The sequence below is a fragment of the Collinsella sp. An271 genome (genome assembly GCF_002159695.1).
Classification (GTDB): Bacteria; Actinomycetota; Coriobacteriia; order Coriobacteriales; family Coriobacteriaceae; genus Collinsella; species Collinsella ihumii.
Genome location: NZ_NFJE01000001.1, coordinates 173015 through 230685 on the forward strand (window position 1 = coordinate 173015; position 57671 = coordinate 230685).

The window sequence follows — 57671 nt, forward strand, 5'->3', positions numbered from 1 at the left end:
GAGGCACGCGGAAGATCCTTGCTCTCCCAAACGAGCTCGGCGCGCCCCATCTCGAGGCGCATCATCTGCTTGCCCACCTCGCGGCAAAAGCGCGGAGCCGCGGCGTTGCGCGCACGCATGAGAGCGCGCGCCGCCTTGGCGAGCTCTCCTTCCGCCTTGTCACGGGCCTCCTTGGCACGACGGACCCGCTCGTCGGCATCGTCGACCAGGGAGAGCAGCTCAGAGGCCTCCTCGCGCCTGGCGAACACATCTTCCATGCGCGGACCCCACTGACGCATGAGGCCGCGCAGCTCCGCCATGCGATCCTGCGCGGCGGCAAGCTGCTCGGGATCGAAATCGATATCCTGGGCGTAGCGACGAAGCTCCGAGGCGACGTCTTCGAGCGTGATGGCGGCCGATGCCAGCGAGTCGGCGAACTCGGCAAGCTTGGCATCGACCGAGCCCATACGGGAAAGCTCGGCAATCGCCGCGTTCAGGGCGTCGAGCGACCCGTCCTCGCCCGAGAGGTACCGATCCGCATCGAGCGCGCACGCGATCAGCGATTCAGCGTGCTCCGCGCGCGGCAGCGTCTCCTCGAGCTCTTCGAGCTCGCCCTCGCGAGGATCGACCTCGCAGATGCGCTCGTAGGCAAATCGGGCCTCCTCGAGCCTCGACCCCTGCGTGCGCGAGGCGGCCTCCACGCGGTCGAGCTCCCGCTGCGCCGCACGTGCCGCCGAAAGCGCAGCGCGGTACGTCTCGAGAGGCCCCGTAACCGAGGGACCAGCCCACGCATCGACCATCTCGACATGAGTAGAGGGATCCAGCAAGCGCTGGTGCTCGTGCTGTCCGCACAGGTCGATATTCGAGCCGACGCGCTCGGCGAGCTCGCGCACGCTAGCAAGCGAGCCGTCGATCTTGACGCGGCTGCGCCCATCGGAAGCGAGCCGGCGCAGCACCACGGTACCCTCGGTATCGCGCGCGCCCAGAAAGAGGCGACCCTCGACCGTGGCGGAGGATTCTCCCTCACGGACCATGGACGAGTCGGCGCGCTCCCCCATGATGAGCTTCAAGGCGGACAGAAGCGCGGTCTTGCCCGCACCCGTCTCGCCGGTGAGTACCGTCAGTCCCTCGCAGGGCTCCAGCGTCGCCTCGCGGATCAGGGCGAGATTGGAAACGCGCAGCTCATCAATCATCGCGACGCACTCCGTAAAAGACGCGGGAGACGGAATTGTAGAAGCTCTCGGGACCGTAGTCGAGCAGCAGGACATCGGCCTCACCGCGACGGGAAACAAGACGCTCCACAACGCCCGTCGGCGTCAAGAACCTGCCGTCGACCGCGATAGCGGGCACGGAGGGCCGGTCATGGGACATCGTCACCTCGACGATGTCGGAAGGCGACGTCAAAAATGCGCGCGCCTGGATGGTGTGCGGGGCGATGGGCACGCACACGAGCCCGGTGTATTCGGGGCTCACGATGGGGCCGCCGGCCGACAGGGCGTAACCGGTCGATCCGGTCGCCGTCGACACGACGACGCCGTCGCCGCGCAGGCGGTCGATATGGTGCCCGGATACCGAGATGTCGAACTCGACCATATCTGAGAGCGGGCCACGGGTGAGGGCGATGTCGTTGAGGCCGAATGCGCTAATGGCGTGCTCCTCCCCGCGCTCGTCGACGGAATACACGTCGCAATGGATCGTGGCGCGACGGCTCACGTGCAACTCTCCGGCAAGGGCATCGGCAACGACGGGCAGGATGTCACGTTCCTCCGGGCTGGCGGCGGTCAAAAAGCCAAGATGCCCGTACGAAAGACCGAGGATGGGAATCTCACGGGACCCCACGATGCGCACGGCGCGCAGAAGGGTGCCGTCGCCGCCGAGGGAAATGACGAGATCGCTGCCATCGATGTCGGGTTCGGCGGCGATCTTCGACTTCTGGTCCGCCGCCCACGCCACCTCGTAGCCCTGACGGCTCAGCCACAGCTCGAGCGTGAGGCCGCTTTGAACCGCCTCGCTCTTCTGATAGTTGGGGACGAGAAAGATCTTCATAGGTTCACCGCCTTAACGTTGAGGTGCGTACACTGGCAAGCCAGCTCCTCAGAGCTGCGGGAATGGTACAGGCCGCAGTCTCCGAGCAGGAAGAACTCACGGTTGCCCTTGGTGCCCGTGATGGGGGATGCGCATATGTCGACGGGATACAGGCCACTTTCGGCGAACAGCGCGACGGTCTGTTGAAGCACGCGGGCGTGCACGCGGGGGTCGCGCACGATGCCTCCCTCGCCCACCTCGTCGGCAGACGCCTCGAACTGCGGTTTGACGAGCGTGAGGAAGCGCCCTGAGTCGCGCAGGAGCTCAAGAACGGCGGGAAGGATGACGCGGATGCTCGTGAAGGACACGTCGCACACGGCAAGATCGAACGAGCGCGCATAGCCCATATCGGGGACATCGACGATATTCGTGCGCTCGAGCAGCGTCACACGATCATCGTTTCGCAGCGACCAGGCGAACTGGGCGCGACCGACGTCGACGGCCACGACATGGTCGGCGCCGCGTTGGAGCAAACAGTCGGTGAATCCGCCCGTCGAGCATCCGATATCCAGGCAGGACAGGCCGCTCGGATCGACCTGGAACGCATCGAGGGCGCCGGCGAGCTTGAGCCCGCCGCGCCCCACATAGGGCAGGTGGCCTTTGACGTGGATCTCGACCCCGGGGACGACGCGCGTCGCCGCCGACTCCAGCCTCTCGCCCCCGCTTGAGACCAGACCGGCCATGCATAAGCGCAGGGCCTCCGCGCGATCCGCGCACAGGCCCTGCGCAACCATCTCTTCGTCGAGGCGCACTCGCTTCATCAGTGCTGCTGCTCCTCTGCACCAGGCGTGCCGCCGCGGGCGGCATCCTCATCCATGCTCTCGGCCAGCTGCTCTTCCTCACGGGGCGAAAGCTCGAACGTATCGACCATATCGACGGCTTTGGAGCCGAGCCCGATCGCCTCGTCGAACAGGTCGAGGCAGCGCTCCAGCGAGGTGTCCTTGGACCTGACGGTGGCGATGATCTCATCGAGACGGCCCGTCAGGTCGTCAAACGAGTGAAGGGTGGAATCACTCATGGGACTCGTCGTCTTGATCGTCGGCATCGGTCACGACGACATCAACGTCAACATCGGCGTCGGAATCGTCCTCGAGCTCAACATCGTGGCCGGGCAGCTCGTCTGCACGGGCGATGCGGCCGAGCACGCCGTTCACGAAGCGAGCCGACTCGTCGGTGCCGTACGCCTTGGCGACCTCGACGGCCTCGTTTATGACGACGGCGTCATCGATGGGGTCGTCGGTCTGCAGGCGCATCTCGTACACCGCGATGCGAAGCAGGTTTCGATCGGCGCTCGGCATGCGGTACAGGCTCCAGTTATCGGACACCTCGTGCAGCGCGTTGTCGATGCGGTCGAGGTTGGCGTAGCAGCCGCGAGCGAGCTTCTCGGCGTACTCGTTCAGTGGACCCTTCGACAGCAGGAAATCGCCGTCGAGCACCTGGTCCACAGGCTTATCAAGCGCCTCCGCCTGAAACAGGATCTGCAGCGCCTGGCTGCGGGCAAGGGTGCGCCCGCGTTCAACTTTAAGACTCACGTATGTTACTCCTTGGGAAACACCAGACCGTCGATGCAGACGTCGACCGCAGCGACCTCGACGCCGATCTGAGCATCGATGGCCTTGACCGTAGCGGCGCGGATGGCTTCAGCGAGCTTCTTGAAGGGATAGCCGAAGAACACCGTGACGCGCACGGTCAGGTGCAGCTTGTTGTCCTCAACCTCGGCCTCGATGGGCGGCAGCGCGGGTGCGGCGCTCTTGGCGGAAAACATCGACACGAGATTCGTGGCCAGATCCCTCACGCCAACGGAGGCGACGCCCTCAACCTCCTCGACAACATGGGAGACGATAATGGACAGCACCTCGGGCGCGATGGCGATACCGTCGATCTTGATCTCTTCAGACATGTTCTCACCCATTTCATGCAACGGAATGCGGGCAGGTTCCACGTTACGAACCAGTGTACACGATACCCCATATCGACACCGTTGGGACGCGGACATCGGCCACGCAACGAAAAAAGGGCGGGGTGCGCGACCCCGCCCTCGTGCAATCTGGCTGATCGGACGATCGACTAGACGCGGGAGACGAACTTGCCGTCGCGGGTGTCGACCTTGATCTTCTCACCGACGTTGAGGTACATCGGAACCTGAACGGTGGCACCGGTCTCGATGACGGCCGGCTTGGTGCCGCCCTGGACGGTATCGCCCTTGAAGCCGGGGTCGGTCTCGGTGACCTCGACCTCGATGAACATCGGCGGGTTCACGCCCATGAGCTCGTCATCGGCGTAGAGCAGCTGGCAGACGTCGTTCTCCTTGAGCCACTTGGAGTTGTCGCCGATGAAGTCTACGGGCACGGGGACCTGGTCGTAGGTCTCCATGTTCATGAAGTAGTAGTGATCGCCGTCGTTGTAGAGATACTGCATCTCGGTGGTGGTCAGCGTCACGCTCTCAAACTTGGAGCCGGCGTTGCAGGTGTTCTCGACGACGCGGCCGGTCTTGATGTCCTTGGTCTTGTAGCGGACGAAGGCACCGCCCTTGCCCGGCTTGACGTGCTGGAACTCAACGATGGTGCAGACCTTGTCCTTGATGCGAAGGCCGAGGCCGTTCTTGAAATCGGCAGTGGTGATCGAAGCCATGGATATGAGCCTTTCTCATGTGATACAGCGAACTGTAACAGTATACGCCCAGTCACAGCCCTGCGCAAAAAGTCCCAAAAGGAGATAAGGGTCCGCCGTCCTCGACTCCGGTCACATGGCGCAGGCCGTATCGATCGGGGTCCCTGTGCCCGAGTTTCTCTTCATTCATGAACGAAGAGAAGCCATTTCAGCGTTTGCCCATGATTTCATTGATTCACCCACCCTTTCATTCATGAATGAAGGGGTGGGTGAATCGTCGCGCGACATGGTATCGGGCTGTTCAGAACACAGCCCCGTCGCAGAAGAGCTCCTTAGCAGTCGATGACCTGGAGCTCGTGCGGGCTTGCGGTGAACGGCTCGAAACCGTCCTCGGTGACCAGGCCGAAGTCCTCCAGGCGAACGCCGCCCACACCGGGCAGGTACACACCGGGCTCGACCGTGATGACGGCGCCGGCCTCCACGATGTTAGACTTGCGGCCGAAATTCGGCAGCTCATGGATATTGATGCCCACGCCGTGACCCAGACCATGGCCGTAGTAGTCGCCGTAGCCTGCATCGGAGATGATCTTCACCGACAGGTTATGGATGTCGCTGCCGTCCACGCCGCCGTGGATCGCCTTGACGCACTCCTCATGCGTGCGCTGCACAAGGTCGTAGATCTTGCGCTGCTCGTCGGTGGGCTCGCCCAAAACGACGGTACGCGTCATGTCGCTGCGGTAGTCGCGATATCCCGCACCATAATCCATCAGGACGAAATCGCCCTTCTGGACCACGCGGTCGCTGGGCACCGCATGCGGGTTGGCCGTGTTGGGACCGCTCGCGACGATCGAGCCGAATGCCAGCGAATCGGCTCCGTTGTTGAACATGAAGCTCTCGAGCTCGGTACGGATCTGCTTTTCGGTCAGACCGGGCTTGATGTAGCCGAGCATGTGCTGGAACGCAAGATCGGTGATCGACTGCGCATGGCGCATGAGCTCGATCTCCTCGGCGTCCTTGATTGCGCGCATACGGCGGATGTCGCCGTGCATCTGGGGCAGCGACGCGACGATGGAGCGGTCTTCGAGACCGCGCAGGATGCCCTGGTAGAACGACAGCTGCATGTCGTCCTCGATGGCGACGACACGGCTGCGGGACTCCAGCGCATGCTGGGCGACCCAACCGGGAATGTCGAAACCGTCCATGTCGACCTGCCAGGGACTGCCCTCGGGCAAATTCTCGGCAAAGCTGTTGTAGTAGCGAGAATCGGTGTGCAGATAGCAGGCGTCATGGGTGATGAAGGCCGCGTGGGGGAACTCGAAGGTGTAGTCGAACACGCCCATCGCGCCGGTCAGCCAACGGAGATTCGCCTCGTCGCGCACGACGACCGCATCGTAGCCGCGCTTCTCCATCAGCGAGCGAAGACGAGCGATACGGCCCGCGGGGCCATTCTGAATGTCGGTCATAGACCGCTCCTTTCACGAGTAACGTTACCGCTCGACATACTACACCCTCTGTTAAACGCATGCACCCGCCAGCTTGGAAGAGAGCCCTTGGGGCTGGCTACTCCGCATCCCCCTCCTCGAGCAGCTCTGCACGCGACGCCAGATACGCCTCGGCATGGCGACGCAGGATGTCCTCGTCAACCTTGGAGAGACGGATGGAACCGGGATTCTTCGGCAGGGAGAGCATGAAGCGATTCGAGCGGACGAAACGCGCATCGTGGAGCGCCGCGATGAACCGATCGACGTCGAGCTTGAACGGCAGCTCCTCGATCCCCAGGTCATCCAGGCGGTCGTCCTGCTCGAAAACAAGATCGACGTCGAGGCCGCACGCATCATGCGCAAGGCGCGCCTCGAATCGCAGGCCCTCGGCGTACAGGAGATAGTCGGGAACGTCATCCCCCAGGCACGCGCGCAGCGCATGCATCGTCGTCACGCCGTAATTCACGGCGTTGCGCGCCGAGGGGTTTGCCGAGCGAACCGCGGAGGCGCGGGCCGTCTGGGTATTGCACAGCGCGTCGATCAGGGGGATCTCGACGCCGTCGACGATACCGTCGATCTTCTCGGCGAACTGATCCCAGATGCGGCGGGATTGCGCGAACGCGGAGGAAAGCAGCAGTGCATACCCCATGCCGACCTGGTCGATGGCCTTGCCGACGACAAGATCGATATCGCAGACGATCATGTCCCATCCGGGCTGGATGGAGATCATCTCGCGGGAGGAGCCGGCATCGAGGGCGCGCATGGACGTGGAGATCGTGCACATGGCGTCGAGCGTGAAGGGGATGGCGAGAGCCGAGGTGCCCGAGCACCAGGTCCGCGTGCAGAAGGACACGACCGAGCACACCTCTACCCCGCCGACAGCGACGAGCAGGTCGTCGGCGGTGATGTGACAGGATTCCATCGTGGCGAAGACGCGCTGCGCGGTCTCGATCGATGCGATGGAGGGCACACGCGCCAAAGACATGAACTCGACGGAGTACCCGGTGTCCACCAGCGCGCGCCTGACGCACTCGAGATTCTCCTCAGAGGGAATCGCATCATGCACCAGCAGCGCACGCTTGGGCTCCCCCGCAATGCTCTTGATGAGCCGCGGGAGGTCCTCAAGGGCACCGGACCCGATGCGGAAATCGGTGCACGTCTTACCAAAGTTCACCAGCTGACGCCGAATGGTCATAACAATCCACGCTCCAAAAGCATTTCTGCACAGAGATAGGTAACTTCCTTGAACGATTTGCCGCGAATGTCGACCGTGAAGTCCGCGGCCTGCTGATACAGGGGCCGGCGATGCTCGAGCAGGCGCGCGGCGTGCTCATCCGAGCGAAAGTCCGGCCTCGTGTCACGGCGCCTGATCTGTCGCAGGGAATCGTCGATATCGCCATCGAGGTACACGCAGTAGCCCATCTGGTTGATGAGCTCGATGTTGCACGGCGTCTCGACGATGCCGCCCCCACAGGAGACGAGTAGGCTGCGGTCGCATGCCAAAGAACCCAGCGCCTCGGTCTCCAGCTGACGGAACGCCTGCTCGCCCTCGAGCTCGAAGATTCGGGAGACCGACAGTCCTCGCCGCCGCTCGACAAGCCGATCGGTATCGACGTAGCGTCGATTGAACAGCATGCCGAGATTCCGCGCGAGGGTCGATTTTCCCGCGCCGAGGAATCCGACGAAAAAGATGTGGTCGCACCCCCGTTTCATCGTGCCCGTCATGACCGCCTACTCCTCGCACGTAAGATCGCGCAGCGCGCGACGCTCGAAGATGCGGAAGATCTGCGTGTACCATAGGTCGACCTCGGTTTGCGGCTTCACGAGAATCGTGTCCACGCCGGCGAAGTTGCCGGCCCAGACATCGGTATACAGCTGATCGCCGATGAGCACGGCCTCCTCGGCGGTGCGGCCCATGCGCTTGAGCGCCGCGCGCAACGCGAAGGGAGCGGGTTTCATGGCATGGCTGATGGCGTCCAAGCCGAGCTCGGACGCAGACCGCATGACTTGGTCGCGATGCCAGTTGTTGGAAACCATATAGAGCGCGAACCCCTTGTCGCGAGCACGATCGAGCCATGCGCATATCTCCGCAGGAGCCGTCTTGCGGTCTCGGGGAACCAGCGTGTTGTCGCGATCGAGCATGATGGCCCGCTTGCCCTGAGCCCAGAGCTCATCCAGGTCGATGCGGTCGACAGAGGCTACGTAGCGTTTCGGTGAAAAGATCCTCATTGCAGCGACTCCGCGTACTCCTCGCTGTCGGCCTCGAACTGCTCGTAGTCGGAGCTGAACTTATGGGACCCATCGCCTGCGGCCGAGGCCACGTAGTACAGGTAGTCGGTGTCATCGGGGTTCAGCGCAGCCGAGATGGAGGAGATGCTCGGGCTGCAGATGGGACCAGGGGTCAGGCCGTAGTTCGTATAGACGTTGTAGGGGGAATCGATCTCAAGGTCGCTGTAGGTGACCGGGTCGCTGCCGCCCCCGCGCGCATAGACGATGGCCGCATCGATCTGAAGCGGCATATCGATGGCGAGACGGTTGTAGATGACGCTCGCGACCGTGGGGCGCTCGGACTCCACGGCGGTCTCGCGCTCGATCAGAGACGCCATCGTGACGATCTGCTGCGCAGTCAGGCCCGAGGGGCCCGCGTTCAGATCCAACGAAGAGGTCTCAGTCACGAACTGATCGAGCTGCGCCCGGATGATCTCATCGGCGGTCGGGACATCCGTGAAGGAATAGGTCTTGGGATACAGGTACCCTTCGAGCGAGTCATCGTACGCGCCCTCCAAAAACGGGTAGTCGGCCGCGTAGTTGGACGCCTTCGCCTGAGCGATGAACTCATCGGCGGAGATGCCGAACGTCTCCTCGACGCGCGCCGCCGTCTGCGCGACGGTCAGGCCCTCCTGGATAGTGATCTTGTTGCCCTCGACGTTCGGTCCGTCGACAAGCTGCTGGACGACCTCTTCGGGATCCTGGCCGGTATACAGGATGTAATCGCCCGGTTTGAGCGACATCGATGCATCGAGCCGGTTCACGGCGGCGTAATAATCCTTCGGGTTGTCGATGATGTGGTTCTGGGCGAGGATGGCGGCGATGTCGTCTCCCGATGCGCCCTCAGGGATCGTGAGCTGCACCTCCTGCCCGGCCTCGACGGCAGGCTGCCCGCCCCCGAGAAGCTCGGAAACACGGGGGACGACCACGAACACGAGGGCGGCGACCGCGGCCAGGGCGACGACGATGCCGACGATGACCTTGATCGGCGATCCGCCTCGGCGCGCAGAGGACGACTGAGCGGCGTATCGGGAACGCGTCGCAGGCTGCACGGGACGCGGATTCGGCCGCGCCTGAGTCGGGGACGTGCGGAACCTAGTTCCAGACGCCTGCTGGCGATTGGCGGCGACAGGCTGGGCGCCCGCAGAGCGGAACCGCGTACCGCCCGAGGCGGGACGGGCCGCTCGAGGGGAGCCCGGCTGAGTATGCGTGCGACGACGCGAATCGCCGGAATTCTCGTTAGGCACAGTCGTCCTTTCCGTTCTGGGCATCGAGCCACGCCTGCAGGATCAGCGAGGCGGCGACCATGTCGACCTTGCCGCGCATCTTTCGCTCCGAAAGGCCGTTTTCACGCAAGATGCGCTTGGCCTCGCGCGAGCTCAACCGCTCGTCGGCAAAGACGAGGGGCAGGTCCAGGGCATCGGCGATCTGGCGACCGACCGAGATGACGCGCTCGGCTTGGGGTCCGTCCTCCCCCGCCATCGTCTGCGGACGGCCGCAGACGATGATATCGGGTTCGTGATCCTCGACGATCTGCCTGAAGCTCCGGGCCATCGAGGTGACCTCGATGGCCGGAAGGACCTTGACGGGCAGCGCCACGCGACCGCTCCGGTCGGACACGGCGATGCCGATGCGGACTTGTCCTATGTCGAGCGCGAGCGCGACCATGGTCTACAGGCCGAGCTGGACGCGAGCCGCATCGAGCGCGGCCTGGATACCGGATGCGTCCTTGCCGCCGGCCTGGGCCATGGTCGGACGACCGCCGCCGCGTCCGTCGACGCACGGAGCGATCGCCTTGATGACGTCGCCCGCCTTGAACCCGGCGGCGACGGCCTCGTCGGTGGCGGCGGCGAGAAGCGCGGGCGTGCCCTTCTCGGTAACCGTCGCGAGCACGCATGCGGCAGGGCCGGCGACCTTCTGGCGGATGGTGTCCCACACGTTGCGGAGCTCAGCGCCCTCAAGGCCGCTCAGCTGGGCGATCACGAGCTTGTAGGAGCCCATGTCCTGTGCGTTGTCCACCGCGGAGCCGATCGCATCGGAGGCGCCGCCGGTCAGCGCGGCCTTAAGCTTCTGGTTGGCGTCGTGCAGGCTCTGCTGCAGCGCGGCGACGCGATCGACGACCTCGTCGTCACGGCACTTGAGCGCTGAGGCCGCCAGCGTGAGCATCCGCTCCTTCTCCTCGAGATACTTCATGGCGCCCATGCTCGTCACCGCCTCGATGCGACGGACGTTGCTTCCCGTCGAGGACTCGGAGACGATGCGGAACAAGCCGATTTCCGCGGTGTTGCGGGCATGCGTGCCGCCGCACAGCTCACGGGAGAAGGGACGCTCCTCCTCGCCCACGGACACGACGCGGACGACGTCGCCGTACTTCTCGCCGAACAGCGCGACGGCACCGGAGGCGCGCGCCTCGTCGATGCTCATGACGCGCGTGACGACCGGCTTGGCGGCGAAGATCTCGCGGTTGACGATATCCTCGATGCGGGCGAGCTCGTCGGTGGAGACGGCCTCGAAGTGCGTGAAGTCGAAACGCAGACGGTGGTCGTCGAGCTGGGATCCCGCCTGGTTGACGTGATCGCCGAGCACCTGCTTGAGCGCAGCATCAAGCAGGTGAGTCGCGGTGTGGTTGCGGCGGATGAGCTCACGGCGGTCAACGTCGATGGCGGCAAGGACGCTGTCGCCCACCGAGATGGTGCCCTCGCCGACGACGCCGTGGTGGGCGTACAGGCCGTGATGGGCACGGGTATCGGAAACCGCGAGCGCGCACGCGTCGGAGGCGATGTGGCCGGAATCGCCGACCTGACCGCCCATCTCGGCGTAGAACGGCGTGCGGTCGAGCACGACGTCGACCTCCTGGCCGGCGTCCGCATGGGCCACGGACTCGCCGCCGGAGACGATCGCGACGACGCGCGCGTCCTCGATGCGGTCCGCGTCGTAGCCGACGAACTCGGTCTCGGCGATCTCATCGGTGAGCTCGGTCCAGACGTCGTTGAACGTGCCCCACGCGTCGCCCTTGACGTTGGCGCGCGCACGCTCGCGCTGGGCCTCCATCTCGCGATTGAAGCCCTCGATGTCGACCGTATGGCCGGCGCCCTCGGCGATCTCCACCGTCAGGTCGATGGGGAATCCGAAGGTATCGTGCAGCATGAAGGCGGAGGCGCCGTCCAGCGTCTCGCCCTCACCCAGCTTGGCGAGAGCGTCGTCGAGGTAGACGCGGCCGTTGTCGAGCGTCGTGGAGAAACGCTCCTCCTCGGCGTTGACGATGCCCTTGACGAGCGTGACGTTCTTCAGCAACTCGGGATAGGCATCGCCCATGAGCTCGTTCACGCGGTCGATGAAGCGCGCGAGGAACGGCTCGGTCACGCCGAGCAGGCGGCCGTGGAAGACGGCGCGACGGAGCAGGCGGCGCAGCACGTAGCCGCGGCCCTCGTTGCCCGGCAGGATGCCGTCGGAGATCATGAAGTCGACGGAGCGCGCATGGTCGGCGATGATGCGCAGGGAGCGGCTCGCGCCGACATAGTCGTCGCTCACATAAGTCGCGCCGGAGATCTCCTCGCCCAGCTTGATGAGACCCTGCATGATGTCGCCGTCGAAGAAGGAGGTCTTGCCCTGCATGATGGCGCTCATGCGCTCCAGGCCCATGCCGGTGTCGAGGTTGCGGTGGGGCAGCTCGGGCATGGAGCCGTCCTCCTGGCGATCGAACTGCGTGAACACGAGGTTCCAGTACTCGAGGAAGCGATCGCAGTCGCAGCCGGGCGCGCAGTCCGGACGACCGCAGCCCACGTCCTCGCCCATGTCGTAGTAGATCTCGGAGCACGGGCCGCAAGGGCCGGTGGGACCGGCCGCCCAGAAGTTATCGTCCTCGCCGAGTCGGGAGATATGGCTCTCCTCGACGCCCAAGGAGCGCCAGATGTCATAGGTCTCGTCGTCGTCGGTGAAGACGGTGAAGTACAGGCGCTCGATGGGAAGGTGGAACACCTCCGTGGAGAGCTCGAGGGCCCATGCGCAGGCCTGCTGCTTGCTGACACCGCCGAACGAGAAGTTGCCGAGCATCTCGAAGAAGGACGCGTGGCGGCCGTCGCACCCGATGATGTCGATGTCGTTGGTGCGCACGCACTTCTGGCACGACGTGGCGCCGATCTCGTGCATGGTCTTCTTGCCCTGGTAGTACTGCTTGAACTGGTTCATGCCCGCGTTGGCGAGCAGCAGGGAGGGATCATCGGGGATCAGCGAAGAGCTGGGGAACAGCTTGCAGCCGCGATCCTCGAAGAACTTGAGGAACGCAGAGCGAATCTCCGCGGTAGTCATGGTGGGAACAGCAGCGGTCATGTCGCATTCTCCTTGGTTCATATGCGTCAGATAGGCGTAAACGCACATAGCTTAGCAGACATTGCACACATCGGATAAGCTTGGGCCGCAGGGAACAAAAGCACCATGACGGACGGGCGATGGGAACAGGGCGGATCCAAGAAGCTCTGGCCTCAGGCATCAATAGCGCCGTCAACATCGCAGAACGCAATGAGCCCTTGGTATGCAAGCTACCAAGGGCTCATGCTGATACCGCATTCATCCGAAAGCACCCAAGAGGGTCGAAGCCTAATGCTGCGGCCGGTCCTCCTTGTGTTCGGAGTCTTTCTTGTCCGCCTGGTCGTCCGGCATGCCGAAGGGCATGAGCTCGGAGAGCTTGGCCCACGGGTTGTCGAGCTCGGGCTTGGGCAGCGCCGTCGCGTCGGAGATGACGTCGTCGGGAAGCAGCTCGGAATCGGCGACGAAGCTGTCGTCGCCCAGGGCATCGAAGGCGGGGACGGGATTCCCCTGCTCATCGCGATACGGCGTGCCCTGGAAGATGGCGCCATCGTAATTGACGAGCTGCCGCTTCGTGTTCTTCTCGAAGTAGAAGATGAACAGGCCTTTGAGCGCCGCGCACAGAGGAATGGCGATAACCATGCCGAGCGGCCCCATCAGGGCCGAGCCGATCACGATGGCGGACAGGCTCATGGCGGGATGCACCTGGACGGTCGACTGCATGATCTTCGGGCTGAGCACGTTATCGGTGACGTTCTGCGCGATGACGACGAGCACGAGCGTCCACAGGGCCTTCGCCGGACCGTAGAAAAACGCGATCAGCACGGCGATGAACGCCGAGAACACGGGGCCGACGACGGGTATCAGGTGGAACAGCGCCGTCAGCACGCCCATCAGCCCGGCATACGGGTGCCCGATCACGAGCAGCCCCACAAACACGATGACCCCGTTGATGATCGAGGTGATGACCTGCGAGCGCATGTAGCCGCCGACCGAGCGGGACAGGATCGCCACGATGAACCGGTAGTCGTCCTCCTTGCTGTCGCCGAGTGCGAAACCGATCTCGCCGTGGATCTTAGGGTAGTCGCGCGCGAGCCAATACGCGAGCACCAGCCCGAGGAACACCGTGAACAGCGTGTTGGCAAAGCCGCCGATCGCGGGCATCACGCCGCGACCGAGCTCCGCCGCAAGGTCCGTCACGAAGCTGGTGGCGGTGCTTTGCAGCGAGGAGAGCAGGTCGTTCAGCCCGCTGAACATATCGGAGGACGTGAGCGAGCGGAAGTTGCTGATCAGATCCTGAATCCATGCGGACAGCGAGGAGAAATACCGCGGCATCTGGTTGAGCACGTCGACGAGCTGCTCCACGAGCATGGGCAGAAGCAGCGTGAACATCAAGATGACCGCGGCTATGACGACGAGCAGGCCGATGAGCGCCCCGAAGCCGCGAGGGATCCCGCGGTGCTCAAGGGTGTTCACGATGGGCGATGCCACGAACGCGATCAGGGAGCCGATCGCCAGAAACTCGACGACGGGCCCGAGCACGCCGATGACGTTCAGCAGCATGGCTCCGATAACGAGCAGACCGACCACGGCCCAGATTCTCAGGGCGGCCAGACGGGTGTCGCGCAGGACGCGATCATCTTGCCCGGGCATGTCGACGTGGGAACTCATCGCTTACCCATGACTCCTTCGGGATCGATCTTGTCCTGGATCTTCTTGAGCGTGCGGCGAAGCAGGCGCGACACCTGGACCTGGGACACGCCGAGCTTCTCGGCGATCTCGATCTGGGTCATGCCCTTCAAGAAGCGCATCTCGATGACCTCGCGCTCGCGCGGCGAGAAGGACTTGAGCGCCTCCTCGATGACCAGGCGGTCGTCGGTAAAGGTCAGCGCGCTATCCTCGGACGCGTAGCGGTCGAGGACGGACGGCGTGTCTTCGGAATCGGAGCTGCCGGGAGCCTCGAGCGGCACCGAGGTGTAGGCGGAAGAGGACTCCATAGCCTCCAGCACCTCGTCTGCCGACGCACCGAGATAGTCGGCGATCTCGTCGACCGTCGGGGAGCGCTGCAGCTGGGTGGTGAGCGTATCGGTCGCCTGGTTCACTTTGGCGGAAAGCTCCTGCAGGCGGCGCGGGACACGGACGCTCCAGCCCTTGTCGCGGAAGTGGCGCTTGATCTCGCCCAGGATGGTCGGGGTCGCATACGTCGTGAACTCGAGGCCGCGATCGGGATCGAAGCGGTCGATGGCCTTGAGCAGGCCGAGGTACCCGACCTGCATGAGGTCGTCGAGCGGCTCGCCGCGGTTTTTGAACTTGTTCGCAAGGAACCGCACCAGGTTGAGATGGGACATCACGAGCTTCTCACGGGCGTCCATGTCGCCGTTCTCCTTGTAGCGGCGGAAGAGCTCGTGCGTCTTCTCCTTATCCCATGCGGCCTTGCCCGAAGGGGTCTTATCGGCCATTACACATCTGCTTTCAACATCAGGTGAAGCGCGGAGGGGTTCTCGCGTTTCTCGTAGGAATCGCACACCGCGCCCAGGATCAGATCCGCGTACACGGAGGTTTCGGTGTCGACGGAGATCTCATCGAAGGCGACGTCACCGAGCTCGAAGGTCATGGCGACGTGCTCGTCGTCGACCTCGAACGAGATGGGGAGTTCCCCCATGGGCTTCGCCGCGCACGCGTAGATGAATGCCTCCTCGGCGGCCATGCGGATGTCTTCGACCCGGTCGACCGACATGGAGCTGAGCATGGCGACGTTTGCCGCCGTCATGCGCACGAGCCGTGCGAGATGCGGATCGGCGGAGACGGTCAAACGAATAGGCGCTGGCGCATTATTCATTGGTGTCCTCCTGAGTGGATGGGGCGGACGCCGGGGCGGATCCGTCCGAATAGGTGTAATACTGGGGCACGGCGCGCTTCGGCGACTCATCGTCGGCAGCATCACGCTGCTCATCTGCGCTCGGGACCGCTTCCGGTTCGCCCGTCTGCTCGGTCAAGGTGCGCTCCCCCGTTGCGGGCGGCTCGACGTTCTTGCCGAAGAACTTGTGCACGCGCTCGGTTGCGGCGGTGGCCACGCTCGACACCGCGTTGGACGCGCTCGACATCCCCGCCGTCACATCGGAGATGTCGCGCAGCACACCGTTGACCTCGATCAGGTCCGCCGACAGCGCCTCGACCGCGATGCTGCCCTGCTTGAGCAGCGGCTCGATCTGGGAAATGGCGGGCTGGGCCCCATCGAGCGTCTCGTTGACGCGATCGAGCACGGGCTTGATCTCGTCAACCGTCACCTCGAGCTTCTTGACGAGCGGCGCCGCGCTTTCAACAGTCGAATCGATATGCTGAATGACGGGCTGCACGTCGCCAAGCGTCTTATCGATGGCCGACACGGTGGAGCGTGCGCGCCTCAACGTCAGCGCGAGCTCGATGACGGCCCAGACACCCACCAAGGCGAGCACGATCAACACGATCTGCAGAGGTTCCATGATGCCTCCTGTACATAGCGACAAGGTGCCTCGGCCGAGGCACCTTACCTGATACTACCCGACCGCGCCGAATCCATGCGCCAGAAGTCGGGGAACCGTCGCGCGACCGGCACAACAACAGACTGGCTCAGTCGACCAGGGGGCCCTTGCCGCTCCGGTCGCGCGCGGACTGCTCGAAGCGGTACTGCTCCCATCCGCGTCCCGCCGGTTTCCAGAACGCACCGCGCTCAAGGCCCTCGGGAAGATAGCGCTGCTCGACCCAGCCCGCGGGATAATCGTGCGGATACAGATAGGGGCCGTAGGAGTCGGATCCCGGACGGTGTCGATCGCGCAGGTGGCTGGGGACCTCCCGCTGCCCGCTCGTGCGAACGTCCTCCAGGGCCGCGTCGATTGCCGCCTCGCACGCGTTGCTTTTCGGGGCGAGCGCGTTGTAGAGGGCGGCCTGGGCCAAGTTGATGCGGCACTCGGGATACCCAATGACCTCGGCCGCCTTGAAGGCCGCCTCCGCGATAAGGAACGCCTGGGGGTCCGCATTGCCGATATCCTCGGATGCCTGGATCATGATGCGGCGCGCGATGAACTTCGGGTCCTCGCCTGCGTCGATCATACGGGCGAGCCAGTAGATCGTGGCATCCGGGTCGCTGCCGCGCATGGACTTGATGAACGCGGAGATGATGTCGTAGTGCATGTCCCCGCTCTTATCGTACGAAAGGCCGCGGCGGGGGTTGGCCATGCGCACGTCATCGAGCGTGATGGGCACCGGGACCCCGTCCGATGTGGCGGCGTCGGATTCCGGCCTGGTCACGGCGATCTCGCTTGCGAGCTCGAGCGTCGTCAACGCGCTGCGGGCATCCCCCGCGGCAAGCGTGCAGATGGCCGAGACGACCTCGTCGTCGAGCGAGAACCTGCCCGCAAGCCCGCGTTCGTCCTCGCACGCGCGGCGGACGAGCACGGCGACGTCATCGTCGGAAAGATGCTCGAGCTCCACGACGCGGCTGCGGGAGAGCAGGGCCGAGTTGACCTCGAAATACGGGTTCTCCGTCGTGGCGCCGATCATGATCACCGTTCGGTTTTCCACCGCGTGCAGCAGGGCATCCTGCTGGGAGCGGGAGAACCGGTGGATCTCATCGATGAACAGGATCGTGCGACGGCCGAACGCCATGAGACGGCGTTGCGCCTCCTCGATCTCTCGGCGCAAGTCCTTCACGGTGCCGGTGACGGCGGACACCTCGACGAACTCGCTGCGCGTGTGCGCGGCGATGATGTGCGCCAGGGTCGTTTTGCCCGTGCCCGCGGGACCATAGAGAATGACGCTCGACAGCACGTCGTGCTCGATGGCGCGGCGCAGCCACGAGTCGGGACCGACCGCCTTCTGCTGGCCGACGTACTCGTCAAGCGACGACGGCCGCATGCGGACCGCCAGCGGCGCATACCTGATCTGCTGCGTGCGCTCTTGTTGCGAAAATAAGGTCTCCATAGCGTCCTAGTCTAGCATGGCATGAACCGGCCGGGGCAACCCTAGCGTTCGTTGATGTACGTGCGCTGGGGGAATTGGATCTCCGGGAACAGCTTTGAGGCGAGCTCGGCAAAATACCCATCGGTCATGCTGGCGATATAGTCTACAACCGTCTGATCCAGATCCTTCTCCCACTCGTAGGTGCGGCCGTAATGCGCGAGCGCCGCCTGGATGCGCGCGATATGGTGGCGGAAGATGTAGCTGGACTCGTCACGCGCGCGCAAATCGCCCAGACAGTGCTCGTACATGAGCGAGAAGGCACGTGACAGCACCTCAGCGCGCTCACCCTCGATGCCGCTTGAGCGGTAGATCTTCTCGTAGTTCTCCGCCTTTGCGCGCCGGATCTCCGCGAACAGCTCCTCGCTCATCTCGATGCGGTCCTTGCCGTAGCTGTGTTGGATGATGTCGGCCGAAGCATGGCTCAAGATCCAGGAGTTGTACGCCCCTCCGAGCCCGTCATCGAACGCGTCCTCCGACAGCAGCCCGGCTTCGATGGCGTCCTGGCGGTCGCGGCCGACATACGCGATGATGTCCGAGATGCGCACGACGCAGCCCTCGAGCGTCATGGGACGCAGATGGCCGATCGCGATATCGCCCGTCTCGTAGCATGATTCGACGATACGGTCGAACTCCTCGAAGTCAGTAAGCCCTGACAGCTCGAACACGCGCTGCTCGTACTCGCCGTTATGGCACAGCACGCCGTCGAGCGTCTGAAGCGTGAGATTTCGACCGTACAGCACGTCGAGCACGCGGACCGAATGGACGTTGTGGAAAAACCAGCGGCCGGTGCGCGCATGATACACCTCGTTGAGCGCGCGCTCGCCCGCATGGCCGAACGGCGTATGCCCCAGATCATGGCCGAGCCCGATGGCCTCGATCAGATCGCAGTTGAGACCCAGGGCGTACCCGATATCCCGGGCGATACGGCTTACCAGCTGCACATGGATCCCGCGACGGGAGAGGTCGTCGTTGCTGCGGAAACTGAAGACCTGGGTCTTGCCGGCATACCTGGTGTAGGCGGGCGTGTGGATGATCTTCTCGACGTCTCGGACGAACGCAGGGCGCCAGATGTTGGCGTCGTCGGCGGGACGGGGATCGCGGCGCAGCGCGGACGCGTTGTCGCACCGGTACGGGTTGACCCACCCCCGATCACGATCGGACTGGATGCGACGGACAAGATCGTCGCTTAAGGTGTTGGGGATTGCATCCATGCGGGCGCGCACGACTTCTCGATCCTGCTGAATATGCTTAAACGCTGACATGACCACGCTCCTTTCTCGGATGTTCTACCCGTATCTTCGCATATCGCGCGGACACCTCGGCAGATGCCGAGGCGTCTGTAAGAATACGTCCGGCAATCGGTAAGGCCGCAGCGGGTTTTCTCGATGCGCGCGCAAGGTGGGCATGCTCAGCCGATAGCATGGGAGGCGCATCGAGATCGCAACGAAAGGGAGGCGGAATGGATGCGTTGCCCGGTATCGTACATGCGTGCTGCCTGGTGCTTGTCGGGGCACTCATGCTCGTCGCCGCCTTCATAGACGCCAAGACCCGCACCTATCCGAACGGGCTGGCCGCAGCACTCTTCTTGGTTGCGTTCATCGGAACGCTCGCTGGCAAAGGCCCTGGAACCGCCATGCACCATGCGCTGATCGCCCTGGTGATCGGCGTGGGCTTTTTGATATTCGAGCTGATCTGGAGATGGCTTCGCGCCTCTCCAGGTCTAGGGATAGGCGACATCAAGTTCATTGCCACCGCAGCCATCATCTCTCCGGTCGGTGCGCTCGCAGGATGCGCGCTTGGCCTCGCCTGCATGGCGCTTGCGGCCACGGCGAGACGAACTCGGACGATGCCCCTTCTCCCCTTTCTGGCACCGAGCTGCATATTGAGTTTTTTGATGCTGTATACCGGCTGACATTATTATTAACGATAAGCCACACATATTGTTACATCCAGCCGTCACCGACCACATGAGGGCGCATGCGGCCTATAATGAATCGACTTGACCCCAATGAGAGGCACCTATGAACGAGCCCGATTTCTCTACCGCCTACACGTCGTCGAATCTCGCTCCCACCGATGGGCCCCAACCGGTGGAAAGCGCGAGCGCATCCACCGCGTGCCAGACGAACAGCTCTCGCTTCGCATACGTCCTGACCTTTGGCATCCTGGGCGTCATCTCGCTGATCACCATCGCCATCTCCCTGTTGCTGTTCGCCGCGTTCACGACCTACACCACCGAGGCGCAGAACATAGATGTGTACTCATGGGGCTATGAGAGCGGTGCGGATTCTCATGAATCCCTCGATGACTACGGCTGGTACGGACTGTCGGCCGACTCCCATGTGCTCTAACTTCCGCTAGGCCACCGCGGATGGGTTGGTTGGGGACGGGTTCGTTTCAACCCATCCCGTCGCCCCGGCCCGGCACGTACTCATGATGAAACCCCCGACATCACACCGTCAATACGGTGGAATGTCGGGGGTTTACTCTAAAAGCTGCTACTTCGCGCCGTCCATAACCTGCTCGAGCGTCACGGACACGCCATGCGGAGTCGGGACCCAGTCAACCTTCAGGAACAGGGCCGCCACGGTGATGGGGATATAGGTGAACATGAACAGCGGGAACGTGAACAGGTTGGTGAATACCCGCAGCCTGCTGGTGCAATGGATATGCTTGCGCTCAAAGACCGTGGTGAACAGCCCGGCGACAAAGAAGGTCATGTACATCGACACCAGGGTCATCATGAGCGAACCGAAACACATCGCGAGCTCGCGATCGGTAGCCAAAAACCCATGGCTTAAGGAGCCGACGATGATGAACGTGAGGTTCACGAGCACCGAGATGAGGGACAGCAGGTTGCCCGGCGCGATCGTCATGAACAGATCGTAGGCGGCAAATCGCCTGAAAAATGCAATGGACTTGACCAGGTGGGACCCGTACGTGAAGAACACCTGGTAAAAGCCCTTGGTCCAGCGCATACGCTGCTTCCAGGATGCCGAGAAGTCGACGGGCTGCTCATCGTAGAACTCGGCAGGCGCGTACCCGATGCGCACCCCGTGAATCGCGCAGAACGTTGAGAACTGGATGTCCTCGGTGAGCGTATGGAAATCCCAGCCGTGCATGCCCTCGATGATCTTCGCGGAGACCAGATACCCCGAGCCCGAGACCGCGCACGACGTGCCGCAGATCATGCGCGCGTTGTTCAGAAATCGCGCTTCGCGCAAAAACCAGGTGGCATACGCGGCGGATATCCACGAGCTTCCGAAGTTCTTGGAGTTGCGGTAGCTGGTCAGCGCAAGGTAGCCCTGGTCAAAGGCGTCGTTCATGATGGACACATAGCTCCGCGAGAGCAGGTTGTCGGCATCGAAGATGAAGAACGCCTCGTACTTCCCGGGGTACTCGTTGAGAATCCGGTCGAAGCCGTAGTCCATGACCCAGCTTTTGCCCTTGCGCGCGAGGTCGTTGCGCTCGTAGACGATGGCGCCCGCCTCACGTGCGACGCGCGCCGTATCGTCCGTGCACGCGTCGGCGACGACGAAGATGTCGATGAGCTCAGATGGGTAGTCCTGGTCCTTGATGGACTTGATGAGGTTGGCGATAACGGCCTCCTCGTTATGGGCGGCGATAAAGAAGGCATAGCGATGGTTGCGCTTGGCCTTGGGAATCTTCACCTCGCCGTAGAATATCCCCACGAGAAAGAAGACGACCTGATAGAGGAAGCACAGGGCGAACAGCGCCCCGATCACGAAGTTGAAGATGACGATGGGCGTCAAATGCGAAAGATCTGGAAGCATGCGAACACCTTCGGATGCAGGATAAACGACATCCGAAAAGTGTAGCGCAGCATCGCGGGTCGACTCGGAACTGCGCAGTATTTACGTCAATGTCAGCGTGTTCCTCACGGGGCGCACGGCGAAAGGGCCACGGGGATATACCCCGCGGCATGCATTCGCAGCAACGCAAGCCCAAAGGCAGCATTTCCCTATTCGTTCAGAATGAGCGGAATGATCTCGTCGCCGGCTTCGGTGCGACCCATGGAACGCTCCGCGATCTCGTCGTAGGCGGCGGCAAGATCCCAAGGAAGCTCGTCGTGCAGCTCGATATCGCGGCCCGTCACCGGGTGGGTGAACTTCACGCGCCACGAGTGGAGAAACTGCCGCGTGAGCCCGAGGTTCGCGCGCTCGCTCCCCTTGCCGTACAGCGGATCTCCCACAAGCGCGTGGTTGATGTGGCGCATGTGAACGCGGATCTGGTGCGTGCGCCCGGTATACAGATGGCACTCGACCAAGGTGTAGCCCTCATCGCCACGCTCGGCCTCGAACCGCTCCAGCACCTTGAACGTCGTGATGGCCTGGCGCGCAAACGGATCGTCGGAGACCGCCATCTTCACACGGTCGCGCGTCGAGCGCGCGATACCCGTGTTGATGGTACCGGAGTCCATAGCGATGTAGCCGTGGCACAGCGCGACGTACCGGCGGTCGAGCGTGCGCAGGCGGATCAGGTCCTGCAATGCGCGCTGCGTGTCGTCATCCTTCGCCGCAAGCATGAGCCCTGACGTATCGCGGTCCAGACGATGCACGATACCGGGCCGGTCCTCACCCTGCAGCGTGCCCAAGTGGTCGATGCCGCAGTGATATACCAACGCGTTGGCAAGCGTGCCCGACTCGTGCCCATGCGCGGGATGGCACACCAGGCCGCGCTGCTTGGAGAGCACGATCAGGTAATCGTCTTCATATCGGATATCGAGCGGGATGGCCTGCGGCTCGAGCGCACCGGGATCGCGGACCTCAGGGATATCGACTTCGATGCGATCGCCCTCTACGACCACCTGCTTTTTGGAATAGCACGTCTCGCCGTTCACGTCGACAGCGCCCGATTCGATGAGCTTGGCGCATGCCGAGCGAGACGGGCACGCATCCTGGTTGCCCAGGAACTGGTCGAGGCGCACGCCCGCATCAAGCGAGGTCACGAGATACCGAACGTCGCTCATCGCGAATCACCGCCTCGCGGGGCCTTCTCAGCCCTTTCATCCGCGCCCTCCCTGTTTGCCGGGCTCAGCAAAAAGCCGACAAACGCGATGACGGCACCGCAGGTGATGCCGATGTCAGCAACGTTGAACACGGGAAAGCTGATGAACGTCGTGGCGAAGAAATCCGTGACGAAACCGAACAGCATGCGGTCGATAGCGTTTCCCACAGCCCCTCCGGCGAGCATGCCGAGACCGATGACCTCGAGCCTGCTCACGAGCGGGGCGCGCCACAGATACACGACGGTGAAGACGACGACCGCCAGCGCCAGGATCACGAACACGAAGCCGAAACCCTCGCCCAGGCTGAACGCGGCCCCCGTGTTCATGGCAAAACGAAGCTCAAGGATACCGGGGATGAAGTCGGCCGACGTGAACCCGGCGCTCACCGCATCGCGCATCATGACCTTCGTGACCTGGTCGACGATCAGAAATGCGGCGAACAGGATGCCCGCGACAGCCGCGCGCCATGCGCGTTCATGCACAAAGGGCTTGATCTTATTGTCTGCCACGGGCGACCCCTTTCAAAAGACTGCGGGGACGGGCGTCCGTCCCCGCATGAAGATGCCGCGCGATTTCAGGTTCGCGCGGCATCTCGCTCCAGGTGCGATGCGACCTTACGCGCCGATCGCCTCGGCGCAGCGGTCGCAGATGTGAGCGTGCTCGCCGTGCACGCCGGTGGACTCGCGGAAGTTCCAGCAGCGATCGCAGCACTCGCCGTGAGCGGCCTCGACGCGGGCGGAGAACTCCTCGCCGGAGGAAAGCTCGAGCTCGGAGACGATGAAGAACTCGGCGAGATCGCAGGCCTTGTCCCCGGTCAGGAGGGCGTATGCCTCCGCAGGGGCGGTCGCGACCACGCGCGTAGCCTGGCTCTTGGTGAACGTGCCGGCGGCACGGGCGTCCTCGAGCGCCTTGGTGACCACGCCGCGCAGCTCGAGCGCGGCCTCGAGCACCGGCTTGTACTCGTTGGCGACCTCGAGCGAGATCGGTGCCTGGTACCAATCGAGCAGGGCCGCGTACTCCTGATGGTCGCGGCAGCCAGCGGGCGCGAACGCCATGACCTCGTCGCAGGTGAATGCGAGGATGGGCTGCAGGTCGCGCAGAAGCATGGACAGCAGCTCCGCCGTCACCGTCTGGGCGCTGCGGCGAGCCAGCGAACCGACCTTCTCGCAGTACAGGCGGTCCTTCAGGGCATCGAGGTACACGTTGGAGAGCTCGGTCACCACGAAGTCGTAGAGCGTGCGGTACACGCGGTTGAACTCGTAATTGGCATACGCGGCGTCGACCTCGGCCTGCACCTGCGTCAGGCGGGCGAGCATCAGCTTGTCGAGCGGCAGCAGGTCGTCGAACGCCACGCCGTCGGTCTCGGGGTCGAACTGGTCCTCGAGCTCGGACAGCAGGAAGCGGAAGGTGTTGCGGAAGCGACGGTAGGCATCCGAGGTGCGCGCGAGGATCTCATGGTCGATGGCGACATCGGTCGACGTGTCGACCGACGCGACCCACAGGCGCAGGATGTCGGCGCCCATCTCGTCGCAGACCTTGTTGGGGTCGATCACGTTGCCGAGCGACTTGGACATCTTGCGGCCCTGGCCGTCCAGCGTGAAGCCCTGGGAGACGACGGCCTTGTAAGGCGCGACGCCGTTGGCGCCCACGCTCGTCAGCAGCGAGCTCTGGAACCATCCACGGTGCTGGTCGGAGCCCTCGAGGTACACGTCCGCCGGGTACTCGAGCTCCTCGCGGCCCTCGCACACGGCGCGCCAGGACACGCCGGAGTCCCACCACACGTCGAGGATGTCGCGGTCGGCCTTGAGGTGATGGCCGCCGCACTTGGGGCACACGCAGGCGTCGCCGAGATAGCTCTCGGGAGCGTCGGTGAACCATGCGTCGGAGCCCTTCTCGTGGAAGAGCTTGATCACGGCGTCGAGGGTGTCGTCGTTCATGATCTTCTCGCCGCAGTCGGCGCAGGTGTAGCTCGGGATGGGCACGCCCCAGTTGCGCTGGCGCGAGATGCACCAGTCGGGACGCTGCTCCACCATGGCGCCGATACGGTTGGCGGCATGCTCGGGATACCAGCGCACGTGGTTCTGGATGGCGTCGAGCGCCTCTTCGCGCAGACCGGTCTTGTCCATGGAGACGAACCACTGGTCCGTGGCGCGGAACAGCACCGGGTTCTTGCAGCGCCAGCAATGGGGGTAGCTGTGCGTGATCTTCACCTCGGCAACAAGGGTGCCGTGGTCGCGCAGGTACTGGATGATGTGCGGGTTGGCCTCGTCGGTGTCCATGCCGGAGAACGGGCCGCCCGTGCCGAACGTGTCTCCGACATAGAACTTGCCGTCGTCGTCGACGGGCATGCAGATGTCCATGCCCTCCTTCAGGCAGACGTAGTAGTCGTCGACGCCGTGACCGGGAGAGTTGTGGACGATACCGGTACCGTCCTCGGTACCCACGTAGTCGGCAAGCAGGGCCACGCCCTCGATGTCGTCGAAGATGGGCTGACGATAGTGCAGGTGGTCGAACGTCTCGGCCGGCACCTCGTAGGGCATGCCGTCGACCATGACCGGCGTGCACTCCCAGCCGGCGATGTCGCACACCTTGGCTGCGAGCTCCTTCAGCATGATCTCGGCGCGGCCATCATGCTCGATGGCGGTGTAGATGGCGCCCGGCTTGAGAGAGACCGCCTGGTCGGACGGGATGGTCCAGGGGGTCGTGGTCCAGATCACGAAGTCCACCGGACCGTCGAAGCCCTCGAGACCCGCCGGCTTGCTCAAAAGCTCGAAGCGCACGTAGATGGACGGCGAGGTCTCGTCGCCGTACTCGATCTCGGCCTCCGCGAGCGCGGTGTGGCAGTGCTTGCACCAGTGAACGGGCTTGTGGCCGCGATAGATCATGCCCTTGTCGAACATGGCCTTGAAGACCTCGATATCGGCGGCGTCGTGCTGATGGTAGAGCGTCAGGTACGGGTTGTCCCAATCGCCCAGCACGCCGAGGCGCTTGAAGCCTTCGCGCTGCAGATCGATGTTCTCGACCGCGAACTTCCGGCAGAGCTCACGGATCTTGTCGGTCGGGGTCGCGTTGAACTTCTCGGTGCCGAGCATCTCCTCGACCTTGTGCTCGATCGGCTGGCCGTGGCAGTCCCATCCGGGGACATACGGCGTCTCGTAGCCCTGCATGGCCTGATAGCGCTCGATGATGTCCTTCGAGATCTTGTTCATCGCGTGGCCGACATGGATGGGGCCGTTCGCGTACGGAGGACCGTCATGGAGGATGAACTTGCCATGGCCCTCGTTCTTCTTGAGCATCTGCTCGTAGACATGGTTTGCCTGCCAGCGCTTCAGGCGCTCAGGCTCGCGCTGCGCCAAGGCCGCCCGCATGGGGAACTTGGTCTTGGGCAGGTTCATGCTGCTCTTGTACTCGTTTGCCACGAATACTCCCTTCCCGTCGAATGGGCGCTCGCGTGCATGAAAAAAGCGCCCGTCCCTGCAAGCTGGGACGAAGCGCTCACGGAACGCGGCGATACCGCCGCGATCAAGCTCCTCGCTATACCACCCAGCTTAGGCATGATGCCCGTACTCGGCCGACCACATGACGACGGTCGTCCCGGCGACGTCTACTGAGCGGAACCTTTTAGGACGGGATCGCTTTCCCATGCCCGGCTCCACCGTTCGGGTCGCAGCTCCGGGGTGATATTCGCTCGGTCGCGCACGCAGGCTTTTCAGCTGCCGCCCGCTCTCTTGAGGTGCACGGTGGTCGGCTACTCGTCCCCTTCACAGCCATTGGGAGGCATGGTACCACGATTACGTGATACTTTGGAGAGGCGAATAAAACCACCATGCGAAGGAAGGCAACAGCAATGAGGATCGGATATCTCGGTGCGGGAAACATCTCAAGCCAGATGGCGGCGACCGTCGCGCGGATGGACGAGGCGGAAAACTACGCGGTCGCCGCGCGGGACGCCGACCGGGCGCGGGCGTTCGCGGACACTTGGGGCTTCGAGCGCGCCTACGGATCGTACGAGGAGCTGCTGGCGGACCCCGCGGTCGACCTGGTCTACGTGGCGCTCCCCCATTCCCACCATCATCGTTGGACCATAGCGGCGCTTGAGGCGGGCCATCACGTCCTGTGCGAGAAGGCCTTCGCCGCGAATGCCGCGCAGGCGAAAGAGATGATCGAGTGCGCCCGCTCCCGCAACCTGCTGCTGGCCGAGGCGATCTGGACGCGGTACATGCCCTCCCGGGCGATGATCGACGGCGTCATCGCGAGCGGCGCCATCGGCCGCGTGCTCAACGTCGACGCGAACCTCGGCTACCAGGTCGACATGAACGAGCGCATGGTCAAACCCGAGCTGTGCGGCGGGGCCCTGCTGGACCTCACCGTCTACCCGCTGAACTTCGCGAGCATGGTGATGGGCGACGAGATCGAGCGCATCGACGCGCACATGGTGCCCATCGCCACAGGCGTCGACGGGCAGGACTCCATCATGCTCACCTACCGCGACGGCCGCATGGCCACGATGTTCACGACCATGCACTGCATGACCGACCGTCGCGGCCTCATCTGCGGAACCGACGGCTTCATCATGGTTGAGAACATCAACAACCCCCAGAAGCTCTACGTCTACGCGGCGGACGGGCTGAGCTGCGAGCTCAAAGAGGAGATCTCGGTGCCCGAGCAGATTTCGGGCTACGAATACGAAGTGCTCGCCTGCAAGCGGGCCATCGAGAGCGGGCAGGTCGAGTGCCCCGAGATGCCTCACGCCGAAACGCTGGAGATCATGCGCCAGCTCGATGAGATTCGCGCCCAGTTCGGCATCGTGTTCCCCTTCGAGCAGGTGTAGGCTTTCCGCGATATGAACGCGACGTCTGTGGCCGAGCGTGAAGCCTCACAGGGCTACAATGTGACGCTGACCGCACATTCCTCACGCCACAGAAGAAAGAAGGCATCATGCGCACGATAGAGATGAGCGACTACACCGTCGGCGAGGATTGCTTCGAGGCGATACCGGAAACGTTGGCCTCCTATGGAGCGTCAAGCGTCGTTCTCGTCGGCGGCAAGCGGGCCCTGGCGGCTGCGGCGCCGGGCATCAAGGCCGTGCTCGAATCGACGGATATCGAGGTGCTCGACACGATCGTCTACGGCAAGGACGCCACGCGCACCAACGTGAACAGGCTTCTTGCGAACGAGAGCTTCACGGCGGCCGACGTCGCGTTCGCGATTGGCGGCGGCAAAGCCATCGACACGGTGAAGACGGCGGCGCTGGAGCTGAGCAAGACCGTGTTCTCGGTGCCGACCATCTGCTCAAACTGCTCTGCCGCCACGGCGATCGCCGTCATCTACCATGACGACGGCTCTCTTGAGGGCTATGCCTATCCTCCCTGCCCCAAGCACATCTTCATCAACCCTCGCATCATCGCCGAGGCGCCTGCGGAGTATTTCTGGGCGGGCGTGGGCGACGCGCTCTCCAAGCAGCCGGAGGTCGAATGGGCCACGAGCACGCGCGAGCTCGGCCACACCGCGAGCCTGGGCCTCGCGCTTGCCCATACCTGCACCGAGCCGCTCATGACCTGGGGCGTGCAGGGGCTTGAGGACGTGCGTGCCGACCGTTCGACCGAGGCCGTCCGCCAGATCGCGCTCGATATCGTCGTGAACACGGGCTACGTGTCCAATCTCACCAACCAGCCCGACTTCTACTACAACTCGACGCTCGCGCATGCGTTCTACAACGGCTCGACTGGCATCCACCGTCCCGGGCGCACGCACCTGCACGGCGAGGTCGTGTCGTTCGGCGTCCTCGTCATGTTCGCGTATGCGGGCGACACGGCGCAGCTCGAACGCTATGCGAAGTTCAACAAGCAGATGGGCCTTCCCGTCACGCTCGCCGAGATCGACCTGGACGAGAGCCATCTGGATCAGCTGACCGAGCTCGCGCACAACACGAACGAGTGGAGGCAGGCCAACCCGGTCGCCTTCGATGACGAGCAGTTCATCGCCGCCATCAAGGCAGCCGACTCCTACGGCCGCTCTCTCTCCAAGGGAAACGCTGATTAATTGCTTTCGCGGCGGTCGGTTCCGTGGCGGGGCGGATGCGGACGAAGGCGAGGAAGGCGCAGTTGCGCTTCGCCGACGCAGCCTGAGCCCGCAGGCGCCCGTCACGGGGCCGACCGGTGCGGAATGAATTGATCAGTGTTTCCCTAGTGCAAATCGGGGACGTACCTTTTGCATGCATATTTGCACGAAGGGGACAGGCCTTACCGCCTGTCCCCTTCGTCTTATAGCGAGATGCCGAGCGAAGCCTCTACCAGAACACCCGCTAACAAGGCCCCGTACATGTACCCAAAACTGAGAGTGCGGGCCCCGAACAGGCCCCTCACCCGCGTTACTGGGTACCGTTACCGGGTGTTCAACACCTCACGTAAGTGCTCGCCCCGCCTGCCGCGTCGGTAATCCTCGTGCAGCGCGCCCCTCAAGGAACGACCGGGCGCAAAGGGCGGCCGATCCGCACCTCGCTAGTGCTCCTTGACGCGAAGGTAAATCTGCCGCTGTCCGTTCGCGCTCGTCGGCTCATCGAATTCATACGCACCGAGCGACTTCATGAACGGGCTGAGCTTGCGATACCCGTAGTTGCGAACGTCGAAATCAGGCAGACGCTTGGAGAGCTCGTTGCCCATCTGGGCCAACGAGACCCATCCGTCGTCGTCGGAGAACTTGTCGCAGATGGCGTTCACCGTCTTGCGAATCTTCTTGAGATGGCGGCGCCGGTCGGCCTTGCTCATCTCGCCGAAGGGAACCTCACCGGAATCCGGCGCATCCGCGGGCTCGGCCAGCTCCGCTTCCTCCTTGCGCGCAGAGCCCTTGCTCGGCTGCTTCTTGCGCGATGACGCCTTTGCGCGCGCCGCGGGCGGCTCGGCGTCCTCCTCATCCTCCGCCTCCTCCTCGGCAACATGGGCCGCATACAGCAGGTCGAGGTACTTGAACGAGTTGCACGCCGAGATGAACGGCTGGGGCGTCTTCTGCTCCCCCATGCCGATGACGACCATGCCGCTCTCGCGCAAGCGAGCCGCCAGACGCGTGAAATCAGAATCAGAGCTCACGATGGCGAACCCGTCGACCGTACCCGAGTACAGGATGTCCATCGCGTCGATGATCATCGCAGAATCGGTCGAGTTCTTGCCATAGGTGTAGCTGTACTGCTGCATGGGGATGATCGAATTGTCGAGCAGGCAGCTCTTCCAGCTGCCGAGGCGCGGGCTCGTCCAGTCGCCGTAGATGCGCTTGTAGGTGGCGATTCCCGAGTTCGCCACCTCTTCGAGAATGATCTTGATGTACTTCTCCGCAACGTTATCCGCGTCGATCAGAATCGCGAAACGAAGATCGGAATCGATGGTGTCGCTCATATATGCTCGTCCTTTTCAACGAAATGGTTTCAATGGCATTGTCGCATGCTTCCCCTCGATCGCTATCTATGTTCAAGCTTTATGCAGAAAGCCTTCCGGACCCATCCCTCCCCGTTCATTCATGAATGAGGAGGTGGGTTAGTTTTACACGACCTGCGCAAATGCAACAACAGGTCGCGTTCATTCATGAATGAACGGCCTACGGCGTCGCGAGGGGCGTTTGATGCGGAAAACATACCGAACCGCAAAAAAAGCGGCCCTGCCGACATTCGACAGGACCGCCGCAAGCAACAAGCAGCGAAGACCTTACGCCTGGGGCTTGTTCGCGCCGGGCATGAACGGGTTCTCGCGGCGCATGAGCGTCATGAACTCCTCGCCCGTGATGGTCTCCTTCTTGTAGAGATAGCGAGCCAGCTCATGCAGCTTGAACTTGTTCTCGCGCAGGATCTGCAGCGCACGGGCGTGGGCGTCGGCGATAACCTTCTGGACCGCCTCGTCCACACGCTCAGCCGTACCCGGGGCGCAGGTGAGCGACGTGTCCTGGTTGAGGTAGGCGTTCTGCACGGTGCCGAGCGCCATCATGCCGAACTCCTCGGACATGCCGAAGCGGGTGATCATGTTGCGCGCGAGCTTGGTCGCCTGCTCGATGTCGTTGGCGGCGCCCGTCGTCATCTCGCCAAAGATCAGCTCCTCGGCAGCACGGCCACCGCAGTAGACCGCGAGCTTGTCGAGCACCTCCTGCTTGGCGGTCAGGAACTTCTCGTCCTGCTCGACCTGCATGGTGTAGCCGAGCGCACCGCTCGTACGCGGGACGATGGTGATCTTGGTGACCGGCGCCCCCTCCTTCTGGCTTGCCGCGACGATAGCATGACCGATCTCGTGATAGGACACGACCTGCTTCTCGTGATCGGACAGCACCGTGGACTTACGCTGCTGACCTGCGATGACCACCTCGACGGACTCCTCGAAGTCCTCCTGGGTCGCGAGCTTGCGGCCCATGCGCACGGCGCGTAGCGCGCCCTCGTTGATGATGTTCGCGAGGTCCGCGCCCGAGGCGCCGGGCGTCGCGCGCGCGATCGCCGTCAGGTCGATGGGCGGCTGGGTCTTGACGTCCCTGAGATGGATCTCGAGGATCGCCTTGCGGCCGGTCAGGTCGGGAAGCTCCATGGGAACGCGGCGATCGAAGCGGCCTGGGCGCAGCAGAGCGGGGTCGAGGCTGTCGGGACGGTTCGTCGCCGCGACAACGACGATGCCCTTCGCGTTGTCGAAGCCGTCCATCTCGGTCAGCAGCTGGTTCAGCGTCTGCTCGCGCTCATCGTTGCCCGAGAAGCCGCCGCCGTCGCGCTTCTTGCCGATGGTATCGATCTCGTCGATGAAGACGATGCAGGGCGCCTTCTCCTTGGCCTGCTTGAACAAGTCGCGGACCTTGGCGGCACCGCGGCCGACGAACATCTCGACGAACTCGGAGCCCGAGATCGAGAAGAACGGGACGCCCGCCTCGCCGGCGACGGCCTTGGCGATCAGCGTCTTACCGGTGCCCGGAGGGCCCACAAGCAGGACGCCGCGCGGCAGCTTGGCGCCGATGGCCTCGTAGCGCTCGGGTTTCTCCAGAAAGTCGACGACCTCCTTGAGCGACTCCTTGGCCTCTTCCTGGCCGGCGACGTCCTTGAAGGTCACGCCCACGTCCTTGGAGGCGACGATACGGGCGCCGGACTTGCCCAGTCCGCCACCGCCGAAGCCGCCGAAGCCGCCCGAGAAGTCCATCGAGGGGTTGTCATCGCCCATCGCCTTCTTCATGCGGCGGTTCAGCCACCAACCGAACAGGAAGAAGATGATGATCGGCGCGAACGTGATCAACAGGTAGAGCCACGTACCCGAGTCGTTGCTCGGGATGATGACGTTGACGTTGGCGTCGGATTCATCGATCTTCTGGGCGAGATAGTTCTCGGATCCCGGCATGACGGTCGCGCGGTACGCGACGTCCTCGGAATCGTTTTTGAGGGTGTACAGGGCCTGGGTATCCTGCCCCGCCGTGTAGTCCATGTCTTCGACCTTGTTCGCGTCCAGGTCGTCGAGCATGGTCGAGAAGCTCACGCCCGTGATCTGCTGCCTGGTGGTCAGCTGCGGGAACAGCACCTGATTGAGCACCAGGTACAGAGCAAAGGCGATGAGCACGTAGAGGATCATATTTCGTCTACGTTTGTGATCATCCATCTCCATTGGTAACTCCGTCTCGTAAGGTTGCAATGGTACAAGGATACCCAAGTGCGGAAGCGATAGACAAAAAATCGCAGCGAGTAACCTGCAAACACAATCGCCGAGCCGAGACGGATTCGCCCGGCACGGCATGATTCCGCGAATGATGGCACCCGCCGCTCGGCAATCCCCTATCATAGGTGGGCCGCGATTGAAGAAGTGGGTAAGGGGGACTCGATGGCATTCGGAAGAAGATCAGCTCGTCACGCCGGAGCGGCATCTCTGGACGTCACGCAGGGCGTCATCTGGAAGCAGCTGCTGCTTTTGTGCGTCCCGATCTTCTTCAGCTCGTTTTTCCAGCAGGCCCATGCGCTGATCAACACGTTCATCCTCGGACAGTTCGGCGGCAAGCTCGCGCTCGGAGGCGTGCAGGCCACCGCGTCGCTCTTCGAGTTGGCCGTGGGATTCTCCGTTGGCCTCGGCGCCGGATGCGCGGTCATCTCCGGCCAGTTCTTCGGGAGCCATGACGACGAGCGCCTCTCGCGCTCCATCCATACCGCCATGACGATCGCCCTGGTGCTCGGACTCACGATCTCGGTTGCCGGCATCATCTTCATCCCGCACATCCTCGAGTTCATGGGCACTCCCCAAGACCTCATGGGCGAGGCGGTCCCCTATTCGCGCTTCTACGCCGCCGCCATGGTCTGCTCGCTTGTGCTCAACATGGGCTCGGCGCTGCTTCGCTCTGTAGGCGACACGCGCACGCCCGCGCTCATCATCGCGAGCGGATGCTTCATCAACGCCGTGCTCGATGTGCTGTTCGTCGCCGTGCTCGGCCTCGAGGCGATGGGATGCGGCATGGCGACCGCCATCACCCTCACGATCAACGCGACCTTTATGACGCGCCGCCTCATGAAAGCCGACGGTGCCTGGAGACTCGATTTGAGGAAGCTCGGCATCGACGGAAAGATCTGCAAGCGCATGATCTCGACCGGCCTGCCGCTTGGCATCCAGTCGTCGCTCTATTCGATCTCGAACATTATCCTGCAGTCGACCGTCAACACGTTCGGGACCGACGCGGTCACCGGTTGGGGCCTGTCGGGACGACTCGACGCCTTCGTGTGGATGGTCACCGAGGCGCTCGGCGTCTCCATGACCACCTTTGCCGCCCAGAACTTCGGCGCGCGCAACTACGAGCGCATGCGCCGCGGCTACCACACGTCCCTTGTCATCACCGTCGCGCTGATCGGCAGCATGTCGGCGCTGCTCGTCGCCTTCGTGGGACCGCTCTCGCGCATCTTCATCGACGATCCCGCGGTCACGAACTACACGACGATCATGATCCACTTCATCGCGCCGTTCTACGCGTTCTACTCGATCGTGGACAACACCTCGGGCGCCATCCGCGGCTCCGGCGAGAGCCTGCGCCCGATGCTTCTGACCATCCTGGGCACCGTCGTGTTCCGCGTGATCTGGCTGCTCGTCGTGGTGCCCGCCCATCATGCGATCGAGACCATGCTCATGGTCTACCCCGTGACCTGGATCATGACGGCCGTGCTGTTTGTCGCCTACCACCACTGGGGCCACTGGCTGCGCCATGCCGAGGCGAAAGCGGTCGCATAGCTGAGCGGCAGGTCCTACCGGCCGAAACTCGAAAGCCCGCCGCTGGCACCGATTACTTCCTGGAGACGTCCATTTCGAGGGCTCGAAGGTTCGGAAACCGACTTCGTGGGCCCGGTAACTGTACCCAGAACTGCGGGAGAGGACTCCTCAGGCGACCCTCTCCCGCAGTTCTGGGTACAGTTACCGGGTACCGTTGACGGGTACCCCACGATTTTGCCAATGACCGATAAGCATCGGAATAGTAATCAGCGCTTCTTTAGGCGAACATCCCGGGTCGGTAATGATAGCCGTTGTCCGCATGGGGGCAGAGCTGCCAAAAAGCCACCGCGCTCGCCGCGGCGACGTTCAGCGAATCGACACCGTGCGCCATGGGGATACGAATCGTGAGATCGGATCCTGCGATCGTTTTCGCCTGCAGGCCGGCCCCTTCCGTCCCCATGAACAGCGCAAGACGGGGAATCTCGAGCAGCGCAGGATCGTCGAGCGAGACGGAATCGTCCTCGAGCGCCATCGAGGCGCAGGCGAATCCGGCCTCGTGCAGCTCGCGCAGGCCGTCATGCGGCCAGACGCGCGCCTCCGTGCCGATGCGACACCACGGCACCTGGAATACGGTGCCCATGCTCACACGCACCGCGCGCCGGTACAGCGGGTCGCAGCAGGTGGGACTCACGAGGATGCCGTCGACATTCAACGCCGCCGCGCTCCGGAAGATCGCACCCACGTTGGTGTGATCCACGATGCCCTCGAGCACGCACACGCGCACGGGACGATCTCCCGCGCGCTCGATAAGCCCACGCAGGAAATCGGGGGCAGCAGCAAGAAGTGGACGGCGAAACGCCGCCAAGGCACCGCGCGTCACGGTGAAGCCTGTCAACTGCTCCATCAGCTCCATGGACGCGACGAATACGGGAACGTCGCCCCACTTCTCGGCAACGCGCTCAAGCAAAGGCATGAGCTGGTCGAGCCAGCGCTCTCCCATAAGGAAGCTCACCGGCTCGAGCCCCGCGTCGACCGCGCGCTCGATGACCTTGGCGCTCTCGGCGATGAAGATGCCCTTTTCCGGCTCGAGCACGGACCTCAGCTCGCGCTCCGTCAGGCGCGTGTAGGCCGAAAGGCGCTCGTCGTCAAGCGAGTCGATAAGGATGATCTGCGGTGCCATACCCATGTGCTCACTGCTTCTTCTTGCGGCCGAACAGGTGGCGCCCGGTGTTCTTGAGCTTATCCATCATGGTCGGGTCGGGATGCTCGGCCTCCCATGCGGCACGACGGCGGCGCTTCTCGTACTCGTTGATCAAGGGATCGCCGTAACCCTGAACCAGGTTGTCGTACCACGCGATCATATCGGCGATGTCCTCGTCGTTGGGGCGACCCTTGTTCATGCCGCCCGTCAGCTTGAAGGGACCCCACGTGTCGAAGCCGGGACACCCGTGGCCCGCGAGGAAGTTGGCATGCGTCGCCCGGCAGATGCCGTCGATATCCTTGCCGTACCACTTGCTCGCCCCGCCGTAGGTGAGCAAGCTGAACACGAAGTCACCCGTGCCGACGGAGGCCTGCATGACGCGCGCGAGGTCTTTATCGATCTCCCCCATGTAGATGCCGCTCGCGATGCCGATCAGATGGTACGGGGACAGGTCGACCTTGGGATTCTTCTTGTCGACGGCCGCGACGTCCAGCGTATCTATCTCGCCGGGAAACGCCTTCGCGAGCGCGTCGACGATCTTCTTCGTGTTGCCGTGGTGCTTTGACCGGTACAGGATCATCGTCCTGATCTGGGGCCGCTTAGGGGATTCAGTCACCTGCTGGCCATCGGATGCGGACCCTACGTCCTCTTCCTCGTCGGCCGCGGCGGGGCGACGATAGGTCACGAACCGGTATTCGATGCCATGGTCCTCCTCGTCGGCCCCGATGAGGGCGGGCTCTGATTCCGCTGCGACTTCCCAGGCGTCATCTTCGTCGAGATTCGGGAAGTGCGTATCGGCCAGGCGCAGGCAGTGGGTGCGGGTCACCTCGGCGACCGTGCAGAACGGAAGCAGCTGGCGGTAGACCTCTTCCCCGCCGATGACCCAGGCCTCGTCCTCGTCGGCGATCGCATCCAGAGCCTCGTCGACGCTGTGGACGACCTCCACGCCCTCGCGCTCGAACGAGGCGTCCCGCGTCAGCACGATGTTGCGACGGTTCTTCAGCGGGCGGCCGCCCGGGAAGCTGTCGAGGGTCCTGCGGCCCATGATCACCGTATGGCCGGTCGTCAGCTCGACGAAGCGGCGCATGTCGGCCTTGTTGGAAACGATCATGTCGCCGTCGTAACCGATGCCCCAGTCGTCGCTCACGGCAACGATAGCGGAAAGCTTGCAGCTCATGGATGCTCCTTAGATTGCAATGGGAATGTTCTTGATCTGAGGGCCGTGCTCATAGCCCTCGACGATCAGGTCATCGGTCGTGAAGTCGTAGAAATCGCGAACCTCGGGGTTGAGGCTCACCTTGGGTGCGGGGTACTGCGGCCGCGCGATGAGCTTGCGGATGATGTCGACATGGCGGTCGTAGATATGCGCATCGACGATCACGTGGAGCAGCTCGCCCGCGACCATATCCGAAACCTGCGCCACCATCATGAGCAGGATCGCGTACTGGCACACGTTCCAGTTGTTTGCGGCAAGGATATCCTGGCTGCGCTGCATGAGGACCATGTTGAGCACGGGCTTGTCGTAGCCCGGCTCATGCGTGACGTTATACGTCACGCTGTAGGCGCACGGGTACAGGTGCATCTCGGACAGGTCGGCGAAGGTGTACATGTTGGTCATGATGCGGCGGGAGAAGGGCGTGCGCTTCAGGTCGTAGAGCACACGGTCCATCTGGTCGAAGTCGCCTTCGGGATAATGGGACTTCTGCGCGATCTGATAGCCGTATGCCTTGCCGATGGACCCGGTCTCGTCGGCCCACTCATCCCAGATATGGGAGTTGAGATCATGGATGTTGTTCGACTTACGCTGGTAGATCCACAGGATCTCGTCCATCGCGGACTTGAGCGCCGTGCGGCGCAGCGTCAGCGCAGGAAACTCCTCGCGCAGGTCGTACCGGTTCGTGACGCCGAACGATTTGATGGTGTACGCAGGCGTTCCGTCCTCCCAATGCGGCCTGACCTTCTCGCCTTCCGTCGTGGTGCCGTGCTCCAGAATATCCGAGCACATGGAAACGAACAGTTCATCGGCTTTGCTCATGGGCGCTCCTCGAGGGTAGACAGCATCGACTACCCATTGTACCCCGCAGCCAGCGTGGGAAACATGGTCTCGCGCGAGTCGCGACCCAAAGAACGGGTGGGAGGACGTTTCCCTAAGCCACCTGCGGCTCGTTTGCCGGCTCATCAGAGCCCATGCCCACGATGACATCGATCAGCGGCGAGGAGATGAACACCGTGATCAGCGAGTACACGATGCTCGTCACGGGGATATAGCTTAGCGAGAGCAGCAGGACGCTCAGATCGGTGACCAGATAGCAGCGGGACAGGCGCCAGCCGCTTACCTTCTGGATGGACAGGGCGAGGGCGTCGTCGCCGCCGGCAGACGCGCCCCCTCGCACCACCAGCCCGGCTCCCACTCCGACAAACAGGCCGCCGGCGACGGCCGCCACGAGCGGCCAGGCGGAAAGGTCGGGCAACAGGTGCGGAAGCTGCTCCCAGATGGCGTAGAAGCCCGCGATGAACGCGCTCGAGACCGCAGACCAGCCCAAAAAGCCCGCACCGAGCAGGCGAAGCGCCACGGCGTAGCAGAGGATGTCGAGAACGGGCGACACGATCGAGGACGGGATGCCCAGCCAGTGGTTGGCCAGAAGCAGGGCGCCGATCACGCCGCCCTCGGTTATCCCCACCACCTGATGGATATTGTGGATGCCGAAGGTGAGGATTCCGGAACCGACCACGATCAGGACGAAACGGCGCAGCAGGTCGTGCCAGTCAAGCGAAGCCAAACGGGTGCGCAACACGGATATCAGCCTTTCCATCTTCAAGCAAACGGAACAGCGCTAGACTAAACCTTGGTAACGTACCAAGGTCAACTGCGCATGGAGGAATCATGGACGGCACGCCCCTCAAACAGACCTACCGGATCGGCGAGACGTCGGGGCTGTTCGGCATCGGCGCGGACTCCTTGCGCTACTACGAGCGACTGGGGATCGTCGTCCCCCGCCGAGAACCCAACGGATACCGCGTCTACGACCTCTCGGACATGTACAAGCTAACGATCATCAAGGAGCTCCGCGGGCTCGGTTTCAGCATGAAGCAGATCGCGGAGTACCTCGAGGGGCAAAACGTCGACAAGACCATCGCCATGCTGGAGGACGAGCAGGCCATCATCGAGCGCAAGCTCGACGAGCTGAAGCGGCGGCAGGTGACGCTCGCCCGACGCGTGGACACCATCCGCACGGCCAAGGGGGCGCGCATCGGCGCCATCGAGATCGCAGACCGCCCGCGGCGCCGCTGCATGAAGATGGCCGGACACCTCGAGCGCGACGAGGAGATGGACCTGCTGATACAGGAGCTGCACCGAAGGTCCGGATCGACGATGCCGCATCTGCTGACGGTGCCCATAGGGGCCTTCCTCGCCCAGGACGCGATCATGCAGGGAGCAACCAACGTGTACGACGGCATCTTCTTCATCGTAGAGGATGAAAAGGCTCCCGCGAACTTCGAACTCCCCGCCGGGCAGTATCTAACCACCCGCTACCAGGGCGGCTACGAGCAGAACGGCCGCTTGCTCACCAAGCTGCTCGACTTTGCACGGGAGCATGCGCTTCCGCTAGCAGGACAACCGTTCGAGCTCTACGAGATCGACAATCGCGATACAGCAGACGAGCGGGAGTTCATCACCACGATGGAACTCCCGCTCGACGCGAAGCATACTGATTGACCGCCATGCGGCGCGGCGCCTACTTGCGGCGCATCTGGCGCTCCATCTCGCGCAGCATATCCATCTCGGAGCCGCCGCCCGACCCCATGCCGCCCAGGCCGCCCAGGTTGCCAAGGCCGCCCATGCCGCCCATATTGCCCATTCCGGGGATGCCGGGCATGCGCATCTTCTTGCCCTTTTTGCCCTTCTTCCCCTTCTTGCCGGCCCCGACCTGCTGAGCCATGGTGCGCATGCGGCTCATCATCTTGTTCATCTCGCCCCATTGCTTCATGAGCTGGTTCACATCGGCGGGCGTCGTGCCGGAACCGCGCGCGATGCGGGCGCGGCGCTGGCCGTTGATGATGGAGGGGCGGTTGCGCTCCTCGGCGGTCATGGACATGATCATGGCCTCGTTCTTCGCGAAGACCGACTCGTCGAGGTTGCCGCCCATCTGGTTGAGCAGCTTCTGACCGCCCGGAAGCATGCCGAGGATGCCCTTCATGCCGCCCATCTTCTTGACGGCCTTCATCTGCTCGAGCATGTCGTTCATCGTGAAGCCCTCGCGCAGCATGCGCTCGGCGGACGCGACGGTTTCGGCGTCGGCGGCCTCCTGGGCCTTCTCGATGATGCCGATGACGTCGCCCATACCGAGGATGCGCTTGGCCATGCGGTCGGGATAGAACGGCTCGAGCGAATCGGGCTTCTCGCCCATGGAGACGAACTTGATGGGCTTGCCGGTCACGGCGCGGACCGACAGCGCGCCGCCGCCGCGGGCGTCGCCGTCGAGCTTGGAGATGATGACGCCGTCGAAGTCGGTGCGCTCGGCGAAGGTGGACACCACGTTCACGATATCCTGGCCGGTCATGGCGTCGACGACCATGAGCACCTGATCGGGCTTGACCGCGCGCTTGATGTCGACGGCCTCCTGCATCATCTGCTCGTCGATCTGCAGACGGCCGGCGGTGTCGACGATGACCACGTCGCGCAGCTTGTCGATAGCCTCGCGGACGGCGTCCTGGGCGATCTGCACGGGATGCGCGCCGTCGCCGCGAAACACCGGCACGCCGATCTCGCCGCCCAGCGTGGCGAGCTGGTCGGCTGCCGCGGGACGATAGACGTCGCAGGCGGCGAGCAGCGGCGAGCGACCCTGCTTCTTGAGCAGGTAGGCGAGCTTGACGGCGGCCGTCGTCTTACCGGAGCCCTGAAGGCCCACGAGCATGATCACGTTCGGGATGCGGTTCGAGAACACGAGCTTGCTCTCGGTCGTGCCCAGAAGCTCGGTCAGCTCGTCGAGCACGATCTTGACGACGTTTTGCGCAGGGGTCAGCGACTCCATGACGTCGGCGGTCATGCAGCGCTCCTTCGTCTTGGCGACGAAGTCCTTCACGACCTTGAAGTTGACGTCGGCCTCGAGCAGCGCCATGCGGATGTCGCGCATGGCGCTCGTGATATCGGCCTCGGTCAGCTTGCCCTTGCCGCGCAGGCGGTCAAAGGTGTTGTTGAGGCGATCGGAAAGGCTTTCGAACATGAATCTCTCCCGGATGGATCGAAATGGTGGTTATTCGGCCAGGGCTACTCGGCGCCCACGAGGGCGCGGCAGAACGCGTGCGCGTCGAACGGCTGCAGGTCCTCGACCTGCTCGCCCACGCCGATGCGCAGGATCGGCAGCTTGAGCTTGGAGGCGACCGCCATGGCGATACCGCCCTTCGCGGTGCCGTCGAGCTTGGTCATGACGATGCCGTCGACGCCGAGCGACTCGTTGAACTCAAGCGCCTGAGAAAGGCCGTTTTGCCCCGTCGCCGCATCGATGACGAGCACGACGTAGACGGGCATGGGACCGCCGGCGCACTTGGCGGCGCGCTTGCGGGTGACGTTCACGACCTTGGCGAGCTCGCGCATGAGCTCGGCGGAGGTGTGCAGACGGCCCGCCGTGTCGATCAGGACGAGCTGGCTGCCCTCGCGCTCGGCCACATCGAGGACGTCGTAGCACACGCTCGCGGGATCGCTTCCGCGCTCGCGCTTGACGACGGGCACGCCGGCGCGCTGGCCCCAAACGTCGAGCTGCTCGATGGCGGCGGCGCGGAACGTGTCGGCGCTGCCGATGACCGTCTTGATGCCCGACTTGGCGGCAGCGCTCGCGATCTTGCCGACCGTCGTCGTCTTGCCGGCACCGTTGATGCCCACGAACAGGACGACCGAGGGCGTCGTGGTGAAGGGGTCGACCTCCGGCGTCGTGAACGTCTCCTCGAGGCGGTCGGCCAGCGCGTCGCGCAGCTGGCGCGCGCTCGTCAGGTTCTTGCGCGCAGCGAGGTCGCGCAGGTCATCGGTGACGTCCATGGCGATATCGGCGCCCATGTCGCCCATAACGAGCGTGTCCTCGAGGTCCTCCCAGAACGACTCGTCGACGTCGCCGCCGAAGTAGAAGATCTCGTTGATGGCCTCGCGGCTGCGCTCGAGACCGCGCTTCAGAGAATCGAACAGGCCCATTTATGCATTCACAACCTTTCCCGTCTTGCGATCAAGTCGCTGGCTCACCACGCGGCTGACGCCGTCGGCTTGCATGGATACACCATACAGCACATCGGCGTCCTCCATCGTGCGGCGCTGGTGCGAAATGACCAGCAGCTGCGTGGTCTTGCGAAGATAGTCGATGGCGCCTATCAGCTTGCTCAGGTTCGAGTCGTCGAGGGCGGCCTCGACCTCGTCGAGCACGTAGAACGGCACCGTGCGCGTACGGTATACCGCGAAGAGCAGCGCGAGCGCCGTCAGGCTCTTCTCGCCGCCGCTCATGAGCATCATCTTGGTGATCTTCTTGCCGCGCGGCTGCGCCACGACCTCGATGCCGGTCTCCGCCGGATGGTCGGGGTCGGTCATCTCGAGATGGGCCGAACCGCCCGGGAAGAGCATCGAGAACACCTCGCGGAAGTTCTCATCGACCTTCTCGAAGGTGACGAGGAACTGCCGGCGCATCTTGCGGTCGATGGCGGCGGAGATCTTGGTGAGCGCGGACCGGGCGCTCTCGAGGTCGGCGAGCTGCGCGGAGATGTAGTCGGCGCGCTCGCGCAGGCGCTCGTACTCCTCGAACGCCACCTGGTTGACCGGCCCCAGGTTGTTGATCTGCCGCACCAGATCGGCGAGCTCGCGCTCGCATGCGGCGCGATCGTCGGGCGCCGGCAGCGACAAGGCCTCCTCGAGCACGGTCTTGCCGTCCGCGGTGATGGCGGCGATGGCGTTTTCGACCTGGACCTCGAGCTTGCCGCGCTGGACCTTGAACTCGGAGATCTTGGACGTCGCCGCGTCGACGGCCGCCTGGGCGGCATCGACCTCGCCGCGCGCGTCCTCAATCGTCTTCTTGAGCGAGGCGGAATCCGCCTCCTCCAGCCGCGCCTGGTCGCGCAGGCGGGCGGCCCAATCGAGCGCGCGCTCCGACAGCGCCTGGTAGCGGTCGTGCAGGGGGTCCACGCGGAGCCGAAGCACCTCGAGCGAGCGGGACGCCTGCCTGGTGGCGCGGATGCGCCGATCGATGTTCTCAAGGCGCCGGGCGAGCTCGGGCTCGCGCGCCTCAAGGCTGCGCAGGCGCTCCGCCGCCTGGGCCGCACGGACCTTGGCGTCGGCGAGCTTGCCCGCAGCCTCGGAATCCTCGATGCGGAGCTGCTCGAGGTCGTCGTTGGCGTCCTCGATCTGCGCGGTGAGCTCCTCCGCGAGCGCACGAGCGTCGTCGCGGGACTGCTCGAGCTCATCGAGCTTAGGCTGGACCGCGCGAACGGCGGCAGCGGCCTGCTCCCGGCGACGCTCCACCTGCGAGCGCTCGGACAGCGATGCCGAGAGGCTCTGCTCCAGGCGACCGATCTCGGAGAGCACAGAGGTCCGCTCGCCGTCCAGGCGCGCGATCTCGCCGGCGAGGTCGCCGTCGGCGGCACGGGCCTCCACCAGCGCGGCCGACGCCTCGGCGACCTGCGACGTGGCGTGCTCGAGCGTGGCCGAGAGCTCGGGCTCGAGGTCTTCGAGCTCGCGGATGCGGCGCTTGCGCTCGAGAGTGCCCGCCTGGGCGTCCCCGGCGGAGCCGACGCGAACCAGCCCGCCGGAGCTGACGCGGACCCCCTCACGGGTCACATACGTGACGCCCGGCTCCGCAGGCGCCGCCAGGGCCTCGGAGACGGAATCGACGACGTAGACGCCGCCGAGCAGCGCCGCCACGACGTTGCCGTACCCCTCGCGCACGCGAAGACGCTCGACGAGCCTGAAACCCGCGGCACGGCCGTCGCCCTCCCCCGCCGCGACCTCGCGGGACAGCAAGGTGGCCTCACCTCTCGAGCGGTTCTGGTCCAGGGCGTAGACGGCAAGCGAGGACAGCGCCGCGGCGTTGTCGACGACGAGCGCGTCGATGTCAGACGCGAGCAGCTGCTCGACGAGCTCCTCGAGGTCCTGGGGCGCCTCGATGAGATCGCCCACGTGCGCGCGCACGGTCCCCGCATGGGCATGGGCGAGCTTCGCGGTCAAGGGCGAGGCGTCGGACATCTTCTCGTCGACCTTGCGGAGGCTGGAGAGCTCGGAGACGACCTCCGAGTGGCGCGTGCGCGCCTGGGCCTCCTTGGCGCGGCGGTCGTCGACGGCCGCGCGCGCCTCGTCTGCGGCGACCTTCGCCTCTTCGCGCCTGGAGCGGGCGTCTGCGAGCGTGGCATCGAGCTCCTCGGCGCGCGATCTGCGGCTCTCGAGCGAGGAGCGAAGCTCCTCCACCTGCGTATCGATCTGCTCCAGCCTCGAGGCGTACATGGAGTCCTCGAGCTCGGCGTTGGAGACGGTCTCTTTCGATTTCACGTACTCGAGCGCAGCATCGTCGGCCGTGCGCTGCGCCTCGCGGCGCTGACGGTTCAGCGCGTTCAGAAGCGTATCGAGCTCCTTGCGACGGGCATGGAGCCTGTCGGCGGCCGGGCCGAGCTCGGCCACATCCGCCTGCGCCACCTCAGCCGCGGCACGAACCTCGTCGAGCTGCGAGCGCACCTGCTCAAGATCCTCGACGACACGCGTCCGCTGATGCTCGGACCCCGACAGGGTCCCGCGCATCTCCGAGAGCCGGGCCACCATATTGCGGCCCTTTTCCTCGAGCAGGCGCATGTCCGACCCGATGCGGCCGACGATATCCTGCATATGACGGCGCTGCTCGCCCAGATCGCCGACGAACAGCCCCTTCTCCTCGAGCATGACCTGCAGCTTCTCGAGCTCCCGCTGCTTCTCGCCCAGGCGGTAGCGCGCAAGCTCGAGCTCCGCGTCGGCCTCTTTGCCCTGCGACTCGAGATCGGCCCAGTTCGCCTGCAGGCTGCGCAGCTCGTCGACGGCGAGGATCTGCGTGAGCTCATGGGCGCGCTCGGTCAGGTCACGGTACTTGCGCGCGCGGTCCACCTGGCGCTCCAAAGGCTTGAGCTGGCGGTTCACCTCGCGGCTGATGTCCCGTGCGCGCTTGAGGTGCTCGTCCATCGAGGCGATCTTGCGCGCGGCGCGCTCCTTGCGGCGCTTGTGCTTGGAGATGCCCGCGGCCTCCTCGATCAGGCTGCGGCGCTCCTCGGGGCGGCTCTGGAGGATGCCGTCGAGCTTGCCCTGGCTGATGATCGAATGGGTGTCCTTGCCCAAGCCCGAATCATGCAAGATGTCCTGGATGTCCATCAGGCGGCACGGGCTGGAGTTGATGAGGTACTCGCTCTCGCCCGACCGGTACATGCGGCGCGTGACGGCGACCTCGTTGAAGTCGACCGGCAGCACGTGGTCGGAGTTGTCGAGCACAAGCGTGACCTCGGCGACGCCGACCGCCTTACGGGCGGAAGACCCCGAAAAGATAACATCCTCCATGGCCTGGCCGCGAAGCTGCTTGGCGCTCTGCTCGCCGAGGACCCAGAGGATGGCGTCGGAGATATTCGATTTGCCCGAACCGTTGGGACCCACGATCACCGTGAGCCCCGGTTCAAAGGTCATGTGCGCCCGGTCGGCAAAGGATTTGAACCCTTTGAGGGTCAGCGACTTGAGATACACGCGCGCACCCCGCTATCCGAGCTTGCGCTGCAAGATGACCCCGTTGTGCGTATAGCCCATGCGCTCGAGGGCGTCGAGGGCGGCTGCGGCCTCCGCCTCCTTCTTGGAGGAGCCGGTGCCCCGACCGCGGCGGACGCCGTCCACGAGCGTGATGGCCGTGAACGTCGGCTCATGGGCGGGACCGCTGTTGCCGATAACCTTGTATGCGGGCGGCTCGAAGTGATCGCGCTGCACGCACTCCTGCAGAAACGACTTGGGGTTCGTCGGGTGCTCGGCGCGCTCCGTCGCGAGATGCGGCTTGAGCGTGCGCATGATGAACGCCTCGGCAGCCTCCCAGCCGCCATCGAGGTACAGCGCGCCGACAAGGGCCTCGTAGACGTTCTCGAGCGCCGAATGCATGCCGCGGGCGCCCGTGCCCGTCTCGGAGGCACCGAAGATGATGCACTCGTCGATGCCGAGCTCCTGACCGACCTGGGACAGGGTCATGCCGCTCACCAGGGAGACCTTGAGGCGCGTGAGCTTGCCCTCGTCGAAATCGGGATACGTCTTGAACAGCGCGAGCGCCACGACGGACCCCAAGATCGAGTCGCCGAGAAACTCAAGGCGCTCGTAGGAGGCGTCGACGGGCTCGCCCTCGACCGCCGAGGGATGGGTGATGGCGGAACGCAGCAGCTTGTGATCGGAAAACTCGTGGCCGCAGATCTCCTCGATCCGAGCCAGCCTTGCGGATAGGGTCACTGACTTAGTCCTCCTGAGCGGACTCGATGGCCTCGATAGCATCGGAAACCGAGGCGATGGTCATAAGCTTCTCATCGTCGATCTCGAGCTCGAACTCATCCTCCATGGCCGTCACCAGCTGGAGACGGTCCAGGGAATCGGCGTTCAAGTCATCGAACGTCGTCTTCTCGGTGATGCTCGACGCGTCGACGCCGAGGACGTCGGAGGCGATATCGACGATCTTGTCAAAAATCTCAGAACGCTCCATGGGGCAGCTCCTTTCTACACGCGTGCGCGACGCACCGTCGCACACGGCTGATTCTACCCGCTTTGCGCGCACGGCCGCGCGGCGATGCCGATTACCGGACGATATTGTCCATGGAGGCGGCGAGCATCTCCACGAGATTGCTGCGCACCGCCTGCGCGGTGACGAGCGTGCCGTTCTTGACGGCCTCCACGCTCGTGGCGCCATGGCCGATCAAGACCACGCCGCGCAATCCGAGCAGGACCGCGCCTCCGCGCGAGTCGCCGGAGAGCTTGGCCTGAAGGCCCTTCAGGCTCTTCTTGATGAGGAGCGCGGCGACCTTTCCCCCCCATGGAGCCCAAAAGCACGCCCTTCAGCTCATGCAGCAGCAGCTTGGCGGTGCCCTCGATGGCCTTGAGCGCAACGTTGCCGGAGAAGCCGTCGCAGACGACGACGTCGAAGTTCCCGGACGTGAAGTCGCTTCCCTCGCAGTTTCCAGCGAACCCCTTGACCTTCTGCTTCATGAGGGGGAAGCAGGACTTCGTGAAGTGAGAACCCTTCGTATCCTCCGTGCCGTTGGACAGAAGGCCGATACGGGGGTTGGCGATGCCGCAGACGATTCGGGCGTACGTGGCACCCATCTGCGCAAAGCGCACCATGTCCTCGGGCTCGACATCCGGGTTGGCGCCGAGATCGCAAAACACCGTCTCGCCGCCGGCGCGATTGGGAATCGTGCTCACGATGCAGGGGCGGATGGGGCGCTTCTCGCCGGTATCGGTCAGGTACTTGAACGGCGTGACGTACGCGGTGGCGGCAGCCGTCATGGCGCCCGTGGCGCCCGCCGAGAAGAAGCCCGCGGCCTCCCCCTTCTTGACCGAGCGGCACGCCAGCACGATGGAGGACTTGCGCTTGTGCATGACCGCCTCGATGGGATCATCCTCCATGGTGATGACATCGGGGGCGACCAGCGCGCTCACGCGCTCGCGCTCCTCGGCAAACGGCTCGACGATATCGGCGGGGCCGACCGCGAGCACCTCGAGATCGGCGTCGGCCGCAAGCGCGGCGTCGATGCCGTCGAGCACGACCTGCGGCTCCTCGTCTCCACCCATTACGTCGACAGCGATGCGAACCTTGTTCATGGAAACTCCCCCTACGTAGCGAAATGGCCGACTCCAAGAGCCGGCCATGCACATTCAATATCTCACACGTTGCCCAAAGACACGTGACCGAGACGTCGCACCGAACTACTCGGTGATGATGACCTCACGGTCCTTATAATAGCCGCAGTTGGGGCAAACGTGATGAGGAAGCTTGACGGCGCCGCAACGAGGGCAGACGGAGCGGGAGGGGGCGTCAATCTTCATGTTGGCGGAACGACGAGAATGAGTGGCTCCGCGGCCCTTTTTTTGCTTAGGTACTGGCATGATGACCTTCCTTAATTACTTATCCCTGGGCACGAATATGCGCAAGTAGCGATATTAGCACAGACGGCCGCATTGTACAGCCCTTTATAATCTCCACATCAGACTTGCGGCACGCCGCCGCCCGAAGAGCTTCCGCCATCTTCGCCCGTCCCCCATGGCGGAAGAGATGCGATCGAGCGAGGCCTACTCGTCGAACTTAAGGTTCTTGAGCGCGGCGAAAGGGTTCTCGTCGCTATCGATCCAGGCCTGCTCGGCCTTCTCCTCGCAGCCGCAGGGGCCATCGTTGAGATTCGCGCCGCACGTCGGGCACAGGCCGGCGCAATCGGGGCGGCACAGCACCACGAACGGCGTGTCCATGACCATGGCGTCCCAGATGGCACCCGACAGGTCGACGGTCCGCTCGGGACCGACGAGCTCGAAGCCGTCTTCGTAGGCCTCGGCGTCCTCGGGCTCGTGGAACAGGTAGTACTCCTCGATCTCGCCCGCGATGTCGAAGTGGGCGGGGTCCAGGCAGCGATCGCACTGCCCGTCGACGGCCGCGCGGACGAGCCCGGTCACGAGGATGCCGTCACCGGCGTTCGTGAGCACCACGTCGTACGAGACGCCCCCGGGAAGGGAGAGCTCCTTCTCGCCCGTCGTGTATCCGGGGATATCGAGATGGCCGTTTAAGGAGAACGACTCGCCGGGATTCTCCAGACGGTCGGCGAGGTCGACGACGACCGGCTTCATCGCGTCCATGCTACCAGGCACCGTTCTGGCCGTTCGCGCCCTCGTTGAGCTGCTGGCGGCAGCGGGCGACCGTCGACGTCAGGGACTTGAGGTTCTCCTCGAGGTGCGTGAACACCTGCTCGGCATAGTCCTCGGCGGCATAGCGGGTCTCGCGCTCGTACTGCTGGGCGCGCTCGCGGATATCATCGGCCTGCTGCTGGGCAAGGCGGACGATCTCCTGCTCGCCCGCGATGGTCAGCGCCTGCTGCTGCGCGTCGGCGATGATCGAGTCGGCCTGCGCCGTGGCGCTCGCCATGAGCTCGTCGCGCTCCTTCAGGATGCGGCGGGACTTCTGCCACTCCTCGGGATAGCTCATGCGAATCTCATCGAGGATGTTGAAGAACACCTCGGTCTCGATGATCTTGAACTGGGCGGACTTGCCAAAAGGAGGCTTGGCTTCCTCGATGATACCTTCAAGCTCATCGACAAGGCTCTCGATCCTCTCGCCGGGAAAGTTGTCGCCAGCCATCAAGTCTCCTTCCTACGGTTGCTATCAACCGAATATACTACCACACACGATGCTTTACGCAGTTGTACCCACGCATCGCACACGCATCTGGGAAACCCCGGTCGCCCGCTTATCGCGCGCGACCGTCCGGCACGCAGTGAATTCGCCGGCCGTCTCCTATGAATAGTGGATGCGCAGCGCTTCCACCACGTTGGGGGGAACGAGGCTCGACACGTCGCCTCCGAACGACGAGATCTGCCGCACCACCGACGAGGAGATGTAGCCGTACTGCGGGGCGCTCATGACGAATATGGACTCGAGCTCGGAATCCAACCGATAGTTGAGGTCCGCCTGCTGCAGCTCGTACTCGAAGTCCGTCATGGCGCGCAGGCCCTTCACGAGCGCGCGGGCGCCGACCTCGCGGGCGAAGTCGACCAGCAGGCCGCAAAACGGCCTGACCTCGACGCCATCGATGTCGGCAAGCGCCTCGCGCGCGAGCGCGACGCGCTCCTCCAGGGTGAACGTGGGCCCGCTCCCGTTCTTGCCGATGGACTCGGCCACCGCGACCGTCACGTAGGGGAACAGGCGGCGTGCGCGGCGCACGACATCGATGTGCCCGTACGTGATGGGATCGAAGGTTCCGGGAACGAGCGCATGCTCGATGTTGCTAATCATGAGCTTCAATGCTTTCTTCGAAGGGCAGATGGTGAGGGGCGCCGGTCGGCTGCCTTCGAGCCCGGCGTAGCGCCGCGACACACCAGGCGATCGATCGGTGCTTTTCTAGCTTACCAAAACCTGACGGGCACAGCCGCGCTTGATTGACCCCACAGGTGACGAGGTGGGCGGGCTATCCCTGGAATCGGAGCAGGTCGACGGCCGTGATGCCGTAGCGCTTCTCGCGCTCGACCCCGAAGCGATCGGGCCTCGGGCCCTCATCGGATGCCGCGTGCTCGCAGAGCGCGACCGCGCGCGGGGCGAGCATGCCCGCATCCGCGAGCGCGTCGAGCAGCCGGACGGCGGGGTCCGCCCCCAGCGCGTACGGGGCGTCGATCACGACCAGGTCGAACGGGCCGCCCGAGATGCGGCCCCGGCCGGCATGGGCGAGCACGTCGCCGCAGGTCACCCGGTAGCGCTCGCGACCGCAGCGCAGCGACTCCAGATTCTTGCGGACGAGCGCCGCGGCGCCCCGGTCGATATCGAAGAAGGCCGCGAACGCGGCGCCGCGCGACAGCATCTCTATGCCGAGCGCGCCGGAACCGGCGAACGCATCGAGGACACGCGCCCCCTCGATGCCGTCGTCGAGCGCCGACTCGGCCATGGAGACGCACGCCTCGCGCACGCGATCGGTAGTCGGGCGCGTCACATCGCGCCCCTGGGGCTCCGAGAGCTTCCGCCCGCGCCATTCACCGGATACGATCCTCATCCGCCGCTAACCTCCTTGAACACGTCGCCGTATCGGTCGACGACGCTAAAGCGTAGCGGAAGCGTGGCCGGAGCGGAAAGCGTCGGCGCGAAGCGCAAAAGTTCCACGCCATCATCATGAGCGCATTCGATGAGATCGGCATCGGCGTCAAGGTCTATGAAGCGCAGTGTGACGCCGCCGTGCTGCCGAAGTCCGAGGATCTCGCCCTCATGGCGAAGGCGCAGGTCCATCTCGGCGAGCGAGAAGCCGTCGTCGGTCTTCTCGAGCGCCTCGAGGCGCTGCATGGACGGCGAGACGCCCCGCTTGCGGCCCGCGCCCTGCGCGATCACGAAGCAGCGCCCGGCGAGCTCGCCGCGCCCCACGCGACCCCGAAGCTGGTGAAGCGTCGCCAAGCCGAAGCGCTCGCCGTTCTCGATGATCATGACGGTGGCGTTGGGCACGTCGACGCCGACCTCGACGACCGTCGTCGAGACGAGCACCTGGATCTGACCGGAACGGAACCGATCGATGACGTCATCCTTCTCGTGCGCGCCCATGCGGCCGTGCAGCATGTCGACCGTCGCGTCGCAAAAGACGTGGCGCAGATGCTCCACCTCGGTCTCCACGGCGTGCAAGGGAGCCTGAGACCGGGGCTTGCCCTCATCGTCGACCTCGAGCCCCGGCACGTCCTCCAGATCGTCCGTGCCGTCGCGCTCCGCGACGAGCGGGCAGATGACATAGGCCTGCTGCCCGGAGCCCAGCGCCTCACGCACGGCGCCGTATGCGATGTCGCGGTTGGCGTCGTCGAGCACCTGCGTGGTGACGCCGGCGCCGGCCACGGGCCGCTTGCGGATGATGCTCGTCTCGAGGTCGCCGTAGACCGACAACGCGAGCGTGCGCGGAATGGGCGTCGCCGTCATGACGAGAAGATCCGCGCCGGGACCCTTGGCGCGCAGCGCGTTGCGCTGCCCCACGCCGAAACGATGCTGCTCGTCGATGACCACCAGCGAGAGGCGCCGGAACGCAACGTCATCGGAAAGCACCGCATGGGTGCCGAACAGCACGTCGATGGAGCCGCAGCGCACCCCGTCGACGATCTTCGCGCGCTCGCCCGCCGGGGTGGCGCCGGTCAGGAGCGCAGAACGGACGCCCGCGCGCTCAAGGACGGGCGCGCATTTGACGGCATACTGCTGCGCCAGGACGCCGGTCGGGGCCATGACGCACGCCTGCGTCCCCGTATCGGCGACCGCCGCGAGCACGACCATGGCGACCGCGGTCTTGCCCGTTCCGACGTCTCCGAGCAGCAGCCGGTTCATCACGCGGTCCGCTCGGGCCATGTCCGCGAGGATCTCGTCGACCGCCGTCGCCTGCTCATCGGTGAGCGCGAAGGGGAGCTCTGCGCGCACGCGCGCGACATGCTCGCCCACGCAGTGCGCGATCGGCTCGATATCGAGCAGGTTGGCGTCGTTGCGCAGCCGAAGCGCGAGCTGCAGCAGCAGGACCTCGTCGTAGGCGAGCCTTTTGCGCGCGAGGTCGCGCTCCCCCATCGAGGAGGGAAAATGGATGCTGCGCAGCGCTCGCGAGAGGCTCATGAGGCCGCGGCGCGTCCTCAATCGCGCGGGAAGCGGGTCGGGCATGTCCGCCACCGCCTCGAGCGCGGTGGAGACAATGCGCCGCATCCAGGCCTGCGACACGCCCTCGCCCACCGCGTGGACGGGCACGATCGTGCCGGACGCCGACTGCGCATCGAGCTTCTCGTAATGGGGAGAGCTCATCTGCTTGAAGCCGTAGGCGAACTCGACCTTGCCCATCACGGCGAGCCGGTCGCCCGCCTTCAGGTCGCGCGACAGCCACGGCTGCTTGAAGAAGGCGACCTGGAGCACCGACGTGGCGTCGACGAGGTAGACCTCGGTGACCGTCATGCGCGGGCGCGGGCGCTTCTCGACCACGCGGTCGACCGTCGCCACGATCGTGCAGACCTGCCCGAGCGGCGCGGACTCGATCGTGTACGCATGCGAGAAATCGAGGTATCGGCGCGGAATATGGGAGAGGAGGTCCCCCACCGACTCGATCCCGAGTCGACGAAGGGCCTCCTCCCGTGCACCGGAAACATACTTCAGCCGGGAGACGTCCTGCTCGAGCGCGGCGACGCGCGCCATGCGCGACGACTCCACGGGCGCCGTGATCCCGCTTGCCATGCGCCTCCTATTCGATGGAGAAGATCACAGGGTAGAGCGGCTGCTCGCCACGATGGGGATCGACCTCGAGATCGGGGTGGGCCTCCTCGATGGCGGAGACGAGCTCGTCGAAATCATCGTCGTCCATATCGGCGCCGGCGAGGATCGTGAGCGTATCGCCCTCCTCCTCGTCCTGCATGCGCGCGATGCAATCGAGGGTGACCTGCTTCACGTCGCTTCCGACGACATCGATGGAATCGCAGATGATGCCCATGACGTCACCCGCATGGATGGGCGTGCCGTCGGCGGCCTGCGAGTCGCGCACCGCCGTGGTGACCTCGCCGTCGCGGACCTCGGAGATGGCGTCGGTCATCGCCTCGACGACCTCGTCGAGCGGCGTGTCGGGCATGACGGCGAACAGCGCGGAGAACGCCTGGGGAACCGTCTTGGTGGGAACGACGGCGACCTTCTTGTCCTCGCACGCGGATGCCGCTGCCTCGGCCGCCATGCGGATGTTGCCGTTGTTCGGAAGGATGATGACGGCCTCGGCGTTGACGCGGTTGACCGCGTCGAGCAGATCGGCGGTGGAGGGGTTCATGGTCTGTCCGCCGGAAACCGTCACGTCAACGCCCATCGACTGGAGAATCTCGGCTTCGCCGGAACCGGCGGCGACCGCCACGAAGCCGAGCGGCTTGGCGGGCTCGGAGGGTGCAGCGGGCGCGGCGGAAGGCGCGGTGTCGCCAGCGTCCTGATCGGCGTGGATCTTTGCCGTGCGCTCGTGGGACTCCATGTCCATGTTGTGGATGAACACCTCGTAGATCTGGCCGAATTGGAGCATGTGCTCGAGCACGAGGTTCGGGGTGTTGGAGTGGACGTGGATCTTGTAGTCGGGATAGGAGCCGACCAGAAGCTCGCAGTCGCCCATGGACGCGAGGAACTTCAGGCACTCCTCCTCGTCGAAGCGGCGCTCCGCCTTGAAGAGGAACTCGTTGCAGTAGCGGTACTCAGAACCCTCCCAGTCATCGTTGGCCTCGATCTCGACGCGCCCGAGCGCGCTTTCGCGCGCGGAGCTCGCATCGAAGGTGGTCGAGAAGTCCTCGATCTGCGCCGTGCGCCCCTGCGCCGCGGCAACGAAGTTCTCCAGGAAGATGGCGAAACCGAACGCGCCGGAATCGACCACGCCGTTCTCCTTGAGGACGGGAAGCAGATCGGGCGTGCGGGCGACGGACTGATAGGCCTCGACGACGATGGCGTCGAGCGCCTCCTCGACGCTCATCTTCTTTTTCTCGCACTCGTCAGCCTTGGTGGAGATGTCACGAAGCACGGTAAGGATGGTGCCCTCGACCGGCTTGCGCACGGCCTGGAACGCGACCTTCACCGCACGGCGGAGGGCGGCGGCCACGTCCGCGCTCGAGGCGGGATCGGTGGCGGGGATGAGACCCTCGGCGACGCCGCGCAGAATCTGGGAGGTGATGACGCCGGAGTTGCCGCGCGCGCCCATGAGCGACCCGTGCGTGATGGCGCCGGCGATAGCCTCCATGTCGGCATCGGCGGGAAGGGCGGTGAGCTCCTTGACCACCGACGCGAGCGTCAGCGACATGTTGGTTCCGGTGTCGCCATCCGGCACCGGGAACACGTTGAGTTTGTTGATATCCTCCGCCTTGTCGGCCACAGCCTTAGCCGCGATCGGGAAGCACGTGCGGATAGTTTTCGCGATCATGTTGGTGTACTCCGTAAGACTCGAAACGGTGATTAACCACGCGACTTCAGCGCGTCGATGTGGATGGCGATCTTGAGGTTCGCGGGGTTGATCTGCGCGATCTCGGAAAGCGTGAACGAAACGGAGCTCGCGAGGTTCTGGCAGACGGACTTCATGTTCACGCCGCTCTCGAGCACGATATGAAGGTCGAGCTGCAGTCCGTTCTCGGTCGCGGAAACGAGTACGCCCTTGCGCAGGCGCTGTCCGGGAAGCAGGCGCATGGACTCGACGCCCTGCTGCTGCTCGGCCATGCCGACCACGCCGTAACAGGACATGGCGGCGTAGCCTGCGATATCGGCGATAACGTCGTTGGAGACGCTCAGGCTGCCGGGGATGATGTCAGACACGGTAATCTCCTTCCTGGATGCGCGAGCCGCATCGGCCATGGGAGCAATCAATCTAACATTCTACAACGTCGCGGGGGCTCGCGGCGCTCAAACTCGATGCTCCATATGTGCGGTTATACCCGGCGGGCAGACGGCAAGATCGCGCATGAGGGCGATGCGGGCGCTCGGGACGGGTAGAATTGAACGAGGATGTACAGCTCGAGGGAACGGCGGTCTCACATGATCAAGAAACTCATCCTCGTCAGACACGGCAAGGCGACGCCCACGGCTCCCGGGCAAGCGGATTTCGACCGCGAGCTCACCGACGCCGGACGCGCGGCACTCGCGTCGGTCGATGGCTTCATGCGGACGTTCTACCTGCTTGACGCCCACAGCGCCTCGCATGCGACGCTGTGGTCGAGCCCGGCCGCGCGCGCCATGCAGACGGCGGCGGAGGTGAATCGCGCCCTCGGGGGCGAGATCGATACCGTTCCGGTCGACACCCTGTGGGAGCAAGACGAAGAAGCCTTCCTGCAGCAGCTTGCCGAGACGGACGCCGACTGCCTGATCGCCGTCGGACACATCCCCTTCATGAACAACATGGTCGAGCGCCTGACCGGCATCACGCTCTCCTTGAAGCCGGGCGGCATGGCGACCATCGACCTGGAAGAAGACGGCGCGAGCGGCGTGCTCGAATGGTTCGTGCAGGGCCCGCCCGTAAAGGAAAGCCGCTGATCGACGCGAAGACAGGAGCCCCACATGGATGAGATTCTGGACTACCTCAAGAAGAACCCGACCTATTTTCTCGCCACCGTCGATGGAGACGGCGATCCGCAGGTTCGCCCCTTCGGCACCATCGCGAAATTCGAGGGCAGGCTCTATATCCAGACGGGCAAGGTGAAGCCGGTCTCCGATCAGATGCTCGCCCATCCCCGTATCGCGATCTGCGCGACCGACGACACGGGAGGCTGGCTCCGCCTCGAGGCGGACGCGCTGCTCGACGACCGGCTCGAGGCGCGCCAGGCGGTCCTCGACGATTATCCCGAGCTTCAGGGCATGTACGCCGCCGACGACGGCAATTGCGAGGTGTTCGCCCTGCACAACGTGCACGCGACGTTCTGCTCGTTTACGGCAGAGCCCCGAACGCTCGAGTTCTAGGGAAACACTGATTACTTGCTTTCGCGGCGGTCGGTTCCGTGGCGAGGCGGATGGGTCATTTGGGGACGGGTTCGTTCCAACCCATTGTCAGCGGCGCAAAGCGCCGATGGGTTGGAACGAACCCGTCCCCACATGACCCATGCTAACTATGAGAAGGACCCACCTTATGCCAACGATCGATCTTGACTCCGACCTGACCGTGTTCGAATACCCCTACCACGTGCGGTACAGCGAGGTCGGACATCGCGGGCTCATGACCGCGCCGGCGCTCATCAACGCCTTTCAGGACTGCAGCACGTTCCAGTCGGAGGCGCTCGGCGTCGGCATGGCATGGCTCAGAAACGAGCAGCGCGCCTGGGTGCTCACCCACTGGCAGATCGTCGTGGACCGCTATCCGTCCCTCTGCGAGGAGATTGCGGTCGGGACCTTCGCCAACTCCTTCAAGGGCTTCACCGCGAAACGCAACTTCTACATCAAGGACAACGCGGGCAAGTACATCGCGCGAGCGCAGTCCAGCTGGGCGTTTATCGATCTGTCCACCGGACGGCCCACCCGTCCCACGCCCGCGCACATCGACCCCTACGGCAGCCATGACCCGCTGGAGTTGCCCGCCGAAGACCGGCGCGTCAAGCTGCCCGACGTCCTCGAGCAGCGTGAGCCCATCATCGTCCGCCGCGGGCTGATCGACACCAACGAGCACGTCAACAACTGCCAGTACGTGCAGATGGCGCTCGAGCTGCTCCCCCGCGAGACGGCCCCGACGAGCATCCGCGTGGATTACCGTCGCGCCGCCGTGCTGGGCGACACCATCTACCCGAGCATCGGCGAGATAGGGCATCGCGCCGTCGTCGCGCTGAACGACAGCGCGGGCGCGCCCTTCGCCGTCGTCGAGCTCGCATAGGGGGCGGCTCCGATGACCCCTGCAATCGAGAACGTCGTGTTCGACATGGGCAACGTCCTGATGACTTTTGACGGGAGGTCGTTCTCGCGCAGCTTCACCGACACCGAGGACGACGCGGCGCTGCTGCACGCGGCGCTTTTCGGACGCACCGAGTGGGCCCTGCTCGACGCGGGGGCGATCAGCCATGACACGATGCGCAGGGTTGCCGAAAACCACCTTCCCGAGCGCCTGATCCCCAATCTGCATGCATGCCTGGAAGGATGGCCGCGTCTGTCCCGCCCGATCGACGGCGTCTGCGACCTCGTGCCCAGGCTCAAGGACGCGGGCTATGGTCTCTACCTGCTCTCCAACGCATCGACGACGATCGACCGACAGCTCGCGCACTGCCCCGCCTACCCCCTTATGGACGGGCGCGTGGTGTCCGGTTTCGAGCGGATGATGAAGCCCGACCTCGCAATCTACCTGCTGTTGTGCTCCCGATACGGCTTGGCGCCGGCCTCGTGCCTGTTCATCGACGACAACGAGGACAACTGCCGCGGAGCGGAGGCGGCCGGCATGCAGGCGTTCCACTTCACCGGCGACGCCGCGCCGCTTGAGCGCATGCTTCTTGAGGCGTAAGGGGGAGCTGCCGTCACGGACGGGCGGTCCTGCGGATGTCAGTGGCTCTGCAGCTCATGCCCAAGCCACTGCTCGATCATGTGGCGCGCGATGGATGCGCGTCCGGGCGGCTCGACGGCACCGGTCCCGACCTCATGCTCGAGCTCCTCGCGCGTGAACCAGCGAGCCTCGCCGACCTCCTCGTGATCGACGCGTACCTCTCCACCCAGAGCATGGGCGCGGAAGCTAAGCATGATGGAGGCGGGAAACGGCCAGGCCTGCGAGCCGAGGTAGCGCACCTCCCCGATCTCGATTCCGACCTCTTCCATGGCCTCCCGTCGCACCGCGTGCTCCAGGCTCTCCCCCGCCTCGACGAACCCGGCGGACACCGAGTGGAACCGCGGCCGCCATGCACGGTTGTGCTGCAGCAGGATCCGGTCCTCGTCGTCGACGATGGCGGTGATGACCGCCGGCTCGATACGCGGAAACAGCAGGCGCTTCGCATCGTGGGGATTGGTGCACGCCTGGGCCCATCCGGACAGGATCGGCCGCACCGGGGCGCCGCAGGCGGGGCAGAACCGCTGCGAGCGCTGCCAGGTGCACACGGCGACCGCGCTGGTGGCAAGACCCACGTCCCGCGCGGAGGCGCAGGGCGCAAACGACCTCAGCTCGATCCAATCGAACCTCTCGCGCAGCGACTGCACGCGATCGTCGCATGCGGGCTCATGCCCTGCTACCGGAACGTCATCGCGCGGGATGGTCGTTCGCGGCGTCACGTCGATGCCGAGATAGGAGACAGCGGGCATCTCGGTGCGGTCGACCCCGAGGTAGACCGTCAGCAAACCGTTCGCCCCGGCGAGCTCGCCGATATCTGGCGCGGAAAGGAG

At 64.3% G+C, this 57671-nt stretch carries 55 protein-coding genes and 1 pseudogene (2 of these 56 running past the window's edge); 10 read left to right on the forward strand and 46 right to left on the reverse strand.

Annotation, left to right across the window (positions count from 1 at the left end):
• The 20 genes from recN to B5F74_RS00850 all read right to left on the reverse strand — a co-directional run.
• Window positions 1–1172 carry the 5' portion of a DNA repair protein RecN gene (gene recN, locus B5F74_RS00755; RefSeq protein WP_087199199.1) on the reverse strand. Its footprint begins 448 nt before the window's first position, so 1172 of the gene's 1620 nt are visible here — the first part of the coding sequence; the start codon lies at window positions 1170–1172; the stop codon falls past the left edge of the window.
• Window positions 1165–2025: an NAD(+)/NADH kinase gene (locus B5F74_RS00760; protein ID WP_087199201.1), complete on the reverse strand. Its 861-nt coding sequence runs from the start codon at window positions 2023–2025 to the stop codon at window positions 1165–1167. Before B5F74_RS00760 ends, recN begins: the two co-directional genes overlap by 8 nt.
• A complete protein-coding gene (locus B5F74_RS00765) occupies window positions 2022–2825 on the reverse strand; it encodes a TlyA family RNA methyltransferase (RefSeq protein ID WP_087199202.1) in 804 nt (267 codons plus the stop codon). Before B5F74_RS00765 ends, B5F74_RS00760 begins: the two co-directional genes overlap by 4 nt.
• Complete coding sequence (locus B5F74_RS00770; RefSeq protein ID WP_087199204.1) at window positions 2825–3082, reverse strand: exodeoxyribonuclease VII; 258 nt, start codon at window positions 3080–3082, stop codon at window positions 2825–2827. Before B5F74_RS00770 ends, B5F74_RS00765 begins: the two co-directional genes overlap by 1 nt.
• Window positions 3075–3596: a transcription antitermination factor NusB gene (gene nusB, locus B5F74_RS00775; protein WP_087199207.1), complete on the reverse strand. Its 522-nt coding sequence runs from the start codon at window positions 3594–3596 to the stop codon at window positions 3075–3077. Before nusB ends, B5F74_RS00770 begins: the two co-directional genes overlap by 8 nt.
• 5 nt (window positions 3597–3601) lie before the next feature.
• Window positions 3602–3964: an Asp23/Gls24 family envelope stress response protein gene (locus B5F74_RS00780; RefSeq protein ID WP_066832597.1), complete on the reverse strand. Its 363-nt coding sequence runs from the start codon at window positions 3962–3964 to the stop codon at window positions 3602–3604.
• Window positions 3965–4131: 167 nt separating this feature from the next.
• Window positions 4132–4695 (reverse strand): elongation factor P, encoded by a 564-nt coding sequence (efp, locus tag B5F74_RS00785; protein WP_066832283.1) that lies wholly within the window; start codon window positions 4693–4695, stop codon window positions 4132–4134.
• 311 nt (window positions 4696–5006) lie between these two features.
• Window positions 5007–6137 carry a Xaa-Pro peptidase family protein gene (locus B5F74_RS00790; RefSeq protein WP_087199209.1) on the reverse strand — a complete coding sequence of 377 codons (1131 nt, stop codon included), beginning with the start codon at window positions 6135–6137 and terminating at the stop codon, window positions 5007–5009.
• A gap of 97 nt (window positions 6138–6234) precedes the next feature.
• Complete coding sequence (locus B5F74_RS00795) at window positions 6235–7350, reverse strand: hypothetical protein (protein WP_087199211.1); 1116 nt, start codon at window positions 7348–7350, stop codon at window positions 6235–6237.
• Window positions 7347–7880, reverse strand: coding sequence for a shikimate kinase (locus tag B5F74_RS00800; RefSeq protein WP_066832301.1), 534 nt, complete (start codon window positions 7878–7880; stop codon window positions 7347–7349). Before B5F74_RS00800 ends, B5F74_RS00795 begins: the two co-directional genes overlap by 4 nt.
• A 6-nt stretch (window positions 7881–7886) precedes the next feature.
• On the reverse strand, window positions 7887–8384 hold the full coding sequence (locus B5F74_RS00805; RefSeq protein ID WP_087199213.1) for a YqeG family HAD IIIA-type phosphatase: 498 nt from the start codon (window positions 8382–8384) through the stop codon (window positions 7887–7889).
• The gene (gene mltG, locus B5F74_RS00810) at window positions 8381–9670 is read right to left on the reverse strand and encodes an endolytic transglycosylase MltG (RefSeq protein ID WP_239283300.1); all 1290 of its coding nucleotides are present in this window, start codon (window positions 9668–9670) and stop codon (window positions 8381–8383) included. Before mltG ends, B5F74_RS00805 begins: the two co-directional genes overlap by 4 nt.
• Window positions 9663–10091 (reverse strand): Holliday junction resolvase RuvX, encoded by a 429-nt coding sequence (gene ruvX / locus B5F74_RS00815; RefSeq protein WP_066832307.1) that lies wholly within the window; start codon window positions 10089–10091, stop codon window positions 9663–9665. The genes mltG and ruvX overlap by 8 nt, the downstream gene beginning before the upstream one ends.
• A 3-nt stretch (window positions 10092–10094) precedes the next feature.
• Window positions 10095–12752 (reverse strand): alanine--tRNA ligase, encoded by a 2658-nt coding sequence (gene alaS / locus B5F74_RS00820; RefSeq protein ID WP_087199215.1) that lies wholly within the window; start codon window positions 12750–12752, stop codon window positions 10095–10097.
• A gap of 267 nt (window positions 12753–13019) precedes the next feature.
• Window positions 13020–14399: an AI-2E family transporter gene (locus tag B5F74_RS00825; protein ID WP_239283301.1), complete on the reverse strand. Its 1380-nt coding sequence runs from the start codon at window positions 14397–14399 to the stop codon at window positions 13020–13022.
• Window positions 14396–15187, reverse strand: coding sequence for an RNA polymerase sigma factor SigF (locus B5F74_RS00830; protein ID WP_066832313.1), 792 nt, complete (start codon window positions 15185–15187; stop codon window positions 14396–14398). Before B5F74_RS00830 ends, B5F74_RS00825 begins: the two co-directional genes overlap by 4 nt.
• Window positions 15187–15567 carry a hypothetical protein gene (locus B5F74_RS00835; protein ID WP_066832316.1) on the reverse strand — a complete coding sequence of 127 codons (381 nt, stop codon included), beginning with the start codon at window positions 15565–15567 and terminating at the stop codon, window positions 15187–15189. Before B5F74_RS00835 ends, B5F74_RS00830 begins: the two co-directional genes overlap by 1 nt.
• Window positions 15560–16210, reverse strand: coding sequence for a hypothetical protein (locus B5F74_RS00840; RefSeq protein ID WP_087199216.1), 651 nt, complete (start codon window positions 16208–16210; stop codon window positions 15560–15562). Before B5F74_RS00840 ends, B5F74_RS00835 begins: the two co-directional genes overlap by 8 nt.
• A 127-nt stretch (window positions 16211–16337) precedes the next feature.
• A complete protein-coding gene (locus B5F74_RS00845; RefSeq protein ID WP_079989175.1) occupies window positions 16338–17687 on the reverse strand; it encodes a replication-associated recombination protein A in 1350 nt (449 codons plus the stop codon).
• Between the two features lie 41 nt (window positions 17688–17728).
• The gene (locus B5F74_RS00850; RefSeq protein WP_087199218.1) at window positions 17729–18988 is read right to left on the reverse strand and encodes an HD domain-containing protein; all 1260 of its coding nucleotides are present in this window, start codon (window positions 18986–18988) and stop codon (window positions 17729–17731) included.
• A 254-nt stretch (window positions 18989–19242) separates the two neighbouring features.
• On the opposite strand from B5F74_RS00850, the gene B5F74_RS00855 reads away from it, so the two are divergent.
• On the forward strand, window positions 19243–19638 hold the full coding sequence (locus B5F74_RS00855; RefSeq protein WP_158095650.1) for a prepilin peptidase: 396 nt from the start codon (window positions 19243–19245) through the stop codon (window positions 19636–19638).
• A 109-nt stretch (window positions 19639–19747) separates the two neighbouring features.
• The gene (locus tag B5F74_RS00860; RefSeq protein ID WP_087199222.1) at window positions 19748–20077 is read left to right on the forward strand and encodes a hypothetical protein; all 330 of its coding nucleotides are present in this window, start codon (window positions 19748–19750) and stop codon (window positions 20075–20077) included.
• 147 nt (window positions 20078–20224) lie between these two features.
• On the opposite strand, the gene B5F74_RS00865 is transcribed toward B5F74_RS00860, so the two are convergent.
• The 4 genes from B5F74_RS00865 to ileS form a co-directional block, all read right to left on the reverse strand.
• Window positions 20225–21520: a glycosyltransferase family 2 protein gene (locus tag B5F74_RS00865; RefSeq protein WP_204212369.1), complete on the reverse strand. Its 1296-nt coding sequence runs from the start codon at window positions 21518–21520 to the stop codon at window positions 20225–20227.
• Window positions 21521–21708: 188 nt separating this feature from the next.
• Window positions 21709–22716 (reverse strand): RluA family pseudouridine synthase, encoded by a 1008-nt coding sequence (locus B5F74_RS00870; RefSeq protein WP_087199224.1) that lies wholly within the window; start codon window positions 22714–22716, stop codon window positions 21709–21711.
• Window positions 22713–23264, reverse strand: a complete 552-nt coding sequence (lspA, locus tag B5F74_RS00875) for a signal peptidase II (protein ID WP_087199226.1) — start codon at window positions 23262–23264, stop codon at window positions 22713–22715. The genes B5F74_RS00870 and lspA overlap by 4 nt, the downstream gene beginning before the upstream one ends.
• Window positions 23265–23369: 105 nt before the next feature.
• Complete coding sequence (gene ileS / locus B5F74_RS00880; RefSeq protein WP_087199227.1) at window positions 23370–26174, reverse strand: isoleucine--tRNA ligase; 2805 nt, start codon at window positions 26172–26174, stop codon at window positions 23370–23372.
• A gap of 428 nt (window positions 26175–26602) precedes the next feature.
• Here ileS and B5F74_RS00885 point away from each other — a divergent pair, with 428 nt between their 5' ends.
• Entirely contained in the window at window positions 26603–27586 is a 984-nt protein-coding gene (locus B5F74_RS00885; RefSeq protein ID WP_087199229.1) for a Gfo/Idh/MocA family oxidoreductase, read from the forward strand.
• 107 nt (window positions 27587–27693) lie between these two features.
• Entirely contained in the window at window positions 27694–28797 is a 1104-nt protein-coding gene (locus B5F74_RS00890) for an iron-containing alcohol dehydrogenase family protein (protein WP_087199231.1), read from the forward strand.
• A gap of 458 nt (window positions 28798–29255) precedes the next feature.
• On the opposite strand, the gene B5F74_RS00895 is transcribed toward B5F74_RS00890, so the two are convergent.
• Window positions 29256–30143, reverse strand: a complete 888-nt coding sequence (locus B5F74_RS00895) for an NYN domain-containing protein (RefSeq protein WP_087199233.1) — start codon at window positions 30141–30143, stop codon at window positions 29256–29258.
• Between the two features lie 306 nt (window positions 30144–30449).
• Entirely contained in the window at window positions 30450–32363 is a 1914-nt protein-coding gene (gene ftsH / locus B5F74_RS00900; protein WP_204212371.1) for an ATP-dependent zinc metalloprotease FtsH, read from the reverse strand.
• A gap of 213 nt (window positions 32364–32576) precedes the next feature.
• Between ftsH and B5F74_RS00905 the strand changes: the two genes are divergently transcribed.
• Window positions 32577–33962, forward strand: coding sequence for an MATE family efflux transporter (locus tag B5F74_RS00905; RefSeq protein ID WP_087199237.1), 1386 nt, complete (start codon window positions 32577–32579; stop codon window positions 33960–33962).
• 256 nt (window positions 33963–34218) lie between these two features.
• Here B5F74_RS00905 and B5F74_RS00910 read toward each other — a convergent pair whose 3' ends face one another.
• From B5F74_RS00910 to B5F74_RS00930, 4 genes are all read right to left on the reverse strand, one after another.
• Window positions 34219–35121: an RNA methyltransferase gene (locus tag B5F74_RS00910; RefSeq protein WP_087199479.1), complete on the reverse strand. Its 903-nt coding sequence runs from the start codon at window positions 35119–35121 to the stop codon at window positions 34219–34221.
• 10 nt (window positions 35122–35131) lie between these two features.
• On the reverse strand, window positions 35132–36319 hold the full coding sequence (locus B5F74_RS12560) for a dihydrofolate reductase (RefSeq protein ID WP_239283302.1): 1188 nt from the start codon (window positions 36317–36319) through the stop codon (window positions 35132–35134).
• A 9-nt stretch (window positions 36320–36328) separates the two neighbouring features.
• Window positions 36329–37177: a thymidylate synthase gene (gene thyA / locus B5F74_RS00925; RefSeq protein ID WP_087199239.1), complete on the reverse strand. Its 849-nt coding sequence runs from the start codon at window positions 37175–37177 to the stop codon at window positions 36329–36331.
• 112 nt (window positions 37178–37289) lie between these two features.
• On the reverse strand, window positions 37290–37937 hold the full coding sequence (locus B5F74_RS00930; RefSeq protein WP_239283303.1) for a YitT family protein: 648 nt from the start codon (window positions 37935–37937) through the stop codon (window positions 37290–37292).
• 89 nt (window positions 37938–38026) lie between these two features.
• On the opposite strand from B5F74_RS00930, the gene B5F74_RS00935 reads away from it, so the two are divergent.
• Window positions 38027–38860, forward strand: a complete 834-nt coding sequence (locus B5F74_RS00935; RefSeq protein ID WP_087199243.1) for a MerR family transcriptional regulator — start codon at window positions 38027–38029, stop codon at window positions 38858–38860.
• A gap of 19 nt (window positions 38861–38879) precedes the next feature.
• Here the strand turns inward: B5F74_RS00935 and ffh are convergent, their stop codons facing one another.
• The 15 genes and pseudogenes from ffh to B5F74_RS01005 form a co-directional block, all read right to left on the reverse strand.
• Window positions 38880–40367 (reverse strand): signal recognition particle protein, encoded by a 1488-nt coding sequence (gene ffh / locus B5F74_RS00940; RefSeq protein ID WP_087199245.1) that lies wholly within the window; start codon window positions 40365–40367, stop codon window positions 38880–38882.
• 44 nt (window positions 40368–40411) lie between these two features.
• Complete coding sequence (gene ftsY / locus B5F74_RS00945; protein WP_087199246.1) at window positions 40412–41326, reverse strand: signal recognition particle-docking protein FtsY; 915 nt, start codon at window positions 41324–41326, stop codon at window positions 40412–40414.
• On the reverse strand, window positions 41327–44863 hold the full coding sequence (gene smc, locus B5F74_RS00950; RefSeq protein WP_087199248.1) for a chromosome segregation protein SMC: 3537 nt from the start codon (window positions 44861–44863) through the stop codon (window positions 41327–41329).
• Between the two features lie 12 nt (window positions 44864–44875).
• The gene (gene rnc, locus B5F74_RS00955) at window positions 44876–45601 is read right to left on the reverse strand and encodes a ribonuclease III (RefSeq protein ID WP_066832365.1); all 726 of its coding nucleotides are present in this window, start codon (window positions 45599–45601) and stop codon (window positions 44876–44878) included.
• Window positions 45602–45605: 4 nt separating this feature from the next.
• Window positions 45606–45848 (reverse strand): acyl carrier protein, encoded by a 243-nt coding sequence (locus B5F74_RS00960; protein WP_066832368.1) that lies wholly within the window; start codon window positions 45846–45848, stop codon window positions 45606–45608.
• 91 nt (window positions 45849–45939) lie between these two features.
• Window positions 45940–46149 (reverse strand): hypothetical protein, encoded by a 210-nt coding sequence (locus B5F74_RS12750; RefSeq protein ID WP_343217540.1) that lies wholly within the window; start codon window positions 46147–46149, stop codon window positions 45940–45942.
• A 103-nt stretch (window positions 46150–46252) separates the two neighbouring features.
• Window positions 46253–47017, reverse strand: a pseudogene (locus B5F74_RS00965) (phosphate--acyl-ACP acyltransferase); the annotation flags it as partial.
• Window positions 47018–47068: 51 nt separating this feature from the next.
• Complete coding sequence (gene rpmF / locus B5F74_RS00970) at window positions 47069–47248, reverse strand: 50S ribosomal protein L32 (RefSeq protein ID WP_079989180.1); 180 nt, start codon at window positions 47246–47248, stop codon at window positions 47069–47071.
• Window positions 47249–47431: 183 nt separating this feature from the next.
• Window positions 47432–47986 (reverse strand): DUF177 domain-containing protein, encoded by a 555-nt coding sequence (locus B5F74_RS00975; RefSeq protein WP_239283304.1) that lies wholly within the window; start codon window positions 47984–47986, stop codon window positions 47432–47434.
• 1 nt (window position 47987) lies between these two features.
• Window positions 47988–48485: an ATPase gene (locus B5F74_RS00980; protein WP_087199250.1), complete on the reverse strand. Its 498-nt coding sequence runs from the start codon at window positions 48483–48485 to the stop codon at window positions 47988–47990.
• A gap of 156 nt (window positions 48486–48641) precedes the next feature.
• Window positions 48642–49139 (reverse strand): pantetheine-phosphate adenylyltransferase, encoded by a 498-nt coding sequence (coaD, locus tag B5F74_RS00985; RefSeq protein WP_066832623.1) that lies wholly within the window; start codon window positions 49137–49139, stop codon window positions 48642–48644.
• Window positions 49140–49311: 172 nt separating this feature from the next.
• On the reverse strand, window positions 49312–49887 hold the full coding sequence (gene rsmD / locus B5F74_RS00990; protein WP_087199252.1) for a 16S rRNA (guanine(966)-N(2))-methyltransferase RsmD: 576 nt from the start codon (window positions 49885–49887) through the stop codon (window positions 49312–49314).
• Window positions 49884–52064 (reverse strand): ATP-dependent DNA helicase RecG, encoded by a 2181-nt coding sequence (gene recG, locus B5F74_RS00995; protein ID WP_087199254.1) that lies wholly within the window; start codon window positions 52062–52064, stop codon window positions 49884–49886. Before recG ends, rsmD begins: the two co-directional genes overlap by 4 nt.
• A 7-nt stretch (window positions 52065–52071) precedes the next feature.
• On the reverse strand, window positions 52072–53763 hold the full coding sequence (locus B5F74_RS01000) for a DAK2 domain-containing protein (RefSeq protein ID WP_087199256.1): 1692 nt from the start codon (window positions 53761–53763) through the stop codon (window positions 52072–52074).
• Between the two features lie 32 nt (window positions 53764–53795).
• Complete coding sequence (locus tag B5F74_RS01005; RefSeq protein WP_229254261.1) at window positions 53796–54149, reverse strand: Asp23/Gls24 family envelope stress response protein; 354 nt, start codon at window positions 54147–54149, stop codon at window positions 53796–53798.
• A gap of 219 nt (window positions 54150–54368) precedes the next feature.
• Between B5F74_RS01005 and B5F74_RS01010 the strand changes: the two genes are divergently transcribed.
• The 4 genes from B5F74_RS01010 (at window position 54369) to B5F74_RS01025 (ending at window position 56805) form a co-directional block, all read left to right on the forward strand.
• Window positions 54369–54863, forward strand: a complete 495-nt coding sequence (locus B5F74_RS01010; protein ID WP_087199258.1) for a histidine phosphatase family protein — start codon at window positions 54369–54371, stop codon at window positions 54861–54863.
• Window positions 54864–54887: 24 nt separating this feature from the next.
• A complete protein-coding gene (locus B5F74_RS01015) occupies window positions 54888–55286 on the forward strand; it encodes a pyridoxamine 5'-phosphate oxidase family protein (RefSeq protein ID WP_087199260.1) in 399 nt (132 codons plus the stop codon).
• Between the two features lie 166 nt (window positions 55287–55452).
• On the forward strand, window positions 55453–56187 hold the full coding sequence (locus B5F74_RS01020; protein WP_087199262.1) for an acyl-ACP thioesterase domain-containing protein: 735 nt from the start codon (window positions 55453–55455) through the stop codon (window positions 56185–56187).
• Between the two features lie 12 nt (window positions 56188–56199).
• Window positions 56200–56805: an HAD family phosphatase gene (locus B5F74_RS01025; protein WP_087199264.1), complete on the forward strand. Its 606-nt coding sequence runs from the start codon at window positions 56200–56202 to the stop codon at window positions 56803–56805.
• Window positions 56806–56843: 38 nt separating this feature from the next.
• Here the strand turns inward: B5F74_RS01025 and nudC are convergent, their stop codons facing one another.
• Window positions 56844–57671 carry the 3' portion of an NAD(+) diphosphatase gene (gene nudC, locus B5F74_RS01030; protein ID WP_239283305.1) on the reverse strand. 285 nt of this gene lie beyond the right edge of the window, so 828 of the gene's 1113 nt are visible here — the last part of the coding sequence; its start codon lies beyond the right edge, outside the window — the gene reads right to left on this strand; the stop codon is at window positions 56844–56846.

Bases quoted from the DNA above. Each gene is read 5' to 3' on its own strand.
- B5F74_RS00895 (WP_087199233.1), bottom strand. From the start codon at position 30,143: ATGAGCGACACCATCGATTCCGATCTTCGTTTCGCGATTCTGATCGAC.
- B5F74_RS01015 (WP_087199260.1), top strand. From the start codon at position 54,888: ATGGATGAGATTCTGGACTACCTCAAGAAGAACCCGACCTATTTTCTC.
- B5F74_RS00780 (WP_066832597.1), bottom strand. From the start codon at position 3,964: ATGTCTGAAGAGATCAAGATCGACGGTATCGCCATCGCGCCCGAGGTG.
- B5F74_RS00870 (WP_087199224.1), bottom strand. From the start codon at position 22,716: ATGAGCGACGTTCGGTATCTCGTGACCTCGCTTGATGCGGGCGTGCGC.
- B5F74_RS00860 (WP_087199222.1), top strand. From the start codon at position 19,748: ATGAACGAGCCCGATTTCTCTACCGCCTACACGTCGTCGAATCTCGCT.
- B5F74_RS00905 (WP_087199237.1), top strand. From the start codon at position 32,577: ATGGCATTCGGAAGAAGATCAGCTCGTCACGCCGGAGCGGCATCTCTG.
- B5F74_RS00760 (WP_087199201.1), bottom strand. From the start codon at position 2,025: ATGAAGATCTTTCTCGTCCCCAACTATCAGAAGAGCGAGGCGGTTCAA.
- B5F74_RS00770 (WP_087199204.1), bottom strand. From the start codon at position 3,082: ATGAGTGATTCCACCCTTCACTCGTTTGACGACCTGACGGGCCGTCTC.
- B5F74_RS00835 (WP_066832316.1), bottom strand. From the start codon at position 15,567: ATGAATAATGCGCCAGCGCCTATTCGTTTGACCGTCTCCGCCGATCCG.
- B5F74_RS01010 (WP_087199258.1), top strand. From the start codon at position 54,369: ATGATCAAGAAACTCATCCTCGTCAGACACGGCAAGGCGACGCCCACG.
- alaS (WP_087199215.1), bottom strand. From the start codon at position 12,752: ATGACCGCTGCTGTTCCCACCATGACTACCGCGGAGATTCGCTCTGCG.
- rpmF (WP_079989180.1), bottom strand. From the start codon at position 47,248: ATGCCAGTACCTAAGCAAAAAAAGGGCCGCGGAGCCACTCATTCTCGT.
- B5F74_RS00935 (WP_087199243.1), top strand. From the start codon at position 38,027: ATGGACGGCACGCCCCTCAAACAGACCTACCGGATCGGCGAGACGTCG.
- B5F74_RS00850 (WP_087199218.1), bottom strand. From the start codon at position 18,988: ATGTCAGCGTTTAAGCATATTCAGCAGGATCGAGAAGTCGTGCGCGCC.
- B5F74_RS00960 (WP_066832368.1), bottom strand. From the start codon at position 45,848: ATGGAGCGTTCTGAGATTTTTGACAAGATCGTCGATATCGCCTCCGAC.
- B5F74_RS12560 (WP_239283302.1), bottom strand. From the start codon at position 36,319: ATGAGCTGCAAGCTTTCCGCTATCGTTGCCGTGAGCGACGACTGGGGC.
- B5F74_RS00885 (WP_087199229.1), top strand. From the start codon at position 26,603: ATGAGGATCGGATATCTCGGTGCGGGAAACATCTCAAGCCAGATGGCG.
- B5F74_RS00865 (WP_204212369.1), bottom strand. From the start codon at position 21,520: ATGCTTCCAGATCTTTCGCATTTGACGCCCATCGTCATCTTCAACTTC.
- B5F74_RS00795 (WP_087199211.1), bottom strand. From the start codon at position 7,350: ATGACCATTCGGCGTCAGCTGGTGAACTTTGGTAAGACGTGCACCGAT.
- efp (WP_066832283.1), bottom strand. From the start codon at position 4,695: ATGGCTTCGATCACCACTGCCGATTTCAAGAACGGCCTCGGCCTTCGC.
- B5F74_RS00840 (WP_087199216.1), bottom strand. From the start codon at position 16,210: ATGGAACCTCTGCAGATCGTGTTGATCGTGCTCGCCTTGGTGGGTGTC.
- ffh (WP_087199245.1), bottom strand. From the start codon at position 40,367: ATGTTCGAAAGCCTTTCCGATCGCCTCAACAACACCTTTGACCGCCTG.
- B5F74_RS00765 (WP_087199202.1), bottom strand. From the start codon at position 2,825: ATGAAGCGAGTGCGCCTCGACGAAGAGATGGTTGCGCAGGGCCTGTGC.
- B5F74_RS00855 (WP_158095650.1), top strand. From the start codon at position 19,243: ATGCTCGTCGCCGCCTTCATAGACGCCAAGACCCGCACCTATCCGAAC.
- recG (WP_087199254.1), bottom strand. From the start codon at position 52,064: ATGGCAAGCGGGATCACGGCGCCCGTGGAGTCGTCGCGCATGGCGCGC.
- B5F74_RS00980 (WP_087199250.1), bottom strand. From the start codon at position 48,485: ATGGCTGGCGACAACTTTCCCGGCGAGAGGATCGAGAGCCTTGTCGAT.
- B5F74_RS00825 (WP_239283301.1), bottom strand. From the start codon at position 14,399: ATGAGTTCCCACGTCGACATGCCCGGGCAAGATGATCGCGTCCTGCGC.
- ftsY (WP_087199246.1), bottom strand. From the start codon at position 41,326: ATGGGCCTGTTCGATTCTCTGAAGCGCGGTCTCGAGCGCAGCCGCGAG.
- B5F74_RS00790 (WP_087199209.1), bottom strand. From the start codon at position 6,137: ATGACCGACATTCAGAATGGCCCCGCGGGCCGTATCGCTCGTCTTCGC.
- ruvX (WP_066832307.1), bottom strand. From the start codon at position 10,091: ATGGTCGCGCTCGCGCTCGACATAGGACAAGTCCGCATCGGCATCGCC.
- B5F74_RS01000 (WP_087199256.1), bottom strand. From the start codon at position 53,763: ATGATCGCGAAAACTATCCGCACGTGCTTCCCGATCGCGGCTAAGGCT.
- ftsH (WP_204212371.1), bottom strand. From the start codon at position 32,363: ATGGAGATGGATGATCACAAACGTAGACGAAATATGATCCTCTACGTG.
- B5F74_RS00845 (WP_079989175.1), bottom strand. From the start codon at position 17,687: ATGGAGACCTTATTTTCGCAACAAGAGCGCACGCAGCAGATCAGGTAT.
- thyA (WP_087199239.1), bottom strand. From the start codon at position 37,177: ATGAGCAAAGCCGATGAACTGTTCGTTTCCATGTGCTCGGATATTCTG.
- B5F74_RS00890 (WP_087199231.1), top strand. From the start codon at position 27,694: ATGCGCACGATAGAGATGAGCGACTACACCGTCGGCGAGGATTGCTTC.
- B5F74_RS00805 (WP_087199213.1), bottom strand. From the start codon at position 8,384: ATGAGGATCTTTTCACCGAAACGCTACGTAGCCTCTGTCGACCGCATC.
- coaD (WP_066832623.1), bottom strand. From the start codon at position 49,139: ATGATTAGCAACATCGAGCATGCGCTCGTTCCCGGAACCTTCGATCCC.
- B5F74_RS01025 (WP_087199264.1), top strand. From the start codon at position 56,200: ATGACCCCTGCAATCGAGAACGTCGTGTTCGACATGGGCAACGTCCTG.
- B5F74_RS00910 (WP_087199479.1), bottom strand. From the start codon at position 35,121: ATGGCACCGCAGATCATCCTTATCGACTCGCTTGACGACGAGCGCCTT.
- B5F74_RS00800 (WP_066832301.1), bottom strand. From the start codon at position 7,880: ATGACGGGCACGATGAAACGGGGGTGCGACCACATCTTTTTCGTCGGA.
- B5F74_RS00830 (WP_066832313.1), bottom strand. From the start codon at position 15,187: ATGGCCGATAAGACCCCTTCGGGCAAGGCCGCATGGGATAAGGAGAAG.
- B5F74_RS01020 (WP_087199262.1), top strand. From the start codon at position 55,453: ATGCCAACGATCGATCTTGACTCCGACCTGACCGTGTTCGAATACCCC.
- rsmD (WP_087199252.1), bottom strand. From the start codon at position 49,887: ATGAGGATCGTATCCGGTGAATGGCGCGGGCGGAAGCTCTCGGAGCCC.
- B5F74_RS00975 (WP_239283304.1), bottom strand. From the start codon at position 47,986: ATGGACGCGATGAAGCCGGTCGTCGTCGACCTCGCCGACCGTCTGGAG.